We start from the raw sequence: 52,745 nt of genomic DNA on the forward strand, positions 1-52,745 counted from the left end.
GCTGGGCCAGGCCGCGCAACGCCTCCGCGTCGGCGGAGGTGAACTCGCCGGATTCGGCGGTTTCCGCGAGCAGGCCGATCACCGGCACTTTTGGGCTGCTATGGCAGCCCAAAAGACTCACGGCCCCGTTCGGGACGGTAGGGCTGCCGGGTCAGGTGGCCACTTCGCGTCGGGCGGGAAATCCGGCCGCCGTCAGGCGAAGGCGTTGATGCCGGTCAGCTCGGCGGATCGCGCCCACAGTCGGGCCGCCTGGTCCGGGTCGGTCGCGTAGTCGCGCACGCCGGTCCAGCCTTCGGTGCTGTCGGTGGGTTCGGCGATGTCGCAGTCCTCGCAGTAGGCGCCGCCCATCCCGGCCAGCTGCGCGGAAGTCGCCGCCCAGACCTGCGTCGCCGCGCCCTGCTCCGGCGTTTTGAAGTCGCTGTTCACCAGGTTGCCCGCCGCGTCGATCCAGCCCGCTGCAACCATCTCCTCCTTGGGCAGGTGGCGCACCAGCGGGGTGAGGATGGCGCCCGGGTGCAGCGAGAACGCCCGCACCCCGGAGTCCCGCCCGAGTGCGTCGAGGTGGGTGGCGAACAGCGCGTTCGCCGTCTTCGACTGCCCGTAGGCCAGGAACCTGTCGTAGCCGCGCTCGAAGTGCGGGTCGTCCCACCGGATCCCGGAGAACTGGTGGCCCGCCGAGGACACCGAGACGACGCGCGCACCCGGCGCGATCGCCGGCCACAGCAGGTTGATCAGCGCGAAGTGGCCGAGGTGGTTCACCGCGAACTGCATCTCCCAGCCCGGACCGACCCGCGTCTCCGGGCACGCCATGGTCGCGGCGCTGTTGATGACCAGGTCGATGCCGCGTCCCGAGGCGAGGAACCGCTCGGCGAAGCTGCGGACGCTGCCCAGATCGGCGAGGTCCAGCTCGGCCACCTCGACATCGCCGAGGGTTTCCCGCGCCTCGGCCACCCGGCGGGCGGGGACGACGACGTGCGCGCCCGCGTCGGTGAGCGCGCGGGTGGTCGCCAGGCCGAGGCCCGAGTAGCCGCCCGTGACGATCGCGAGCTTCCCGGTGAGGTCGATCCCGTGCAGGACTTCGGCGGCGGTGCTGCGGGCACCGAACCCGGAGCCGATCTTGCCCTGAGGTGTTGTGGTCGGAGTTGCTGTCATGTGGCGAAAGCTATGAGCTAGAGCTCTCTCTAGGTCAAATCAGTAGGCTCCCGGCATGACCCAAAGCGCCTCGGAGCTCAGCATCGGGCAGGTAGTGGAACGCACCGGGCTGAGCGTGCACGCCCTGCGCTTCTACGAACGCGAAGGCCTGCTGATCGGCCCAGTGCGGCGCAACTCCAGCGGCCGCCGCGTCTACCGCCAGCTGGACGTGGAGTGGCTGGTCAACTGCACCAAGTTCCGCGCCTCCGGGATGCCGCTGGCGACAATCCGGCACCTCGCCGAGCTGGTCCGCCGCGGTCCCGGCAACGAGGACGAGCGGCTCGCGCTGCTGCGCGAGCACCAGCGGCAGGTCGTCGACCGCATCAACGAGCTCACCAGCTGCCTCGACCTTATCAACCACAAGGTCGAGGTCTACGAGGAGCACGTGTCCAACGGCACCGCGAGCGGCCTCTGGAACCTGCCGAAGGCCATCGAGGAGGCCGGCTGACGCGGAGTCGGCGGTGATCCCTTGTCGGGGCGGCCGGGCCGTGGCACTCTTTGTTGTCGTTGACAACAAAATGCCGGCACGTCCCGTTCGCCGAGGAGCTGCCCGTGACCTCCGTGCACCGAAAACCACTGGGAAGACTGGTAATCCTGCTGAGCGCCGCGTCGCTGGCGATCCTCGGCGCCGCCCTGCCCGCGCAGGCCGCCGGTGAAACCGTGGACATCTGGCTCACCACCACCTCCGATCCCGGCGGCCGCGTCGTCACCCGCGGCCTGGAGCAGCAGGCGCCGGTCGAATTCGGGCCGGGCGGCGGAACCGGCCAGGCCACCATCGGCGTCGACGAATCCGGCACGTTCCAGGAGTTCGAGGGCGCCGGCGCGTCGTTCACCGACACCGCGGCGTGGCTGATGAATTCCAGCGGCGCGTTGTCCGACGCCACCCGCGAGGACACCATGCGCCGCCTGTTCGACCCGAACGCCGGCATCGGGCTCTCGTTCCTGCGCAACCCGATGGGCTCCTCCGACCTCGCGAGGTTCGACTACTCCTTCGACGAAACCTGCTGCGACGTCGGCGACTTCTCCATCGCGCACGACCTGGCCGACGTGCTCCCGCTGACCAAGCGCGCGAAGGAGCTCAACCCGGCGATGAAGATCATGGCCTCGCCGTGGAGCGCGCCCGCGTGGATGAAGGACAACGGCAACCTGCACCAGGGCTGGCTGCAGGCGCAGTACTACGGCGAGTACGGCCGGTACTTCGCCAAGTACGTGCAGGAGTACCAGGCGCGAGGCGTGCCGATCGACTACGTGTCGCCGCAGAACGAGCCCGGCTGCTGCCCCGGCTACCCGTCGATGCAGTGGAACACCGAAGGCCTGGTCTACTTCACCAAGAACGCGCTGTGGCCGGCGTTCCGGGACGCCGGGATCGGCACCAAGACGCTGGTCATGGACTGGAACTGGGACGGTTACGACACCTGGGCCCGCCCGCAGCTGCAGGACCCGCAGATCGTCGGCGATCCGCTGTTCGGCGGCATCGCCTGGCACGGCTACGGCGGCGACGTGTCCGCGCAGACCCGCGCGCACGACGAGTTCCCCGACGTGAAGTCCTACGACACCGAGCATTCTGGCGGCACCTGGATCGGCGACCAGCAGGCCGAGGACATGCTCAACATCATCGACTACACGCGGAACTGGGGCCGCAGCGTGGTGAAGTGGAGCCTCGCGGTGGACCAGAACAGCGGCCCGCACAACGGCGGTTGCGACGTCTGCACCGGGCTCATCACCGTCCACAATGGAGATGGCCAGCACGGCCAGGTGGACTACGAGATCGAGTACTACTCGACGGGCCACCTGACCAAGTTCGTCGAGCCAGGCGCGGTGCGCATCCAAACCAACGACGATCCGGCGGTGCGCAACGTCGCCTGGCGCAACCCGGACGGCTCCAAGGCGCTGATCGCCTACAACACCACCGACGCCACGCAAAACGTGGTGGTGAACTGGGCGGGCCAGTCCTTCGCCTACGACCTACCGGCCAACACGGCGGCGACGTTCACCTGGGGCGCCGCCACTACCGGTCCCGCAGGCGCAAGTGCCGGCGGCGATGAGGCCGCTGCGCTGCCGGCCGGCTCGACGCGGCGGCCCCGCCGCAGACGCGCCGCCTGAGGAGGAACGCGGGCGGGTGCCGGACGAAGAAAGCCCGGCACCCGACTCGAGAGAAATCTTCGTCCTTCTCCTGCGGGCAAATCAGGTCCACATCGGAGCAGAAACGAGAGCAATGGAAACGGTCTCCGCTCGGAAATTGCGAAATGAGGTCGTCTCGCGCGCAGCGAGAGCACGGTGAATCGTGCCGCAGGAGCCGGTGAAGGCCGTGATCTCGTCATTATCACTTACTTGGACCAAGCGCTGGCCCGAAGGTGTTGTCGATGATCAGCGGCTCTCGGGGGGACCGGGCGTGCTGCCAGAATCGAGGCATGTCGCAGCCTCGAGGAAACAGGACTCCGTTCGACGAGATCTACGACCAACCCGACCCTCGCGCCTATTTCAGCAGCCTCGGCCGGTTCGGTTACCGGACTCCGCATCACGCCCAACCGGTCTTCCGCCGCCTTCTGGCGGAACGGGCGATGTCCGGGCCGGTGACGGTGCTGGACCTGTGCTGCTCCTACGGTGTCAACGCCGCGTTGCTCAACCACCACCTGACCTTCGACGACCTCCACACCCACTACACCTCACCGCACGTGGCCGAGCTGGAGACCGCCGAACTGATCGAGCGCGACAAGCACTTCTACGCGGCCCGTCGCCGCGAGGACACCGTCCCGGTGGTGGGCCTGGACATTGCCGCTCCCGCGATCGACTACGCGGTGGCCGTCGGCCTGCTCGACGCCGGTTTCACCGAGAACCTGGAGACCGAGACCGCGTCTCCGGCGTTCCTGCGGGCCGCCGCCTCGGCAAACCTGATCACCGTGACCGGTGGCATGAGCTTCCTCTCCGCCCGGACCTTCCACCAGCTGCTGCACGCGGCCGCCGAACCGGCATGGGTGGCCGCCTTCGTCCTGCGCACCGGGACCTACCGGCCCATCGCCGACGCCCTCGCCGAACACGGGCTGGTCACCGAGGTCGATGCGGAACGCACCCTCGTGCAACGCCGGTTCACCGACCCGGAGGAGCAGCGCTACGCCATCGCCGCCGTCGCGGCCACCGGCGCCGACCCCACCGGGAAGGAAACCGAGGGCTGCTACCACACCGCACTGCACCTGTCCCGCCCGCCGCAACACCTGACCACGCCCTACGACAGCATCATCGCGCCGGGAATCTGACCCGCCTCAGCCGATGTCGAGGGTGAGCTTTCCGCCGCTGTGGCCGGTGGCGCTGTCGTCGTGCGCCCGCGCCGCCTCGGCCAGCGGGTAGGAGCGGGCGTGGCGGATCCGCAGCCTGCCGGACGCGACTTGGTCGACCAGTTCGCGCAGCACCGCACTGTTCTGGTCGCCGGGTTCGCCGCCGGAGAAGGTGATCCCCATGCCGAACGCAGCCGGATCGGCGAGCGTGACGATCCGGTCGGTCCCGCCGCGCAGTTCCACCGAATCCGGCAGCGCGCCGTGCCCTGCGGCGTCGAGCACCGCGTCCACCCCCGGGCTGATCTCGCGCACCCGCTCGACCAGGCCGTCGCCGTAGCGGACCGGAGTCGCGCCGAGGGACCGGACGAACTCCGTGCCGCTGTCGCCGCAGGTTCCGATGACCGTGGCACCGCGGGCGACGGCGAGCTGCGTGGCGAGAGCGCCCACCGCGCCGCTGGCGCCGTGGATGAGCAGGACGTCGCCCGCGCCGACTTCGAGCAGCCGCAGCCCGCGCAGCGCCGCCTCGCCGGCCACGGGCAGCGCCGCCGCGTCCCGCCAGGTCAAAGATTCGGGCTTGCGGGTGAGCACCGAGGACAGCGCGTACTCGGCGTAGCTGCCGGTCTCGGACCAGCCGAGCACCTCGTCGCCCACTTCGACCGGTGCGCCATCGCCGACGGCATCGACGACGCCGGCGAATTCGAGACCGGGCCGGTGGGGGAACGCCAGCGGGGCGACATCCGACATGGCCCCGCTGCGGAGCTTCCAGTCCAGCGGGTTGACCCCGGCGGCCCGGACGGCGACCCGGGCCTGCCCGGGGCCGGGCTCGGGAACGGGAACCTCCCGCAGTTCCAGCACGTCGGGGCCGCCGTAGGTGGCGAATTCGATGGCACGCATGGGATCCCTCCGGTGATGAAGGACGACCCGGGTCGCGGCGGGTCGTCGTGTCGGGACCCAGTCTTGACCCGTGCCGGCGCGGGCGCACTGCTCGGACGAGTAGCGCCGACCATCCGGATGGGCAGTTCGGCCCGCTGCCCTTCGGGCTAGCGTGGCGTTGTGCAATCCAGCTGGCCAGACCCGTCGCATCTGCTCGACGCGCCGGTTCCGCCCAGCGCCAAGCCGCTGGACCGGTTGAACGTCCGCGAGCTGGAGGTGCTGGCCGGTTTGTCCCGGGGTCGGCACGCCGAGATCGACAACCCGCAACACCACCGACCGCAGCCGCAGCAGGTCTGTGCGGCGGCTGCGGCCGGGTGCTTTCAGGCGATCTTCAACGCTCCGGTGTCGTGGGCGACCCGCCCGCCGACCACGGTCGCGCCCACCGTGAGCTCACCGATGCGTTCCGGTGCCACGCTCAGCAAGTCGTCGCTGAGGACCGTGAAGTCGGCGAGCATGCCCCGGGCGAGAGTTCCCTTGATGCGCTCCTCGTGGACGGCGTGGGCCGAGCCGATCGTGTAGGCGCGCAGCGCCTCGTGCGCCGTCACCGCCTCGTGCGGGCCGATCGGCGCGCCAGAGGCGGTGCGCCGGTTGACCATGTCGTGGATGCTCAGCAGCGGGTCGGGCGCGACCACCGGCGCATCCGTGGAGCCCGGCAGTTCCACGCCCGCGTCCAGGAACGAGCGCATCCGGTAGGCGAGTTGGCCCCTCTCCGGGCCGAGGGCCGCCAGCATGCCGTCGCCGATCTCCGACAGGAACCGGCCCTGCGGCACCGGAATCAGGCCGAGCTCGGCGATCCGGGCGACCTGCTCCGTACTCGTCACCGCAGCGTGCTCGATCCGGTGGCGCACATCGGCGCGCGGGTGCAGCCGCTGCGCCTCCTCATACGAGTCGAGGGCGATGTCCAGGGCGGCGTCGCCGATGGCGTGCGTGGCGACCTGCCAGCCGCAGCGGTGCGCCTCGACGATGTAGCGGCGGATCTGCTCCTGCTCGTACTGCAGCAGCCCGCTGTTGCCGGGGGAGTCGTGGTAGTCGCAGCACATCGCCGCGGACCGGCCGATCAGCGAACCGTCGGAGAGGATCTTCGTCGGCCCGATGCGCAGCCACTCGTCGCCGAAGCCGGTGCGCAGGCCCAAGTCGAGGCCGTACCAGGTGTTGCCCGGCTCCAACGCGCCGCAGTCGCGCAGTGCGGTGATGTAGGGCATGACCGTCATGCGGACGCCGAGCAGGCCGCGTTCCCGGGCCCGCATGAAGGAATCCAGGTCGGCGGGGCCGTTGCCGATGCCGTCGACGACGCCGATGCCCGGCTCCGTCGCGCTGGTCAGGCCGATCGCGAGCGCGGCCTTCGAGGCGGCGGCGATGTTGGCGACCCACTCCTCGGACGGTTCCGGCCGGAGCACGCGCTCGACCAGCTGCATCGCGGTCTCCTGGAGCAGCCCCTCCGCGCGTCCGCCCGCGTCGCGCACGACGTGGCCGCCCGGCATGTCGGGCACGTCGGTGAGATCGGTGAACCCGGCCCGCGCGAACGCCGCCGTGCTGGCCACGGCCATGTGGTGCGAGGTGTGCATCAGCCAGACCGGGCGGCCCTGGGCGGCCCGGTCGAGCGCTTCGGCGGTCGGGTGGTCGCCGATCTTGTTCTGGTCGTAGCCCGAGCCCATCACCCACGCGTCGGCCGGCAGCGTCGCCGCCCGCTCGGCCACGGCCTGGTAGAGCGCGTCGAGGCTTGGCGCGGCTCCGTAGGAGACGTCCAGCTCGCGCAGTCCCTTGCCGACCAGGCTGAGGTGGTGGTGCGCGTCGTTGAAGCCCGGCACGGCGTGCGCGCCACCGAGGTCGACCACGACGTCGGACGCGCAGCCCGCCACCTCCTCGTCGAGCGCGGCGATCCGGCCGCCCAGGACGCCGACGGTGTGGGCCGCGGGGCGATCCGGGTCGAGGGTCGTGAACCGTCCATTGTGGAAAATCGCGTCTAGGTGCACGGTTGGTCAACTCCTTCTCGGGATGGGTCAGGCGATCGCCGGGGCGGGTTGCTCCTGGTCTGCTCGCCGCGCGCCGAAGCGGGCGAGACCGGCGACGCACGCGGTCGTGATCAGCAGCAGAGCCACGTAGAACCCGGCCACCGGCCAGAAGGAACCGCCGCTGGAGGTCAGCAGGGCCTGGGCCGCGAACGGCGTCGTGCCGCCGATGAGCGTCGAGCAGAGCTGGTAGGACAGCGAGATGCCGGTGTAGCGGATCCGGGAGGGGAAGGCGCGGGCGAGGAACCCGGCCAGCACGGCGTAGTACCCGGAGCCGCTGACGATGGCGAGCGCGATGCCGGCGAAGACCAGGAGCGGCCGCGCTGTGTTGATCAGCAAGAACATCGGGACGGCGAAGGCGACGTTGACCAGCAGCGAGCACACCATGAACCGGGCCTCGCCGACCCGCTCGGAGATCAGCGCGGCGATCGGCTGCCACAGGAACTGCACCACCGAGATCGCGAGCAGGACGTACAGCATCGTCTGCCGGTTCATCTGCAGCTCGTTGGTGGTCCAGGAGAGCACGAACGTGTTGGTGAAGTACGCGGCCGAGATGCCCATGATCGAGGCGCCGATGCCGAGCAGCACGGTCCGCCAGGAGGTGCGCAGCACCTCGGCGACCGGGAGCCGCACCACATCGCCGCTGTCCTTGACCCGCTCGAACTCGCCGGACTCCTCGACCTTCATGCGGATCAGCAGGCCGACCACGACGAGCAGCCCCGACAGCAGGAACGGCACGCGCCACCCCCACGAGGCGAAGGCCGCGTCGTCCAGGGTGCCCGCGGCCAGGAAGACCAGCGTGGCCAGGATCGCCCCGGCCGGGGAGCCCTGCTGCACGAGCATCGCGAAGAGCGAACCCCGGCCCTTCGGCGCGCTCTCGGACGCCATCAGGACCGCGCCGCCCCACTCGCCGCCGACGGCGATGCCCTGGACGGCGCGCAGCAGCGCCAGCAGGAACGGGGCGGCGACGCCGATCTGCGCGTGGGTGGGCAGCACGCCGATCAGGAAGGTGGCGACGCCCATCATCAGCAGCGTGGTGACCAGCGTGCCCTTGCGACCCATGCGGTCGCCGAAGTGGCCGAAGATGATGCCGCCGAGCGGCCGGGCGAGGAAGCCGACCCAGAACGTCGCGAAGGAGGCGAGCACGCCCGCGGCGGGCGACACCTCGGGGAAGAACAGCTTCCCGAAGACCAGCGCGGACGCCGTTCCGTAGATGTAGAAGTCGTACCACTCGATGGTGGTGCCGACGAACGAGGCGAGACCAGCGCGGCGGGCTTGGCTCGAAGCGCGGGCGCCCCCGGCGGGGTGTGGGACGTTCATGGGGTCTCCGGCGGTCGCGGAGCCTTCGGTGCGGGTTCTCACCGGAGGAGCCAGGTGGGCTGTGGACAGCCCATAGTTTGAGTTCGGCCCCTGATGTCGTCTAATACTTGATTGCTAGCAATCTCATGCCTCGGAGGCATGATGAGAGGGGAGGCCGCCGTGGAGCTCCGGGTGCTGCGCTACTTCCTCGCCGTCGCCGAGGCCGAGTCGGTCACGGCCGCGGCCCGCAAGGTGCACGTCGCGCAGCCCTCGCTGTCGCGCCAGCTGAGCGCCCTGGAGCGGGACCTGGGGGTTTCGCTGTTCACGCGTCGTCCCGGATCGTTGACGCTCAACGCCGCCGGCCGCCGCTTCCGCCCGATCGCCCAGGACCTGGTGCGCCGCGCCGAACAGGCCGCCGAGACGATGGCCGTCATGGGCGAGGGGGAGGAGGCGGCGCTCACCGTGGTCGCCGCTCCCGCCACGGTCGCGTCCCTGCTGGCCCCGTTCATGGCGGGCGGCGGCGCGGCCGGGCCCACGCTCCGCGACGCCATCCAGGAGGAGCCGAGCAGGGTCTTCGACACGCTGATGCGCAGCGACGCCGACATCGGCATCTCGACGTTCCCGGCTCCGGCGTCGCTGGAGTCGGCGTTCCTCGGGCGCACGCCGGTCATGGCCCAGGTTCCCGCCGATCACCCGCTGGGCGGGCGCACCACGATCGCCCTCGCCGAACTGGTCGCCGAGCCGCTGATCGTGATGACCCGGTCGAACGTGGCCAGGCTGGTCGTCGACGAGGCCATCAGCCGGGAGGACCTGACGCCTGCGGGTGTCGTCGAGACCGGTTCCTCGGCCTTCGCCCAGGCCCTTGCCGCGGCGGGCCGCGGGATCTGCCTGGTCACCGACGAGGCCCGGTTCGGCCTGCGGGACCTGATCGTGCGCACCTCAGAAGGGCCGCTGACCGTGCCCCTCCACGCGGGCTGGGACGCCGCGCACTACGCGCGGCCTTCCATTCACGCCCTGGTCGACGGCTTGCGCGTCTACTGCGAGGAGCGCACGCGGCGGTTTCCGGGGCTGCAGATCCGGCCCTGAGATCGAAGTGTCCCTTGTGGACTTCCGTCATGAGGTGGCGGCCTTGGCGCGGCGGGATCCTCCCACCACGAACAGGGCGAGGATGGCGAGTGCTGCGCCGAACCACAGCACGCTCGTGGTGCCGATGCCGTCGACGGCCAGGCCGCCGACGAGCGAGCCGAGCGCGATCGACAGGTTGAACGTGGAGACGTACAGCGAGGATGCCGCCTCGGTGGTCTCCGGGGCGGCCTTGAGGATCCAGGTCTGGAAGGTGACCGGCAGCGCGCCGTAGCCGATGCCCCACAGCGCCAGGATGGCGGCTGCGGTGACGGCGGTGTTGTCGACGACGGCGAGGACGACCATGGCCAGGGCGAGGATCGCGGCGATGCCTGCGGCGGTCTGCCGCATCCGCTTGGTGATGAGCGCTCCGGCGACGAAGTTGCCGCAGATCCCGGCGACGCCGAATGCCAGCAGCAGCACGCCGATCATCGCGCCGTCGACGCCGTCTTCCTGGAGGATCGGCCGGACGAACGTGTAGGCCAGGAAGTGGCCGGTGACGCCGAGGAACGTGACGGCGATGCCGGCCCGCACGCCCGCGTTGCCCAGGAAGACCCTCGGCAGGTCGGCGAATCCGATGGTCCGCCGGGCCGGCACCTTCGGCATCAGGACGGCTATGCAGACCAGGGAGACCAGCCCGAGAGTGCCCACGGCCGCGAACGCGTTGCGCCACCCGGTGAGGTCGCCGAGGAACGTGCCGATGGGAATGCCGAAGACGGACGCGGTTTCGACACCGCCGAAGATGACCGCGGTAGCCCGGGGCGCGTGCCGCTCCGGCACCAGGCGCAACGCGATTCCGCCGGATACGGACCAGAATCCGCCGACGCTGACGCCGATCAGGAAGCGGGCGATCAGGACGGTCGTGAAGTCGGTCGCGAAGGCGGAGGCGAGGTTGGCCGCGCCGACCAGGCCGATCAGCACCGCCAGCACGACACGGCGGTCGAGGCGGCCGGTCGCGACCGTGACCAGCGGCGCCGAGACGGTGGCGACCAGGCCGGGAACGGTCAGCATCAGGCCCGCGGTGCCCTCCGACACGTCCAGCGCGGAGCCGACCGGCGTGAGCAGGCCCACCGGCAGCAGTTCGGAGGTCATCAGGGAGAAGATGCCCAGGGTCACGGCCAGCACGGCGAGCCAGCCCTTGGTGGTCGACCGGCCATCGGTCGCGGACACCGGATCGTCGCAGGTCGTCACGAATCCAGCAGCCCTTCCCGGGAAAAGCGAGTTGCCACACCACGACCCTAGGGGCGGAAACGACCGCGGATCTGGTGCATTCCCGGAAAGAGAACCCGGGCCAATTCGCCTGCCGTGCGCGACGAGCTGCTCGCCCCGGTCGAGGACCGGCAGGAGTGGGCGTCGTCGGCCCACAATCGGTTCGCGGGGCGTGTCGATTCCGGGTGGGCTCGTTCGCCGTAGTTGGTGGGGCGTCTCTACCAGCGCCCGTTAGCACCGATGGAGGTAAACGACATGCGAAAGCTCATGGTCACCGAATTCCTGTCCCTGGACGGGGTCATGCAGGCGCCGGGCGGCGGCGATGAGGACCGCGATGGCGGGTTCGAGCACGGCGGCTGGTCGGTGCCGCACTTCGACGAGCAGCTCATCCGGTTGATGACCGAGCTGGTCGGCAGGGCGGGTGCGCTGCTGCTCGGGCGCCGGACCTACGACATCTTCGCCGCCAGCTGGCCGCTGGCCGCCGCCGACGACCCCATCGGGGCGAAGATGAACGGCTTGCCCAAGTACGTCGCGTCGAGGACCTTGGATTCCCTGTCGTGGCGGAACTCGACGCTGCTCACCGGTGACGTCGTCGCGGCGGTCGACGAGCTCAAGCGGGGCGAGGGCGGCGAGATCCAGGTCCACGGCAGCGGCGGCCTGATCCAGACGCTGCTCGAGCACGACCTCGTCGACGAGTTCCACCTGCTGGTCTTCCCGGTGCTCATCGGCTCAGGCAAGCGGCTGTTCGCGACGGGCACGGTTCCGGCCGGGCTCCGGCTGGCGGACACCACGACATCGAGCGGCGGCGTCCTGATCAGCACCTATGTGCGGGATGGCAAGCTCGGACGAGGCACGATGGGCCCGGAGACCGGGAACTGGTGACCGGCCGACACGACGAACAGGACCAGCGATGCCGCAGTACGCGATTCTGATCTACGAGAAGGAAACCCCCGGCGGCGTGGCAGACATCCCGCCCGAGGTCATGGAGGCCAACATCCGCGCCGGGGAGAAGATCGCCGCGATGGGCGCGAAGGTCGTGCACGAGCACGGGATGCAGCCCAGCGCGACGGCGCGGACGGTCCACAAGAGCGGCACGGTCACCGACGGCCCGTTCATCGAGAGCAAGGAGGTGATCGCCGGGTTCTTCGTCGTGGAGGCCGAGGACCTCGAAACGGCGATCGCCATCGGAAAGCTGCTCCCGATCATGGATGGCGCGGTCGAGGTGCGGCCGCTGCTCGAAGCGTGACGTCCGTTCGGCAGGCGATCGACGACGCGCACCGTCGCGAGTGGGCCGCGGTGCTCGCCGCGACGGTGCGCGTCACCCGAGACCTCGACCTGGCCGAGGAATGCGTCCAGGACGCGTACGTCGCCGCGCTCGACTCCTGGATGAGCGGCGGCGTGCCGGCCAGGCCGGGGGCGTGGCTGACCACCGCGGCCCGGCACAACGCGTTGGATGCCTTGCGCAGAGCCAGAACGCTGCGGTCGAAGCTGCATCTGCTGGTGGAGCCGGTCGAAGCCGAACCCTCGACCGGCGCGGTGGTGCCGGACGACCGGCTGCGGCTGGTGTTCCTCTGCTGCCACCCGGCGTTGGCGCCCGAGGCCCAGGTCGCGCTCACGCTGCGACTGGTCTGCGGCGTCACGACCGCGGACACTGCGAAGGCGTTCCTGGTTCCGGAGCCGACCATGGCGGCCCGGATCACGCGGGCGAAGAAGAAGATCGCGGCGGCGCGGATCCCCTTCGAAATGCCTGACCCGGCTCGGTTGCCGGAACGGCTGGACACGGCCCTCACGACGATCCACCTGCTGCACACGACCGGCCACACCGCGCCGACAGGACCGACGTTGGTCAACGACGAGTTCGCCGAGCGGGCGCTCGACCTGGCGCGCATGCTCTGCGACCTGATCCCGGACGAGCGCGAAGCCCGGGGCCTGCTCGCGCTGTTGCTGGCGAACCACGCCCGCCGCGCCACCCGCACCGCCGCGGACGGGCGCCTGCTGCTGTTGGCGGACCAAGACCGTTCGGCCTGGGACCAGCAGGCCATCGCCGAGGCGCACGACCTGGTCGACGGAGCACTCCGCGGCGGAAGCCCCGGACGTTTCGCCCTGCAGGCCGCCATCGCGATGCTGCACGCGACGGCACCGACGTACGGCGACACGGACTGGGCGCAGATCCTGGTGCTCTACGACGAACTCCTGAAGGTGTGGCCGTCGCCGGTGGTCGCGCTCAACCGCGCCGTCGCGGTCGGGATGGTCGACGGGCCCGCGTCCGCGCTGGCCGAGGTCGAGGCACTCGAACAGGACGGGCGGCTAGCCGGTTACCGCTACCTGCCCGCGATCAAGGCCGACCTGCTGCGCCGACTGGGCCGCCGGGCCGAGGCTGCCGAGGCGTACGAGCGCGCACTCGCGCTGGCCGACAACGACGCCGAGCGCGCGTTCCTCGCCGGCCGTCTCGCCGAAACCGGCCCGGTGCGACGCCCTGCGCGCCTGGGAATTGATCAGGCGAAAAGTGGCATAGCCTCGTCGAATGGTGCAGAGCAAGGCGAATGATGTGGACGGCTATCTGGCCGAGGTGCCGGCGGGACGCAGGGACGCCCTGACCAGGTTGCGGCAGCTGTGCCGAGCGGAGCTGGAGGGCTTCGACGAGGTCATGGCCTACGGGATGCCCGTGTACGAGCGCGACGGCACCGCTGAGATCGCGTTCGCCAGCCAGAAGCAGTACATCTCCTTCTACCTCATGCGCAGCGACGTCCGCGAGGCGTTCGAGGAACGGCTGGCCGCGCAGGACATGGGCAAGGGCTGCCTGCGATTCCGCAGGCCGGACGGCATCGACTTCGACCTGTTGCAGGAGCTGCTCAGGGCCACCGCGGCGCGGCCGGGCACGATCTGCTGAGGACGCCGGATTCACGTCGCCGGATCGTTGCCGACGCAATGGAATCGGCGTGCGGATCTTGTGGTGCGGACGTTCGGCGGGGCAGACTCCTGCGTCATGGTGAAGTCGACGCGCATAGCGCTGCTTTCCGTTGTCGTAGCAGTCCTTTCCGTCCTGGGGTTCGTCGCGCCTTCGCAGGCCGCGTCGCCCGGACGGGTCGACCCGCGGCCCAGCACGGAGGAGCTCGCCCGGGAGTTGCAGGAGCTCCAGTGGCGGAGCCGTGGCGCGATCCAGGTGAACGCGATCGGCAAGTCCAACCAGGGCAGGCCGGTGTGGAGCGCGCGGGTGGGCGACGGGCCGCTGCGCATCCTCTACGTCACCCAGCAGCACGGCGACGAGCCGCTCGGCACACCCGCCGCGCTGGAGTTCCTGCGTGACGTCGGCGTCGGCCGGAGCGACTACCAGCGCTGGCTGCGGTCGCAGGTGACCGTCGACATCGTGGTGCGGGCCAATCCCGACGGCCACGAGCAGAACTGGCGCTACAACTACGCGCCCGACGCCGATCCGGAGTTCGGCGAGGCGGGCAAGGGCTACGACATCAACCGCTACCACGACCCGGCGGTCGCGCCCGAGGACAACCCGGCCACCGAGGCCGGCCTGATCCAGCGGCACTACGCGCAGTTCCAGCCGCAGATCGTGGTCGACTACCACATGCAGGGCCGCTACGTCGATGACGCGGGCCGCGAGATCACCGCGTCGCTGCTGTGGCCGACGACCCCCGGCGTCGAAGCGGACGACATCGCGCTGGCCAAGCAGATTTCGGTGGTGGCGCAGCACTCGATGACCGAGGGCGGCGCGAACGTGTCGCAGTACCCGGGCGGCGACTACCAGGGCATCGCCCGCAACGCCTACGGCCTGCGCGGCAGCGGCAGCGTGCTCATCGAGCTGAGCGACATGGGCGCGGAGCACGAGCAGGCGCAGATCGACTCGGCGCTGCGGTCCATGCTGGCCATCGCGCACAGCGCGGCCGACGGCTCGCTGGCGAACGTCGATCCGGCCGAGGCCGACGCGATCCCGCCGCGCGGGACGCCGCTGCCGCAGACCGCGGCGAGCGGCACGCATTCCGACTGAGTCGGTCTGGAAGCACACGACCTGCGGTTGTTCGCGCTGTGCGGGGCGCGCAGGTCGTGTGCTTCTTCATTTGCCGGCGCAGCTGCGCTAGCGATTCGCCGGTACGCCGAAGGATTCGAGCACGGTGTCCACATAGGACTTGGTGTCCTCGGGCGCGGCGGAGGCGCTGTTCAACGTGGCCGTGCCGAGGTAGATCGCGTATGCGGCGGCGAGGTGCCGGGCCTGGTCGGCCGGGCGGCCGAGTTCGGCCAGCGCTTCTTCGATGCTGGCGATCCGCTTGCGGGTGACCCGCTCGGCGACGGAGCGGGCCGCCGGGTTGACGGTGTCGACGAGCAACCGCAGTGCGAGCGTGCCGCTGCGGCCGGCCGAAAAGGCGGTCTCGACCAGCAGGCGGAGCCGTTCGGCGGGGTCCGCGACGGCGGCCAGCCTGGGGATGACCTCATCGGTCTCCACGCGTTCCCAGCGTTCCAGCGCCGCGTCGACCAGGGCTTGGCGGTTGTCGAAAAGCCAGTAGAAGCTCGACTTCTGATCCGCCGCGCCATCCTGCACGCCACCGCGAGCAAAGCCGGCCGGATCGCCACCGGCTGACGCCTCGGGGCGAATGCCCGGGATCGGTCAGGGCATCCACCGCACGGCGAGCACCCCGGCGAGCGCGAGCGCCGCCGCCGCGGCCAGCGCCGCCGGATATCCGAATGCACCGGCCGCCGTCAGCGCCACCGCTCCGGCGGCGAAGGCGACCACCGAGCCGACCGCGGCCATGGCGCTGTAGTCGGCACCGGCCATCGACGGGCGGCACAGCCGCATCGACACGGTCCCGATCACCGTGGCCGACGCCGCGTACGCGACCTTGAACAGCAGGATCGCCGCGCTCGTCGCCACGATCGGCCCGGAGCCGAACGCCAGCGGGAACAACGAGAGCAACGCCACCACCTGCGACAGTCCGAAGAGGACGAGGCACACCCGGCTGCCGAGGCGGGCGACGACGGCGCCGGCGATCACGGCGCCGAGCATGGCCACCGCGTCACCGGCGATGCTGGTGACCCAGCCGATCTCGGACAGCGACCAGCCCGCATCCACCAGCATCGGGCCCACCAGCGAGTAGGCCGCGAAAATCCCCGCCCAGCAACAGGGCTGCACCACCAGCATCCACATCGCCAGCCGCCGGTCGCGGAGCAGATCGAGCAGCGCGACGTACCGCGCGCGCAGGCTCGCCCCGGTCGGCTTCGCCCGCGGCTCGCGGAATCGAAGCAGCTGGAACCCGGGCACCGCCGTCATCGCGGTGAGCACCAGCACCGCCGCGACCCAGCCCAGCCAGTCGTACACCAGCAGCGAAAGCCCGCCGCTGACGAGGCTTCCGGCGTAACCGGCCGCAACCTGCACCCCGTTCGCCAAGCCCTGCTGATCGGGGCGCAGCAGCCGAACCGCGAGCGCGTCGACGGCGATGTCCTGGGTGGCCGACAGCGCGGCCGTGACCAGCCCGGCGAAGATGATCAGATCCAGATCGGCCACCGGATCCAGGACGGCCAGCCACAGCAACGTCACCGCCATCGCAGGTTGCAGCACCAGCAACCACGACCGGTAGTGCCCGCGCGAGGCGGAGCCGAACCGGTCCACCAGCGGAGCCCAGAGCATCCGCAGTGCAGACACCATCAGCGCCGCCTGCAGCAGGCCGAGCCGGTCCAGCGGCACGCCGCGATCGCGCAGGATGGAAGCGAGAGCCGTGGCGAAGAAACCCGTGCCGAGGAACTGGGCCGTGTACAAGCCGGCGAGCAGGCCGTACCCGGCCCGTTCCGCCGTCACGGCATGGCGAACCGTCATGCGGCTAGGCTGCCGACGGCCGCGGGCCTGCGGTGCCGTCGATGTCCGCAATCCTGCGCACCAGGTCCGCCGAGGAGGGTTTGAAGCAGATGACAGCGGGATACCGGCGCGTCGTCGTGGTGGCGTATCCGGACGTCGAACTGCTGGACGTGGCGTGCCCTGGCGACGCGTTTGCCTCGGCCGGCCGGTTCGGCGCCGAGCCGGGCTACCGGGTCGAGCTCGTCACCGCGGGCGCCCGGCCGGTTCGCAGCTCCTGCGGCATCACCCTGACACCGGACCGGGCGCTGGAGCACGTCGGGCCCGACGTCGACACCCTGATCGTCGCCGGGGGATACGGTCACTTCGCGGCCTGCGAGGACGCCGCGGTCGTCGAGCAGGTGCGCCGGATCGCCCGGAACAGCAGGCGGGTGGTGTCGATCTGCACCGGTGTGTCGGTGCTGGCGGCCGCCGGCCTGCTCGACGGCAGGCGCGTCGCCACCCACTGGGCGCACGCGGCGCGGATCGCCGCGGCCTACCCGGCGGTGACCATCGACTCGGCGCCGCTGTACATAAAGGACGGCCGGTTCTACACCTCGGCCGGGGTCACCAGCGGTCTCGACCTCAGCCTCAGCCTCATCGCCGAAGATCACGGGCCGTCGCTGGCCAGGGAGGTGGCGCGGACTCTCGTCACCTACCTGCACCGGCCGGGCAACCAGGCCCAGATCAGCATGTACCTCTCCGCCGGCGTGCCGGGCGACGCGGCGGTGCTCGACCTGGCGAACTACGTCACCGGCAACCTGAACGCGGACCTGTCGTTGGCGGCGTTGGCGGAGCGCGTCGGGATGAGCGAGCGGCACGTGCGGCGGTTGTTCGCCCGGCACCTCGACACCACGCCCGCCCAGTTCGTCCGCGCGGCGCGCACCGAGGCGGTGGCGCAGCTGCTGGGCTCGACGGGCCTGCCGCTGGACGCCATCGCACGCCGCTGCGGATTCAAGTCCACCGAGACCCTGCGGCAGGCCTTCCGCGACCGCTACGGCGTCAATCCATCGCAATACCGAAGCGCCTAGCGGGGGAATCCCCAGAACGAGCGATCGCGCCGCTGGCGAGCCGCGGCGCGATCGCCGCCGTCAGTCCTCCACGACGATGGCCAGCGCCGGGCACACCACCGCTGCCTGCCGGACGTCTTCGGCGAGTTCGGCGGGCGGATTCGCGTTGAGCAGCACCACGACACCGTCCTCGTCGCGCTGGTCGAAGACCTCTTCCGCGGCCATCACGCACTGACCGGACGAGACGCACTTGTCCTGGTCGATGGTCACCTTCATCGAAACTCCTCGGGTTCGGGGTGGTTACCAGGTCACCGGCAGGCGGTAGACGCCGTAGACGGAACCGTCGTGCTTGAACGGGATCCGCGCCAGGTCTTCGGCCACCCGCAGGGTGGGGATGCGCCGGTAGAGCGTGCTGTAGACGACCTGCAGCTCCATCCGCGCGAGCGGCTGACCGAGGCACTGGTGCACGCCGAACCCGAAGGCCACGTGGTGGCGGGCGTCGCGGCGGAGGTCCAGCCGGTCGGGATCGGGGAAGGCCTCGGGATCGCGGTTGCCGATGTCGTTGGCCATGATTAGGCCGTCGCCGGCGCGGATGACGTGACCGGCGATCTCGATGTCCTCCAGCGCCACCCGACGCCGCCCGTTGTGCGTGATGTGCAGGTAGCGCAGCAGTTCCTCGACCGCGCCGGCGACCAGCTTCGGGTCGTCGGTTTCGCGCAGCAGCGCCAGTTGCTCGGGATGCTCCAGCAAGGCGAGCGTGCCGAGGGCGATCATGTTCGCGGTGGTCTCGTGACCGGCGATCAGCAGCAGCACGCCCATCCGCGCCGCTTCCGCCCGGGCCAGCTCCCCGGCCGCGACCCGCTCGGCCAGCCGGGACAGCAGGTCGTCGCCGGGGTTCGCGAGCTTCGCGCTCACCAGGTCGTCCAGGTAACCGGCCAGCCGGCCCAGCGCGGCGGCACGCTCGTCGGGACTCGCGTCCCGCTTGATGATGGTCTTGCTGTTCTCCTGGAAGAAGTCGTGGTCGGAGTAGGGGACGCCGAGCAGTTCGCAGATCACCAGCGAGGGCACCGGCAGCGCGAACGCCTCGACCAGGTCCACCGGGTTCGGGCCGGCCAGCATCTCGTCGATCAGGTCGTCCACGATCTTCTGCACGGCCGGCCGCATCGCGGCCACCCGCTTGACGGTGAACGGCGCGGTCACCATCCGCCGCAGCCGGGCGTGTTCGGGATCGTCCATCAGGATGAAGCTGACGCTGGATCCGCCCGGGCCGACCGGCGCCGAACTCGGGTAGCCGGGGCGCGTTATGTCGGCGCTGACCCGCGGATCGGCCAGCAGCGTCCGCTGCTCGGCGTAGCGGGTCACCAGCCACGGAGTGCTGTCGTCCCACAACCGGACCTTCGCCAGCGGGCCCGCCTCCTGCCGGGTCCGCAGGTCGGGTGGCGGGTCGAACGGGCAGCCCGCCGCCCGGGCCATCGGGAACTCCGGGACATCCGTCGATTCCTCGCGAACTGGGATCATCGTTCGCCCTTCCTGAGTCGTCGTCATGGGGCCGGTGCGGAGAGCGCCTCGACGACTTCGTTGCGGCGCAACCGGGTCTGCTTGGGCATGTTCCAACCCAGCACGCCGACGGCTTCGCCGTCGCGGCGGTACATCGCGACGAACCGCCGGTCCGCCGGATCTCCGTCCACAATGGTCGCTTCTGCTGCGGCCGTCGGCAGGCCGTGGACCAGGATCTTGGTGTCGTACTGGTCCGTCCAGAAGTGCGGCACGGGTGCGTAGGGCTGGTCCTCGCCGAGGATGTTGGCGGCGACGGCGTTGGCCTGCAGGGTGGCGTTCGTCCGGTTCTCCAGCCGCAGCGAGACGCCGAGCGCGTCGTGCTGCCAGCGGGCCACGTCCCCGGCGCCGTAGATCCCTTCCGCCGCCCGGCAGCGGGAGTCGCAGACGAGCCCGTTGTCCAGCCGCAGTCCGCTGTCCGCGAGCCATTCCGTCGCAGGCGCGGCGCCGAGCGCCACCACGACGACATCGGCGGGCAATTCGTCCCCGTTGTCCAGGCGCACGCCGGTGACCCGGCCGTCTTGCCCGGTCAGCCCGTCGACCGCCGTGCCCAGCCGCAGCCGGACGCCGCGCTCGGCGTGCAGTTCGCCCAGCAGCCCGCCGACCAGGGAACCGAACTGGCTCGCCATCGGTACCGGCTGCGGGCCGACCAGCGTCACGTCCGCACCCATTCCCCTTGCGGTGGCGGCGATTTCGGTGCCGAGGACGCCGTCTCCGACGACGACGACCTGCGTCGCGCTCAGCAAGGCCGACCGCAAGGCGACGGAGTCGTCGACGGTGCGCAGCACATGGACGCCGGTCAGGCCGTCCTGGCCGGGCAGCGTGCGGGGCCGGAGTCCCGTTGCCACGACGATGGTTTCGGCGTTCAGGGTGCGGCCGGAGGCGGTGCGGACGGTGCGCGTCGCCGGATCCAGGCCGACCGCCGGGTCGCCGAGGATGATCTCGGCGTCCAGTTCGGCCAGCTTCTCCGGCGACCGGAGCCGGACCCGCTCGGCCTCCCAGGTCCCGGAGAGGACCTGCTTGGACAGCGGCGGCCGGTCGTAGGGCAGGTGGGACTCGGCGCCCAGGAGGGTCAGGGAATCCCGGTATCCCTTGCGGCGCAACGCGTCTGCGGTGGCGATCCCGGCGGCGGACGCCCCGACCACCAGCACGCCGGCGGGGGCGTTCACGCGTTCTCGCCGAGCTCGATCGCCGCGGCCGGGCACACGCCGGCGGCCTCGCGGACCGCGGCGCGCAGCTGCTCGGCCGGTGCCGCGTCCAGCAGGATCACGACTCCGTCGTCCTCCCGCTGGTCGAACACCTCGGGAGCGAGCAGCGCGCATTGCCCTGCGCCGCAACACCTGTCCTCGTCAACGGCCACCTTCACGAGCATCCTCCTCGGCGGGATGTGGGCGATTCCAACGGAAATCAACGCGTGACCGGTGCCAGCCACATCCCGACGATAGCGTCGATCAAGCCGCTCGCGGCGTCCTGCCAGTTGTTCCGGGGCGTGGCGGTGCCCTCGGCGAGAGCGCGTTCGCGCTCGGCGCACATGTGCACCATGAGCTGGCGGGCCATGTCGCCGCGTTCCAGCCGCACGTCGACCGGCAGGGCGGGCAGGCACCGGTTGAGGCCGTCGAGTACCTGCAGCAGCGACGGCGCGGTGAGGGCCTCGTCGATCATGATCTCGCGCAGCGCGGGATCGGTCATGACCTGCGCCCCGAACCGGGCGAACCAGGTGGGACTGCCGAGGGCGGCCAGGTGCTCGGTGACCGGGCGCACCAGGCAGGCCACCCAGTCCCGCACGTCGGTGGAGCCGTCGGCCTCGGCGACCATGGCCAGGCGCAGCCGTTCGATCTGCTCGGTGTGCCGGCGCGCGATCGCCCGCACCAGGTCGGTCTTGGTGCCGAAGTGGTAGCCGACGGCGGTGTTGTTGCCCTGCCCCGCGGCCTCGCTGACCTGGCGGTTGGACACGGCGAACACCCCGTGCTCGGCGAACAGCCGTTCCGCCGCCGTCAAGATCTGCTCCCGCGTCGCGTTGACGCGCTCCGCCCGGATGGTCTTCCCGGCCATCGTCACCACCGCACCGGAAGTTCGCGGAGGCCGCCGACGGCGAGGCCTTCGACCCGGTCGAGGTCTTCCGCCGAGACGGCGAGCTCCAGGGTGGGAAGCCGGCGGAGCAGCACGTCGAGCACGGCCTGCAGCTCGGTGCGGGCCAACGCCTGGCCCAGGCAGGAGTGCGCTCCGGCGCCGAAGGCCAGGTGCGGGTTCGGGCTGCGGCCGAGGTCCATCTCGTCGGCGCCGTCGAACGCCGTGGCGTCGCGGTTGGCCGCGGCCATGCTGCACACCACGGTCGTGCCCGCGGACAGCCGGATGTCGGCGACCTCGGCGTCCTCGCCGATGTAGCGCGGCATGCCGAAGCCGGGGTTGGCGTCGAACCGCAGCGCCTCTTCCACCGCCGTGCGCACCAGCGTCCGGTCCGCGAGCAGCCGTTCCCACCGCGTCCGGTCGGCCAGCAGCATCGCCACCATCTTGCCGATCATGTTCGCGGTGGTCTCGTGCCCGGCGACCAGCAGTCCCTGGCCGGTGCCCACCAGTTCCGCGTCGCCGAGCCGGCGGCCTTCGGCGTCGGTGCCCGTGATGAGCTCGCTGAGCAGGTCTTCGCCCGGTTCCGCGCGCTTGGCGGCGATGTGAGCGGCCATGTACTCGACGAACTCGGCCTGCGCCGCGTCGATCTCCGCCTGCTCGTAGCGGGTCAGGTTGAGCAGCGTGTCGGACCAGTGCGCGAACCTGTCCCGGTCGCTGTCCGGCACGCCGAGCATGTTGCAGATGACCCACACCGGCAGCGGGAAACCCAGGTTCGCCTTGAGGTCCGCCGGGCCGCCGCGCGCCACCATGTCGTCGATGAGCCGCTCGGTCATCGCCTCGATCTCGGGCCGCAGCGCGGTCATCCGCCGTGCGGTGAACCACTTGCCGACCATCCGCCGCCACCGCTGGTGCGCGTCGCCGGACTGGGGGAGCGCGGTCGCCAGCGAACTGTTGAACACGCCGCCCGACTCGTTGGCCGAGATCCGGGCCGCGCCTTCGGCGCTGAGCTGCCGGGTGAACCGCGGGTCGGACAGCACCCGCTTGACGTCGTCGTAGCGGGTGAGCAGCGACGCCTCGTCGCCGCTGGGCAGCGACACCCGCGCGACCGGGCATTCCTGCCGCAGCTGCGCCCACTCCGCGGGCGGCTCCAGCGCCGCCGCGCTGGGAATCGGGTAGTCCAGCACCTGTTCGCCCTCGCTCGCCATGCGCGCTCCTCCGGTCGGTCTGCGACCAGTTAACCGATCCCGCTACTTTAAGTCAATCAACTGATTTAAAGTTCGGCCCGGCAACGCCGATCACTCCAACGGAGGCCCCGCCATGCCCAACGCCCCAGCCCGAACCGCCGACGCCGCGGTCACGGGCCCGCCGCGCGCGAACACCGTCGTGGCGGTGCTGGCCTTCGGCGGGATCGTGGTCTCGCTGATGCAGACCCTGGTGATCCCGTTGATCCCGGTGCTCCCCGCGCTGCTGGGCGCGTCCGCATCGGACACGGCGTGGGCGATCACCGCGACGCTGCTCGCCGGAGCCGTCGCGACCCCGGTCGTGGGCCGGCTGGGGGACATGTACGGCAAGCGGCGCATGCTGCTGAGCAGCCTGGCGCTGCTGGTGGCCGGTTCGGCGGTCTGCGGCCTCAGCGACTCGTTGGCGCCCATGGTCGTCGGGCGGGCCCTGCAGGGGCTGGCGGCCGGCGTCATCCCGCTGGGGATCAGCATCATGCGCGACGAGCTCCCGACCGAACGGCTCGGCTCGGCCACCGCGACGATGAGCGCCTCGCTGGGCGTCGGCGGCGCGCTCGGCCTGCCCGCGGCCGCGTTCCTGGCCGAACGCACCGACTGGCACGTGCTTTTCTGGACGTCGGCGGGCCTGGGTGCCGTTGCGACGGCGCTGGTGCTGGCATTCGTGCCGGAGTCAGACGTGCGCAGCGGCGGACGCTTCGACCTCGTGGGTGCGATCGGGTTGTCGGCCGGGTTGATCTGCCTGCTGCTGGCGATCTCCAAGGGCGCGGAGTGGGGCTGGACCGCTACCCGCGCCGGCGGCCTGCTCGGTGGGTCGGCCGTGCTGTTCTTGCTGTGGGGCTGGTGGGAGCTGCGCGTCGCCCGGCCGCTGGTGGATCTGCGCACCACCGCCCGCCGCCAGGTCCTGCTCACCAACATCGCGTCCGCGGTGTTCGGGTTCGCCATGTTCGCGATGTCTCTGGTGCTGCCGCAACTCCTGCAGCTGCCCGCGGCCACCGGCTACGGCCTCGAGCAGACGATGTTCGTCGTGGGGCTGGCGCTGGGCCCGTCGGGTCTGGTGATGATGGCCATGGCGCCGCTGTCCGCGCGGGTTTCGAAGGCCCGGGGCCCGAAGGTGACGCTGATGCTGGGCGCCGTCGTGGTGGCCGCCGGCTACGGCCTGGGCATCGTGCTGATGTCCGCGGTCTGGCAGCTCGTGCTCGTCTCCAGCGTCATCGGGGCGGGCATCGGCCTCGCCTACGGAGCCATGCCCGCGCTCATCATGGCGGCGGTGCCCGTCGCGGAGACCGCGGCCGCCAACAGCCTCAACACCCTGATGCGCGCCATCGGCACCTCGGTCTCCAGCGCGGTGGCGGGCGCCGTGCTGGCGCAGTTGACCGCGACGTTCGGCTCGCTGACCGTGCCGTCCGAGGCAGGCTTCCGGGTGATCATGGCGATGGCCGCCGCAGCGGCTCTCACCGCGCTCGCGATCGCAGCCTTCCTGCCCCGGCACGCCGCTCAGCGCGGCTGGTAGAGGGCGCTGCCCTTGACGTAGTCGGAATAGGGGATCGTCCAGTCGGGGATGTCGCCGTCGGCCGGGGTCAGCGGCCGGTCGGAGCCGACGATCTCCACCGGGTCGCCGATCTGCACGAAGTCGAAGAACCACTTGCCGTTGGCCGGCGACAGGTTGATGCACCCGTGCGACACGTTGGCCGCGCCCTGCTGCCCGACCGTCGCGGCGTTGACGTGCACGAACTCGCCGTTGTTGGAGATGCGCACGGCGTGCGGGAGGACCTCGTCGTAGTAGCCGGGCTGGCCCTTCTGCGGCCCGCCCCAGGTGTCCGAGCGCATCCGCGTCGACGTGTGCTTCTCGAAGGCCACGTGGACGCCCGACTGGGTCGGGTAGACGCTCCTGCCGTAGGAGGCCGGGAGCTCCCGGATCGGCTGGCCGTCCTGGAAGACGGTGAACGTGTGGGTGTTCACGTCGCCGATCGCGCGCTGGTCGCGCCCGATGAGGAAGCTGCTCTCGCTGTCGGCGGTGCCCATCACGCCGCCACCGGTGTCCACGCCGTACAGCTGCGCGCGCACCCGCACGGTGGTGCCGGGCTGCCAGTAGTCCTTGGGGCGCCAGTTGACCTGCTCGTCGCTCATCCAGTGGAACGAGCCCTCGGTCGGCACCGACGGCTCGACCGACAGGCGGCGCTCGATGGCGGCCCGGTCGGTCACCGGCCGGCTGAAGTAGACCGACACCGGCATGGCGATGCCGACCGTGTCGCCGTCGGTGGGCCGGGTCCGGTCGACGGTGACGGTGTCCACGGGCTTGACCGTGCTGAAGGTCGAGTTCAGCGGGGCCGACAGCTTCCGCTCGACGTCCTCGGCTTGGGCGTGCACTCGGTAGTTCGTGCCGAACGCCAGCGGCGTCGTCGTGCTCCACCAGCGGCCGCCGTCGCGCAGCGAACCGGGGATCGTCGTTCCCCCGTCCGTGGTAACGGTGACCGAGGTGAGCGTGCCCGCGTGCGCGGTGACGACCAGCGGTTCGCTGGGCGCGACCTGCGCGGCGCGGTCCGGCACCGAGGTCGTCACGGACGCCACCGAAGGCTTCGGCGGCGACGTGCACGAGGCCATTGCGCAGGCGAGCACGCCCCCGACGACGACCTGCCACGCTGTTTTGACCCGCATCCCCGGCCCCCGTCCCCTAGCCGTTCGGCCCGACATCAAAACCACTGTCCGGGGCGGGGGCGAACATCTCAACACGATCATGAGGCCGCACCGCCCCGCATTCGGTGGGCGGGGCCGGGTCCGCTACTTGCCGGGAAGCCGCCAGACGATGGGGTTCTCGTCGTAGTCGCCGCGCCGGAATTGACAGCACGAAACCCGTGTGTACTTTGTGTCGCTATAGCAGCACAAAGTGCACACGGGCCACGAGGCGAGCTGAACTCGGCCCTGCACAACGGGATTCCCGGTGTGATCTGCGTTGATGGCACCGGGCCCCGGCGGTGGATTCACCGCCGGGGCCCGTTCGCGATCAGGAGATCATGCGATGACGCTGTCGATCCAGCCGCGGAAGTGGCCGACGCTGGTGTAGACGTCGGGCGACTCGCCGCAGACGTGTCCGACGCCCCGGCTGTCCACGCCGACGACCTGCCAGCGGTCGCCGTCCTTGACCAGCAGCGGCGAACCGGAGTCGCCGCCGCACGGGCCGCGAACACCGTCGGGGTTGTCCGCGCAGACGTCGCCGTCGTGGATGCCCCAGGAGTCGTCGCCGTCCGGGCCCGCCACGCACTTCGGCGTGGTGGGCGGGATGAGCGAGGTGTCGAGCTGCTGGAGCTGCGTCGGCAGCTTGGTCGGGTCACCGGCGTCGGCGTTGGAGACGTAGCCCCAGCCGATCTCGCGGACCGCGGTGCCCGGCTCGGTGAGCTCGTCGGCCATCGGCGCCGGCGCGTCGTCGATCGGCCCGTCGAGGTGCAGGAGCGCGATGTCCTTGCCCAGCTCGCGGTCCTCGTACGAGTGGTACTCGGGGTGCACGACGATGCCCTGGAGCTTGGCGATGGTTCCGCCGGAGGTCCGGTCGTTGGAGCCGACGCGCACGTGCAGCAGCGCCGGGTCATCCACGACGTAGGCACCGCCGTTCGGGTCGGGGGTGGTGACGCAGTGCGCCGCCGTCACGACCCACTCCGGGCTGATGAGCGCGCCGCCGCAGCGGTGCGAGTTCGGGTCCCCGTCGCGTTCGTACTCTAATGACGTCATGAACGAGTAGGCCTGGTCCGCGGGCGTGCCACCGATGATCGACGGCGTCACGCCGCCGGTCGGCTCATCGGCCTGCGCCGTCCCGAAGCTCGTGAACGCGCCGACGGTGGCGACCGCGGCGGCCAGCGCCGCGGTGTGCTTCAGCGACCCCTTCACCCGCAGGTTCTTGGTCATTTCCTGTTGTCCTCCGATTTCCCCGCACGAAGATCACGTACGGTGTTGATCAAGGTAGTTCAGTCCGGAGGCGCGGGGGAGCGGATTCTGCAAGATCGAATCGGGGCCCGTTCTCAGGGCCGGCGCCCCATCAGGCGCAGCATCCGCTGCTGGCGGGTCTCGCCGGCGGAGGCCGCCGTGGCCGCAGCGAAGTATTGGTGCGTGCTGCCCGGGTCGAGCGGCCCCTCGGCGACGCCGGTGTAGAGCCACTCGAAGTTGTCGTCGACCCACTCGACGAGCCGCGGGTCCAGCTCCTCGGGGCCGCCGGTGGCGCGGGCTAGGTCCCAGCTGTGCACGACGGTGTCGGCGATCAGCAGGCCGAGCAGTTTGCGGCCGTTGACCGGGCCGAACGGGTAGTCCACGACCCGCTCCAGCGCCCCGGGCTCGCCGAAGGCGGCGAGGCAGCGGGTCGCGGCGGCGTCGAACGATCCGGCGGGGTCGTCGCCGAGCGCGTCCTGCTCGCGGATCACCAGGAACTGGGCGCTGTCGCCGCCGTGCAGCAGCAGCCGGTAGATCGCGTTCGCCTGCACCAGGTGGCTCACCAGCGCGCGCACGTCCCATTCGGCGCAGGGGGTCGGATCAGTCCACTGGCCCGGTTCGATCGACCGCACCAGGCGGGCGAAGTCCGCGTTCGTGCGGCGGAGGTGGGCGAACAGCACGTCGCCGGAAACACGCATGAGTCGATCATGGTGCGCGCCGCTCGCGCATGTCCGGCGGGAATCGGTCGCGGTACTTCCGGCGCAGTCCGCGTTGCCGAGTGGTCAATTGTGGACGGTTCGAGTGCTTCCGGCGCAGCAGAAGCTCCCGCCTGCGTGCAGACGGGAGCTACCGGAAATGCTGGACTGGACTATCGGGTTAGGTGTGGTTGCTGGTTGGGAAGAGGTTCCCGGGACTTCAAAGCCGGCTCAGCGCCAGCCGCCCCAGCCGCCCCAACGGCCCCAGCCGCCCCAGCCACCCCAGCGGCCCCAGCCGCCGCCCCAACCCCAGCCCCAGCCCCAACCCCAGCCGTGGCCCCAGCCCCAGCCGTGACGGTTGCTGAAGATCGTGCTGATCTGCATCGTGACCCCTCGTTAATCCCTGACGGGTGCAGCGCCGCACCGGGTCTTCCGGGGAGCACGAAGAGCTCACCGGGGCGCCCCGATGCTTTGCGACTGATCCTCCAGGCGGCGCGAGTGCGTCGTCGGATTCGCCGACTTTTGCCGGTACTTGTCACGGTATTGCCGGGAAACGGTCAGTAAAGGAGTCTTTTGCCCCGAGTTCGATCCGTAGTCGAACAGTCACGCTGGGTAGGTAGTGGATTTCAGGAGCGGTTGCCGGTCAGCGGAACCACGGAGTGCACTGTGGACAGATCACGCAGCGCGCCGCCGGGGTCAGGAGCTGATCGGCGATCCGGCGACGGGATCGGTGGCGGCCGCTGGCACGGCAGGGCGGGCGGTGACCACGACCGGGCCACCGCAGTTCCAGCATTCCGGCTCGTTCTCGGGCGCGGATCGCCCGGCGACGTCGCAGCCGGGGCACATCCAGGCGGTCAGGATGACGTGACCGCGGGGATCCTGTCGGGGACGCATGGGCAGCCACCCACTCTGTTCATGTCGGGTGTCGCCTGCACGGCGTGACCGCTCCGACGCGTGCTCACTCTGTTGGGCGGAAATTATTGGGTAGGTGGGCACGCGCAGTCAACAGTGTCGCGAGCCACGCCGAAGACGATCGTCCGGGCCGCGTCGCCGCAGATCATGCCGCCCTTGACAGCGCTCGGCACTGGGCGTCTCCTCGGTTTGGGCCGCCGGTTCGCGTCAGTGTTGCCGCTGGCGGCCGCAGGCGAGATCGCGTTGGTCTCAGGTCTTCGGGGGAAGGGCTGGCCCATGGCGACTTACGAATACGACTGCCCTCGGTGCGGTCGCTTCGAGACGCATCAGCCGATGGGAACGGCATCGGATTCGCATGCGTGTCCCGACTGCGGGCGATCGGCCCGCAGGATCTTCTCCGCACCGCACTTCACCGCCGTGCCCGCGCGGCTCGCCGCCGCGCTCGACCGAGCGGATCGCAGCAGCGCGGAGCCGGAGGTGGTCACCGAGGTGCCCGGCAGGCAGCCGACCAGGCCGCATCCGTCGCTGTCCCGGCTCCCACGCCCCTGACCGGGCCCAGGCGCCAGCGGAGGTGTCATCGGTGGCATATGTGGGATTGCTGTACGTCGGCGCCGTGTTGTTCCTCAACGGCGTCATGCTGTTGGGCAAGGCCGATCCGAAGGCGATCGGCGTGTTCAACCTCTTCGTCGGCGCGCTCCAGGTGATCACCCCGACGATCCTGATCGCGGTGAACCTCTCGGACCCGGTCACGGTCCTCAGCGCGTCGGGCATCTACCTGTTCGGCTTCACCTACCTGTACGTGGGGATCGGGCTGCTCGGCGACTTCGACTCCAGCGGCGTCGGCTGGTTCTCGCTGTTCGTCGCCATCATGGCGCTCGGCTACTCGTTCGCGAACTTCCGGCTGCTCGGCGACAGCCCGTTCGGCGTGATCTGGCTGTACTGGTCGTTCCTGTGGCTGCTGTTCTTCCTGTTGCTGGGCCTCAAGATGGAGCGGCTCACCCGCTACACCGGCTGGGTCGCCGCTATCGAGGGCTGGGTGACCGCCGCGATCCCGTCGTTCCTGATCCTGACCGGCTACTGGCAGAACCCGAACGCCATCGCGCTGGTGCTGGTCATCTTCGGCGTCGTCGTCTTCGTCTCGCTGTGGTTGTTCACCACCGGCGTGTGGTCGGTCCGGGGCTTCCGGGTGCTGCCCGCGCCCCACCGGCCGGCACATCAGTGAGGAGGATTTCCCATGCCAGAAGTGGCTTTCAGCGTCGACCAGTCGAAGTCGATGCGGGAACAGGCGGTGCCCGGGCACAACCGGTGGCACCCGGACATCCCGCTGGCCGCGATGGTCCGGCCCGGCCAGGAGTTCCGCATCGAATGCCGGGAGTGGACCGACGCGCAGCTCGGCAACAACGACTCCGCCAACGACGTCCGGGACGTCAACCTGGACCTCACGCACATGCTCAGCGGCCCCATCGGCGTCGAAGGCGCCGAGCCAGGCGACCTCCTGATCGTCGACATCCTCGACCTCGGTCCGGTGCCGCAGGAGACCGGCGAGGCCCCGGGGCAGGGCTGGGGCTACACGGGCGTGTTCGCCAAGGCCAACGGCGGAGGTTTCCTGACCGACTACTTCCCGGACGCCTACAAGGCGATCTGGGACTTCCACGGGCAGCAGTGCACCTCGCGGCACCTGCCGGGCATCCGCTACACCGGCATCACCCACCCCGGCCTGATCGGTACCGCTCCTTCGGCCGACCTGCTGGCCAGGTGGAACCGGCGGGAGCAGGCGCTCATCGACACCGACCCGAACCGGGTGCCGCCGCTGGGCCTGCCGCCGACCCCGCCCGGGGCGCTGGCCGGCCAGGCGGACGGCAGCGAGGCGCAGCGGATCGCCCAGGAAGGCGCCCGGACCGTGCCGGCCCGGGAGAACGGAGGCAACCAGGACATCAAGAACTTCACCCGGGGATCGCGGGTGTTCTTCCCGGTCTTCGTGAAGGACGCGAAGCTGTCCATGGGCGATCTGCACTTCAGCCAGGGTGACGGCGAGATCACCTTCTGCGGCGCGATCGAGATGGGCGGCTTCATCGACCTGCACGTCGACCTGATCAAGGACGGCATGGACAAGTACGGCATCACCACGAACCCGCTGTTCATGCCGGGCAACGTCGAGCCGCGGTACTCGGAGTTCCTGTCGTTCTCCGGGATCTCGGTGGACCACGACACGGACACGAACCACTACATGGACGCGACCGTGGCGTACCGCCGCGCCTGCCTCAACGGCATCGAATACCTCAAGAAGTGGGGCTACACCGGCGAGCAGGCGTACCTGCTGCTCGGCTCGGCGCCCATCGAGGGGCGGATCAGCGGCATCGTCGACATCCCCAACGCCTGCTGCACGCTCTACGTCCCGGCGGCGATCTTCGACTTCGACGTGCGGCCCACCGCGGCCGGACCCGCGCGCGAGGATCGTGGCCAGTGCGCCGTCACATCCTGATCACCGGCAGCGGCCCCGCGGGGCCGCTGCTCCGCGTCCGGGAGGGCTCCCGGCAGGCCGTGGAATGCTGCAGGTGCGTTCGAGGAAGCGGAGGTGGGCATGCGCGAGAACCTGCAGGCGGCCGGGGGGCGTCCGCTCGCCGCCGGGCACGGCAGCCTGGCGTTCGGGGTGCCCGAGTCGGCACCGGGCACGATCTTCGCGCTGTCGGTCACGGGCGGCATCACGGTCCGGCCGCGGGAGGGGCGGACGATCGTGTTCGGGCGCAACCGGCCGGAGGTGCACGTCTGCATCGGGGAGAACGACCGGCGGATCAGCCGCCACCACGGGCTGCTGACCCACCACCTGGACCACTGGTGGGTCCACAACACCGGGCGCCTCCCGGTCCGGTTCCCCGGCTCGCGGCTGCTGTTCGCCGACGACGAGCCGGTCCCGCTCACCACCGGGTACACGCCGTTGTTCCTGCGCGGTTCGAGCGGTCGTGAGCACCTGCTGGAGCTGTACGTGGCGGGGCTGGACGGGCAGCCGCCCGCGTCGCAGCACAGCGACCCGACCCAGCCGCCGAGGACGTGGAAGCTCTCGCCCACCGAGAAGCTCCTCCTGGTCGTCCTGGGCCAGCGGTACCTGATGCACGAGGCCTATCCGCAGCCGCTGTCCTGGCGGCAGGCCGCCGAACACCTCGCCGAGCTGCAGCCGGATGCCGGGTGGACGGCGAAGCGGGTGGAGCACGACGTCGTCGACGTCCGCGCCAGGCTGTCGAAGGGCGGCGTGCCCGGGCTGACCCGCGACGAGGTCGGCGAGCCGGTCGGGAACACCTTGAACAACAACCTGATCCGCGAACTCGTGGAGAGCACCACGCTCGTCCCGCCGGACCTGCGGCTCCTCGACAGCTGAGCCGGGCCGAAGCCTGGTTCCGGGCTCGTTTGGGGGTGACGCGTACGGAACCCTCGCCCCTTGCAAATCCAGGCGCCCCAAAGCGCTCACGGGCGCCTCTCGGGTCAGGCGGGGAGGCCGGTGGCGGCGGGTTCGGCGAGGGCGGTGGCCAGCCGGCAGAGCTCGCCGGCGGGTTGCGGGCCCATCACCACGACGAGCAGCCGCTCGACCATCGGCCCGTCCTCGCCGCGGTACTCGCGGTGGACGATGGCGACCTGGCACGACTCGTCGCCGTAGCCCTCGGGCTCGACGAAGGCCTGGCGGTCGCCGAACCGGGTGGGGCGCCCGTCGTCGGCGGTGGGCGGCTGGTGCCGGTCGAAGATGAGCCGGAGCGTGGCGGGGCCGGTGGTGCTGTTCCACCGGCAGCTCCAGTCGCCGAAGCCCGGTTCCGGGCGGATGGCGTCGACACCCGGGAAGCGCGCGAGCGCGTCGCCGTCCAGGAGGCCGCAGGCGTCCGCGTTGATCAGCGAAGCGGGATTCGGCGCCGGACGGCGCAGAACCTCACCCAGGCTGAGCACTTCGGCCGCGTTCGCTGCCGCCGTCTCGGCGATGCCGCAGAGATCGGACTTGCCCTCGCCGAGCTGGTCCGCGGTGATCACGATCCGCGTTCGCTGGTCGGGCATCGGCAGGATTCGGGCGCATTCATCGCTTTCCTGCGGCTCCCGCACGATGTCGAGCGCGCCGACTTTCTCGATCCGGCCCTCCGGCGGCCCGTCGGCCGCGGCGAACTGCACCTCGACGTCCACCTCGCCGTCGGCGGACTCCACGATGACGTCGCACCGGTTGAAGTTGCCGTACTCGGCGTTCAGGTCGGTTTCGCCGAACCGGGCGAGCGCCACCGGGTCGAGCAGGGCGCAGGGATCGGCCGTGCGAGGCTCGCCGATCGGCGACGCCGGTTCGGGGCGAGCCGCCGGAGGCCGATCCGCCGAAGTGGGCGGAAACCCGGTCGCCACCAGGGTGCCGAGCGCGAGCACTCCGACGACCGCCGCGGACACCGCGACGACGCGACCGCGCCGGCGCTTCCCAACCGGCACGTCGGCGACGACGTTCTCCAGCATCGACCTGGCTTCCGCCGCGCTCGGCCGCTTCGCCGGATTGACCCGCAACAGCTCGGACAGCACCGGAGTGAGCGGCCAGGCCTGGCTGGGCGCGGCGACCTTGCCCGCCGCGGCTTCCCGCAGCAGTACGAAGGGATTGCCGGACTCGCCGAACGGCGTGACGCCCTCGATCGCGGCGAACAGGGTGGCGCCGAGCGAGAAGACGTCCGAGGCCGTGGTGGGGTCCGCGCCGTTGGCCACCTCGGGGGCGACGAAACCGGGTGTGCCGGAGAGCAGGCCGGTGTCGGTGAGGGTCACGTCGGCGTGCACGGCGCGCGAGATCCCGAAGTCGCCCAGCTTGGCGATGTTGTCGCCGGTGACGAGCACGTTCCCGGGCTTGATGTCGCGGTGCAGAACGCCGGTGGCGTGCACTGCGGCCAGGCCTGCGGCCAGCTGCGCGCCGAGCCTGGCCACCCGCGCCGGCGGCAACATGCGGTGGTGGGCCAGGTCCGGCGCGGGGAGGTACTCCATGACCAGCAGCCACTCGCCGCCTTCGGCCACCACGTCGTAGAGCGTGACGACGTTCGGGTGGTTCACCTTCGCCAGGATCTTGCCCTCGGTCCGCAGTCGCCGGATCCGCTCGGCGCCGTGTTCGCTGTCCCGCGAAACGGCGTGCTTGATCGCGACGTCCCGGCCCAGTTCCTCGTCGACGGCGCGCCAGACCGTCCCGTTGCCACCGGAACCGATCTGCTCCGCCAGCCGATACCGGCCGCTGATCAACTGACCGATGCGCACCGCCACTCCGATCCACGAGCCGGGGTCAGCCTCGGACGAGGTGGCGCAACTTTATTGCAGGGCGCGCACCGGGCGGGACCGGTCCGGAAAACGGATCACCAGCCGCGGAGATCGACGGGCCAGGTCTCGACGACTTCGTCGCCCTCGACGACGTGGATGCGCTCGTGCAGCGCGATGGTCGGGTCGACGTGCGCGGGCAGCACGCGGATCCGGTCGCCGACCCCGACCGGGGTTTCCGGGGTGAAGGTCAGGTGCTCGTCGGAGCAGAAGTGCACGCGCGCGCCCGGAGTCGCCGGATTGCCGTGGTCCATGCCGAGCGCCTTCAGCCCGACGTCGGCGACGGCCCACTTCGGCGAGGTCGAGATGACGGTGCCGAGGACGGTCAGGGCCTGCCGGAACGGCAGGCCGAGTTCGGCGTAGGCGGTGTCCATCAGGGCGTAGGAGCCGGCCTGGATTTCGGTGGCCCAGGTGTTCACCGCGTACGTCCCGGTGCCGCCCGCGCTGACGAGATCGCCGCCGACGTCCTCGTGCGCGGCCAGCAGGAGCGCCATGCTCTCTGCCGTGCGCTCAGCGCGCTCCGCCGGGTCCTTGCGCAGCATGAGATGGCCTTCGTAGCCCATCACGCCGCGAACGGAAAGTCCTTTGCCGCGAGCGAGTTCGGCGAGCTCGCCGGCGGCCGTGGGCTCGCAGCCGCAGCGCGGCAGGCCGACGTTGACGTCGATGATCACCTCGCGGACCCCGCCGGATGCCGCGGCTTCGACGGTTTCCGGTGAGTCCACCGCCAGCGTCACCCGGGCACCGCCGCGCACGACCGCGCCGAGGCGGTGGGTGTCGAGAACTTCGTTCGCCAGCAACAGATCTTCGCCGAGCCCGGCGGCGGCCATGCCCTCGACCTCGCGGACGGTGGCGCAGGTGAAGCCGCGATGCCCGGATTCGGCCTGGCGCTTGGCGAGCGCAGTCGTCTTGTGCGCCTTGACGTGCGGGCGCAGCCGGGCACCGGGCAGCGCATCGGCCATTGTCCGCAGGTTGGTGTCGAGCAGCGCGGCATCGACGACGAGCGCAGGGGTCCGCAGGTCGAAGAGGTGCAACGTCGTCTCCCTCGCCGGTACCGGTCTTCCCGCCCGGATCATACGGTTCCGCCGCCCCGGGCCAACCCCTGAAGAGCATCTCCGGCGATCAGGACGAAGCGCGCAGCCGTTCGCCTTCGAGGTCGACTGCGGCCGACAGCTCGAAGAACTTGGCCACCAGCGGGAGTTTCGCGCGGTCGGGCCGGCAGACGATCGCGATCCGGGACACCGCGTCGGGGTGGTCCAGGCGCGCGTAGGACAGCCCGGGCAGCCGCAGGTGGCGCAGCGAGCTGGGCACCACGGCGATCCCCTCACCGGCCGCGACCAGGCCGAGGATGGTCGGGAACTGAACGGCCTCCTGCGCCGGCCGCATGCGGAACCCGGCCTGGTGACAGAGGGCCGCGATGTGGTCGTAGAGCCGGGAAACCTGGCTGCGGGGGAATCCGACGAACTTCTCCGCCGCGAGCTCGGCGAGCCGGACGGAGCGCCGGCGGGCGAGCGGGTGGCTCTTCGGGAGCGCCACCAGCAGCGGCTCCTGCACGAGCTTGCACACGTTCAACCCGGCCTGGGGCTCCAGCTCGCGCACGATCCCGACGTCGAGCGCGGTTTCGTTGATCGCTTCGAGCTGGCGATCGGTGGTCATCTCCTTGAGGTCCAGGTGCAGGTTCGGCCGGTTCGCCCGCAGCGCGTGCACGATCTTGGGCACCAGGGTGAGCGCGGCGGAGCTGACGAAACCGATCCGCAGCGTGCCGATCTCACCGTGCGCGGATTGCTGGACCGCGTTCAGGGCCTGATCCGCCTCGGCCAGCACGCGCCGCCCGTTCTCCAGCAGCACCGACCCGGCCGCGGTGAGCTCCACGCGGCGCGTCGTGCGGATGAACAGGGGCGTCCGGAGCTGCTGCTCCAACCGGCGGATCTGCTGGCTCAACGCGGGTTGCGCCACGTGGAGGCGCTCCGCCGCACGGCGGAAGTTTCCCTCCTCGGCGATCGCCACGAAGTACCGAATCTGACGAATCTCCACCGATTGATAGTGATGCCTTATCAAGCGATCAGCAATAGGTACTTCACGTGCGGTTTTGCCGCGCTTAGCGTTGCGTCCAGCCGCGGCCCGGTCGTCCGGACGCCGCGCTCGGTCAACCCAAATGGAGCAGCACGTGACATCGAATCAGGCTTCGTCCTCGATCCGGCTTCGCCACCTCGTAGGCGGGAGGTGGATCGACGGCAGTGGCACGCAGGCCCGGAGCACCGACCCGGCCAGCCCCGAGGAGTCCGTCGCGACCTACCGGACCGCCGGTGCGGAACAGCTCGACAGCGCGGTGCGCGCCGCCGGAGCGGCGCAGCGGGCGTGGCGGGACCTCGGCCTGATCGAGCGGGGCCGGATTCTGCGGCGCGCCGCGGAAGTGCTGGCCGAACGCGTCGAGGACATCGCGGTGCTGATGACCCGCGAACACGGCAAGACCCTCCCGGAGTCGCGCGCGGAGGTCGCCGGCAGCGTGGAAACGCTGCACTACCACGCTTCCCGGGCCCGCGCGGCCGACGGCGCGACCTATCCCTCCGGCCATCCCGACGAGGCGATCCGGACGCTGCGCCGCCCGCTCGGCGTGGTCGCGGCCATCACTCCCTGGAACTTCCCGCTGCAGATCCCGGTCTGGAAGCTGGCACCGGCGCTGCTGTGGGGCAACGCGGTGGTCTGGAAGCCCGCCAGCGACACGCCTGCGGTCGCGGTCGCGCTGGCGGAGGTGCTCTGCGAGGCGGGTGTGCCGGAAGGGGTCGTGAACCTCGTGCTCGGGCCGGGTTCGCTCGGCGCCGACCTCGTCGCCAGGACGGAGATCGCCGGGGTCACCTTCACCGGATCCGACGCGGTCGGCAGGCTCATCCGGGACGCCGTCGTCCCACGCGGCGCGAAGTTGCAGATGGAACTCGGCGGCCACAACGCCGCCATCGTGCTCCCGGACGTCGACCCAGCGGCGGCCGCCGACGTGCTGGTCGGCGCGGTCGTCGGCAGCACCGGGCAGAAGTGCACCGCGACCCGGCGGATCATCGCGGTCGGCGACGCCTACGACGACCTGCTGCCCGAGCTGGCGAAGCGCTTCGAAGCGCTCCGGGTCGGCGCAGGCCAGGACGAGGACACCCAGGTCGGGCCCGTGATCAACGAGCGCGCCCGGGCCGAGATCGCGGACGCCGTGCAGCAGGCCGTGGCCGAAGGCGCCGAGGTCGTGGCGCAGGCCGGCGGCCCGCTCCCGGACGGCGGCCACTTCGTCAACCCGACGCTGCTCGCCGGGACGCCGGAGCTCACCATCTGCCGGGAAGAGGTGTTCGGGCCCGTCGTCACCGTGCTTCGCGCGGCGGACCTCGACGAGGCGATCTCGATCGCGAACGACACCCGCTACGGGCTCACGGCGGCCCTCTTCACCACCGACGAGCGCGCGGTCCGCCGGGGGCTGGCCGACCTCGACGCCGGGCTGATCAAGGTGAACTCCCCGAACACCGGTTCCGAGCTGCACGCGCCGTTCGGCGGTCTCAAGGACTCCACGTTCCCCGCGCCGCGCGAGCAGAACGGCGACAGCAGCGCAGAGTTCTTCACGTGGACCAAGACCGCGTACCTGCGGACCACGACACCTCGCGGAGCGCGGTCATGACCACCGCGCAGGACCGACGGGTGGGAGCGGACTTCCCGCGTCCGACCGAGCGCCTGAGCCGGGCGCAGTCCCGGGCCAGGAGCGCCGACGTCGTCCTGTCGCCGGAGAGCATGGGAGCCGCCCGGCTCACCCGCCACAGCTTCGCGCGGTCGATGCTGCGGCGTGCTTCCCAGCAGCGCTGGCAGGTCACCCGGGAACGCTGGGAGATCGACTCCGGCGGCCGGGGCGAGGCCGTCTACCGGGTCGACGCCGCCGGCGTTGAACTGCGCTTCGTGGTCTTCTCGACCGAGCTCGACGAACGGCAGCGCACCGACCGGGTCATCGCGGAATCCTGGGACGTCACAGCGGCTTTGATCGAGGGGCCACTTTCCGAGGAGCGGATGTCGTCACTGCGCGGCCACGTTCCGGGGCAGGAAACCGGTCGTGCCGACGGGGGAAGTCTGGTGTGGACCCGGGCCAACCGCAGCCAACGGTTTTTCGACTACACCGTCGAGCGGCTCGCGGAAGGGCACCAGCCCGATCCGGCGGCGTTCGGGGATGCGGCGTAGGTCCTGCGCAGCACCGCGTTCTACAGCAACGGGAAGTTCGGGCTGCTGGATTTCGACGCCTATCCGGCGGAACACCCGCTGGCGGCGCCGTACCGCGCGCAGATGCTGGCCGCCTGGTTGTTGCGCGAGCTCAGCTACGACCTGGTGGAACACTGCGCCGCCCAGCGATCTGCCGATGCCGTGCGGCTTTCGGCGGGATGGCGCCGATTCCTGGGGCTGGGCAACGCAACCGGGCTGGGCATGGTGCCCTACATCATCAACCATCCCCGGGTCCTGGACGCGTGGTGCGCGACGCGCGAACTGCCGCTGGCGCACGCACTCGGGCAGGCCACGGATCCGCAGGACGCGCGGGTCGCGCGGCTGGCGGAGCTGCTGGCCGGTGCGCGGCGCTACTTCGCGGAACGCGCCACCCTGGTCACCGCGCCGTACGCGCCGGGTCCCGAGCTCGCCCAACATCTCGGCCGCGTGGCGGAGCTGCTGGCCGAGTACCAAGCACGAGGCACGGTTGGGGCGACGCCGACTTCGTTCGCGTGGCAGGCGCTGCACGATGCGGCCGAGCAGATCGACGTCGAGGCGTGCGGGGTGTTCGACTCGCTCATCGTCGAGCTCTACGACGAGCTCGACGAGGACGTGGAGCAGCTGTTGCGCTGCGACGAGTTGTTGGCCCTGCAACCGGAACAGGACTGCGGGGCGCTGCTGGACGTCATCGATTCCGCGTACGCCTGGGTCGATGCGTTCGACTTCGACGAGCCGGAGCAGAGCCACTACTTCTGGTTCGTCTCGGCCAACAGCGAGGAGCCGCGCCGCGGCCGCCGCGGTCACGACCCGGGCGAACAGGTCGAGCAGCCCGTTGACATCGCACGCGCGGTGGCGCGCCTGCGCGACGACCTCCGGAACACCGATCCGGCGGCGAGCGTGGCGGAGTTCCTGCTCACCCGCCCATGGCACCGCGGCACCGCGTGCCGCGTGCAGGCGCTTGCCGCAACGCCGTGGGCGGAGGTGCGCACCAACCTCCTGGCGCGAGATTTCCTGCCGTTGCACCTGCAGCGCTTCCAGCTGGCGGTGTACGGCATGGACAACTACAGCCCGCAGTCGACCGACTGGCTCCGCGTCACGTTGTTCTCGGGTGCGCCGAGGGCCGGCGACGTGGCGGCCGGTGTCGCCGCCGACGACTGGATGTTCACCACGAAACCGGAAGGGGAGCGCGCGTGACTGCGTTGCGGTACGAGGACTGGCTCGTCGTGGACGGCCTCCAGATCAACAACTGGGACCGGGGCGTGCTGGAGCAGCTGCGGGCCGGCGGTGTCGGCGCGGTCAACGCGACCTGCGCGGTGTGGGAAGGGCCGGAGGAGACGCTGCGCGCGGTCGGGGCCTGGTGCCGGCTGGCCGCGGCGAATCCGGACATCGTCACCCTCGCCGACGGGGTGGACGCGATCCGCCGGGCGCACGAGAACGGGCGCATCGCCGTCCTGCTGGGTTTCCAGAACACCTCGCCGTTCGGCGACGATTTCCGGCTCGTGGAGGTCTTCCGCAGGCTGGGGGTGCAGGTCGCGCAGCTGACCTACAACATCCAGAACCTGGTCGGCGGCGCCTGCTACGACCCGCACGACTCGGGATTGACGAGGTTCGGCCGGCACGTCGTGGCCGAGATGAACCGGGTCGGCATGATGATCGACCTGTCCCACGTCGGCGACCAGACCTGTCTGGACGCCATCGACGCGTCCGCGGTGCCGGTGTCGATCACGCACTCGAACCCGAGGTGGTTCTTCGACAACCCGAGGAACAAGCCGACCGAGGTGATCCGGGCGCTCGCCGATCGAGGCGGCGTGATCGGCTGTTGCCTGTACCCGAACGTGATCGGGGGCGAGCGCACCACCCGCGACCAGTTCTGCGCCATGGTCGCGCGGTTGGTGGACGAGATCGGGCCGGAGCACGTCGCGGTCGGCAGCGACTGCACGCAGAACTGGTCCGAGAAGTTCGTGGCGTGGCTGCGCAACGGGCGCTGGCAGCCGCCGGAGGCCAATCCCGTCGTGCCGAAATGGCCCGAGTGGCCGGAGTGGTTCTCAGGGCCTGCCGACTTCCCGGTGCTCGCGGAGGGCCTCTTCGACGCCGGGCTGGACGAGAAGACGGTTCAGGGCGTGCTCGGCGAGAACTGGATGCGGCTGTTCGCCGACGTCCTCGTTGCGGAGGCGGACCGATGATCCGGGTGAGCACGCGCGAAGTGCGGGAGGTGGCCCTCCGCGCCATGCGCGCCGCCGGCGCTTCCGCCGGGGAAGCCGCTGCGGTGGCGAACCTCGTGCTGATGGCCGAGGTCCAGGGGTGGGGCGGTCTCGCGGTGCTGCGGCAGGAGCTCGACGCCGGGCCGAACTCGGCCGCCGCGACCTCGCAGGTCCACGACGGCGTGCTGGTCGTCGACGCCGATCCGTGTCGAGGGCCGTTGCGGCTCGGCGTCTCGGTCTTCGACCTGGTGGCCGCGCGTGCGTCACGTGGGTCGCGAGCCGATCTGTTCGTCCGCGGGCTCGGATTCAGGCAGGCATTCCGCTGCCTCGCGCTGGAACTCGTCGAGCGGGTAGGCGGAACGACGGTGCTCGCCGAATTCGACGACAGCGGCGCGGCGACCGCCGGTCTTGTTTGCACCGCCGACGGTTGCGTCCGCGCAGCCGACCTCGCGGAGTTCGATCGCCACCTCCCGGCCGGAGCGCGTGCCGTGTCAGGCGGCCTCTACGTGTCGAACGCGCGCGGCGACGAACTGTCCGCGTTCCAGTGGCCGGTCATCTCCACGACAGGCCAGCGGGAGCGCAATCGCATCGATGCGATCAACAACGGACGCCACGTCGAGGAGGCCTCTTGGAACGCGGCGCACCGCGCTTCCCGGGGCTTCCTCATCGCGGAACCGGCGAAGTGAGGACGAGATTGACAACGCTGCACCCCCATCCCGACGGAGTCGAGCGCCCCTACGCCGCCGCGGCGGTCCACCAGGGCGTGATCTACGCGTGCGGTCAGCTTCCCCGGGCACAGGACGGAAGCACGCCCGCGGGCATGGCCGAACAGGTCGAGCTCGCCCTCGACAACCTCCAACGCGTCCTCGAACCGGCCGGCGGCGGACTCGATTCCCTGCTGAAGGTGACGGTCTTCCTGGCCGATCTCGACGAGTTCGACACCTACAACGACGCCTACCTGAAGCGCTTCGCGGGACTCCGGCTCCCGCCTCGCACCACCGTTGAAGTGGCGCGCTTCCGCGGCGGCACGAGGATCGAGATCGATGCGGTCGCCGCGGTCGCCGACCGCTGAGCCGCAGATCCCCCCCCATTTCCGAGAACGACCCGCATTCGGCGGCCGGCGCGGCGTGCCCCGATGCGGGCGTTCGGGCAACTCACCACCACTTCAACGAACGGAGTGCCGATGTCTGCTCATGCCACCACCAGAGGAGTGTCGCTGGACGACGCGAAGCTGAGCGGCTTCCACAAACGGCTGGCCCTGTTCTCCTCCGGCGGGCCCTTCCTCGACGGGTACATCCTCAGCATCATCGGCATCGCGATGGTCCAGATCGAGCCCCAGTGGCAGATGAGTCCACTGTGGTCGGGACTGATCGGCTCGTCCGCGCTGATCGGGATCTTCCTCGGCGGCATGATCTTCGGGCCGATCACCGACCGGATCGGCCGCAAGCTGATGTACACGCTGGACCTGGCCGTGATCATCGCCTGCTCGGTGCTGCAGTTCTTCGTCACCAACGACGTCGAGCTGTTCGTGCTCCGCCTGCTCATCGGCATCGCCGTCGGCGCCGACTACCCGATCGCGACGACGCTCGTCGCCGAGTTCGTGCCGCGGGACTGGCGCGGCAAGCTGCTCGGCGGCCTCAACGCCATGTGGTTCGTCGGGGCGACGGTCGCGGCCTTCGTGGGCTACGCTCTGCTCGCGCTGGACGACGGGTGGCGGTGGATGCTGCTGTCGTCGGCGATCCCGGCGGCCGTGATCCTGCTGGCGCGGGCCAGCATCCCGGAGTCGCCGCGATGGCTGGTGAGCAAGCAGCGCTACGCGGAGGCGCGGGCGGTGCTGCACAAGGCGCTCGGGCCGGGCGCCACCCTCGCGGACGTCGACGACAAGCCGCAACCGGTCTCGATGCGCGCGTTGCTGCGAAAGGGATATCTCGGGCGCATCGTGTTCATCTCGGTGTTCTGGACGGCCACGACGGTCACCCTCTTCGCGATCTACGCCTTCGGCCCGCAGATCCTCCAGCTGTTCCACCTCGACGGCGGGAACGCGGCGAACCTCGGATCCGGCGTCATCAACTTCTTCTTCCTGGTGGGCAACGTGGTGGCCCTCCTGCTAGTCGACCGGATGGGGCGCAGGCCGGTGCTGATCGGTGGTTTCGCGGTGTCCGCACTGGGGCTGGCCTACTTGGCCATGTTCCCGGAATCCGGGCTCTGGGCGGTCGCCATCGCCTTCGCCGTCTACGCCGTGTTCAACGGCGGGCCCTCGATCCTCGAATGGATCTACCCGAACGAGCTGTTCCCGACCGAGGTCCGCGCGACGGCGGTCGGGCTGTGCACCGGGATCAGCCGGATCGGCGCGGCCGTGGGCACCTTCGCGACGCCGTGGGCGCTGGCCAACCTCGGCATCGGCACGACGATGTGGATCGCCACCGGCATCGCGCTGGTCGGCGCCGCGATCGGCGTGTTCATGGCGCCGGAGACCAAGGGCGTTGACCTCGACGTCGCCGGGGCGTTGCAGCGCTGACCCGGCCGATGTCCCGATCAGGCAAGGGCATGTCCGCGAGCGGAAAGACCGGCTGCGGCCGACGGCGGTTAACTGCCTGGGTAACCGCCGCCGGCCGCGAAGGAGCGGACATGCCCGACCAGCCCACCACCGAGTTCTGGAAAGACCTCAAGCCGATCGAGAACTCGTTCAAGCCCGACGCGCAGCAGGAGGTGTACCTGTCGCAGGTCGGGCACCGCCGCCGCTGGTGGTCGCGAAGGACTTCGTGGAGCGGAACCTGGCGGATCCGGGCCTGACACCGGGACGGATCGCCGCGGCGGTCGGGATGTCGGTGCGCCACCTGGGAAGGCTGTTCTCCGCCGAAGGCGATTCCCCGGCGCGCTACCTGCAACGCCGGCGACTCGAACGAGCGCGCCGGGAACTGGCGGATCCGGCGGCCCGCCACCGAACGATCGCGGACATCGCGCACCGCTGGGGATTCGCCAGCCACGCGCACTTCACCCGAGTGTTCCAAAGCGAATTCGGCCACCCACCAAGCGAAACCCGCCCAACCTGACCTCCCCGCGCGGGCTCAGGTGTGGAGGTGGGCCGGGTGGCCCGTCATCCTCTCGACGTCGTCTTCGGCCGCTTTGAGCAGGCGGCGGGCCAGGTCGAACAGCGCTCGCGCCGCCGCTAGTTCGTCGCCGATCTCCGGCACGCTGCGGTCTTCCGGGTTTCGCCGCGCCGCGCCCTTGCCGTGGAGTTCTCCGGCCGCCGGTGCTTGTAGGCGCGCTTCGGCGTGCGTGTGGTCGACGTCCTCGTCGAAGTAGACGTCGAAGGTCCAGTGCTTCGTCGCGACCATGACCGATTCTCCGCTGTTCGCCTCCATCGCCGCGCCAAGCATCGCGGGCCGGCCGCGTGGGCAGCCAGAGCCCATTGGCACCGCTTCGCAGTCGGTGCATCTTCGCCGCAACCGCGGTGCGGTGCGCCGGTTTTTCCCGGCCCGGCGGCCGATGCGCGTCGTGTTGGGTTCACGCCGTTGGCGGGGTAACCGGGTGGCTTGCGGAATCCGAGCGGAGGAGGCTGCGATGAACGAGCGGGCATGGGAGCGCGCGGGAGCGGCGAGCGGTTTGCTGGCAGCGGTGTTACTGCTGGTCAGCTTGTTCCTCAACCCGTCCGCCCCGACTGGTGAGGAGCCTGTCCTGACCTTCTTCTACGTCGCCGGGCACCAGGGCACGGTGCTGCTGGCCGCGCTGCTGGCGACGCTGGCGGCGGTGGTGTTCTTGTGGTTCGTGGGGCACCTGCGCCACCTGTTGCAGCGGGCCGAAGGCGGCGCGGAGGCGTTCTCCCCGGTGGTGTTCGCCGCCGGCGTCGTGCTGTCGATGACGACGGTGGTGAGCATGCTCCCGGTGACCGCGCTGGCGTCGATGAGCCGGGACATCTCGACCGCGAGCGGGTCGGCGGTGTTCGCGCTCTCCGAGCTGCACCGGCTGGCGCTCGGGCCGCTCGGGCTGCTGGTCGCGCTGTTCGCTGGGACGACCGGCGCCGCGATGGTGCGCCGCGAGGTGCTCGGGCCGTGGGTCGGCTGGTTCGGGTTCGCGGTGGCCGCGATCGGGCTGATCGCCGGCGTCACCGCCTTCTACGTGACCGGCCCGTTCGTCACGGTCGCGGCCATGGTCACCGGCATCGTGTTCGCCGTGTGGATCGGTGACGCCGCGATCCTGATGCTGTACCGGCCGGAGGTCGACCGCGCTGAGGTGCCGGGAACGGCGTTCGCGCACTGACCGGGCGCGCCGGATGCGTCAACCACCTGCCGGGGATTGCGGGACGTCGCCGGGCACCGGTCGCGTGCCCAGCCGGGCGTGCGGCTCATTCCGGGCTTGGCAGAGCGGGCAGTTCGCGGTCGCCTCCGCGCCCGCGCGCATGTCGTGCTTGCGCCGGTACATGTCCCGGTCGGCGTCGTGCAGGAGCGCGTTCGGCCGGGTGGCCGGATCGGTCGTGGTGGCCAGCCCGACGCTGGCCCGGATCCGCAGGCGACCGTGGGGCGTTTCGCGTTCGGCCCGGAGGCGCCGGGCGACGTGGTCCCGGAACTTCGCGGCGGCCTGGACATCGGGAACCCGGCTGACGACGGCGAATTCGTCGCCGCCGATCCGGCACACGGTGTCGGCAGGGCCGGCCGCGTTGAGCAGCTCGTCCGCGGCGGTCATGAGGAGCCGATCGCCCACGGCGTGCCCGTAGGTGTCGTTGACCGGCTTCAGTTCGTCGAGGTCGGCGACGAGCACCGCGACCACGCCGCCGTCCCGTTCGAGGTCCGCGAGGACGTGCGCGAGGCGATCGTCGAGCAGGGCGCGGTTCGCCAGCCCGGTCAGCGGGTCGTGCAGCGCCAGGTGGGCGAGGTGGACGTCGGAGGCGCCGCGCTCGCCGAGCTCCTCGCACTGGCTGACCAGGTACGTCGGGCGACCGCCGGCGCCGGGAACCACTCTGGTCCGGATCAGCACCCAGATCGGATGGCCGTTCTTGTGCCGGTAGCGCTTCTTCAAGCTGAGCGTGGCGGACCTGCCCGCGGCCAGGTCCGCCAGCGCCGCGGCGGATTGCGCGTGGTCCTGGGCGTAGGTGACGTCGCAGCAGTGCATCTCCAGCATTTCCCGCCTGCTGTACCCGAGGAGCTCGCACCACGCGTCGTTGACGTCGGTCCAGCGGCCATCGTGGTCCAGCAGCGCCATGCCGGTGGGAGCGTTGGCGAACACGCGGCTCCAGAGGACGTTGGCCCCCGGGCGGTCTTCGATCTCGTGGAACTGCGCGAGGAAGAGCCCCGGTTCGCCTCCGTTGCCGTGGATCGGCGACGTGCATTGGAGCATTCGCACGACGCTGGCGTCGGAACGCATGAAGCGCCGCTCCGCCGTTCCCGATCCGGTGGCGCTTTTCGGAGCGATCTCACCGGCGGTGAAGCCGTCGAGCGGGCGTCCGATGACACTGGCCCGCTCGTATCCGAGCGCGCGGCAGAGCGCATCGTTGGCGTGCACGCAGTGGCCGCTCGCATCCAGCAGCGCCATCGGGGTCGCGGCGCTGTCGAGCAGCGGTCGCCACTTTGCGGTCGAGTCGGTCGACTCGGATTCTGAAGTAGTTCGCATCAGGCTTCCGGGGAAAAGTTCTGCCGATGTGCGGCTTCCAGACGGGGAACCTCCACCGGCAGGCGGAGTTGTTCGCCTGCCGGGCCGGTGGCCGTGTGGCGCGCATTTCCGGCGAACTCGGGTGCACCTCCGCTCCCCAGGCCGCCGCGGGGGCGTCCGATGCGTGACGGCCTGGGAAACGGGGTGATTCGGTTGGCTTGTCGGGGTTGATCGAAGCGAGGCATACCCACCTCGAACGTCGGGGGATCGGGGGCGTTGCCATTCACCTTGCGCGAGATCGCGGTTCCCTGCGCCGTTGGAATTACCGACTTCCATACCTAAATTCACGGCCGAGCGGATGCGCCCGCGCTGTCGCAGGCTTTTCGGCTGCAAGAACCGCAACACCGGTTCCTCCAGGAACACCCGACACCAACCGGACGGCGCGCGGACTTACCCTGGACGGGCTTGCAGCGTCAAACATCCGGGCTGGTAATGGTTTTCTGGATGCTAGCGCATTTCCCGGCCCGGTGCCGAATTTCTCGTGGGGGTCGGCAATGCTGATCAAAGTGAGCGGAAAAAGGGTCATCGGCAGGAAATCCGGAAGGACGAGGCGGGTGTTGCTGAGCGTGCTGCTCGGCGTGCTCGCACTGGTGGCGACCGTCTGCACCGGTGCGTCGGCCGCCTCGGCGCCGGCGGCGCCCACCGGACCGGTGGGCGCCGGTGGTTCGCACCTGGTGATCGTCAAGATGGTCGACTACCGGCTGTTGCAGCCGGCCTTCCTGCCACCGGGGCGCTACACGTTCCGGGCCATCAACGAGGGGCGCATGCCGCACGCCCTGCAGATCAGCGGACCCGGCGTCGCGAACGCGCGCACGCCGGTGGCGCAGGCGGGCCAGGCCGCCGACCTCACCGTGGATCTGCGCCGCGGGCTCTACGACTTCTGGTGCCCGGTCGGCAACCACCGGCAGATGGGAATGCAGCTGAACGTTTACGTCGGATGAACCGGCACGGCCCGGGTTCCGCCGCAGGCGGGCCCGGGCCGGTGTCCGCTAGGTGCGCGAATTCGCCAGCGCGGCGCCGGGCAGGACCCGGCGGAGTTCTCGGCGCGAACCGATGGCGAGCTTGGTGAACACCTTGCGCAGATGCCATTCCACGGTGCGCGGGCTGAGGAACAGTTGGGCGCCGATCTCCGGGTTGGTGTGACCATCGCGCGCCAGCCGGGCGATCTGCGCCTCCTGTGAGGTGAGCACGACGAGCATCTGCGGCGTGGCCCGGTGCACGGTCTCGCCGGTGGCGAGGAGTTCCCGGCGGGTGCGTTCGGCGAACGCCTCGGTTCCGATGCGGCCGAACATCTCGTGCGCGGTGCGGAGCTGTTCACGCGCTTCAAGACGCCGGTTCTCCCGGCGCAGCCATTCGCCGTGCAGGAGGTGAGCTCTCGCGAGGTGCACGGCGGCACGGCTGCGGGACAGCCGCTCAACGGCCTCCCGGTAGAGCGTCTCGGCCTTCTCACCCGTGCTCAACAGCGCCCGCGAGCGGGCCTCGATCCCGGAAGCCCAATCCGTGCCGCAAGCGCTCGTTCGCTCGTAGAGCCGCCGGAGGGCGTCCTCGGCGACCTCGCGCTGGCCGCTTCGCACGCCAGCCTCGACCAGTTCACCCAGCGCCCACCAGTACACGCTCAGCTGGTCGCTCCGGCAGGCACGCTCGGCGGCGGCGACCGCCGTCTCGTAGTCGCCGAGGCCGTTGCACAACACCGCGGTCGCGTAGTCGGCCATCGTGATCGCCCGCCCCTCGCCTCTGGCGTCCGCATCCCGCGCGCTGGTCTCGATCAGATCCAGCGCCTGGCCCTCGCGGCCGCGGGTCGCGGCGAGCGTCATCGCGGCGTACCGGTGGGGCGCGTTGCCGGAGGCCTGGGCGATCGCATCGGCCTCGTCGAGCATTTCAGACGCCACGTCGAGCTCGCCGGCGTGCACGTGCTCCCCGGCGCGATAGCTGAGCGCGGTGGCGAGCGTGGTGAGCGCGCCAGTGTCGCGAGCTCGCCGGAGGCCGCGGGCAGCGAGCTCGCGCCACGCCTCGTCGTCGCCCAAGTCGGTTGCGACGCGGCAGGCCAGCCCGATCCAGCGCGCGTCGTCGGTTCCGGCCGCCTCGCTGCGGAGAAACGCCTGCACCGCGCGCTGCAGCGTCGGAACGCCGGAGGCGAAGCCCTCGGTGAACCGCGCCGCCAGCCCGTCCAACAGGAGGTCCACCGGGCGTTGTGGTGCGTGCTGGGCGGCTTCGGTCGCCCGCGGCGCTTCGTCGCCGTTGCCGACCCGGCCCGTGAAGACCGCCGCTTCGAGTGCTTCGAGATATGTTTCGCGCGCCAGCGCGACGTCGAGCGGTTCGAGGCGTTCGGCCGCTCGCAGCAGCAGCGGCGGAGCGTCGCGGCCCCGGTTCACGGCGAGCGCGATCTCGGCGCGCAACAGGTCGGCGCGGGCGTGCTGGAGCTCGTCGAGCGGTGCTGCTTCCGCGATGGCCAGCAGCCCCAGCGAAGCGTCGGGAGCGCCGGCATCCAGCTTCTGCTGCGCGGCCGCAAGTGCGCGCGCACCCCGGCGTGCCGGATCGGGCGTCAGTTCGGTCGCTTTCGCCAGGAACGCGGCCGCCGCCGCGATGCCGCCGCGGCAGTGCGCCCGGTCGGCCGAGCGTTCCAGCTCGTCGGCCACCACCTCGTCCGGTCCGTGGGCCGCGCGGGCGCGATGCCACGCGCGCCGATCGGGATCCGCCTCCGGATCGGTCGCCTCGCCCAGCGCGCGGTGCACCTGCCGGCGCTCGTCCGGCGACGCCGTCCGGTAGACCACGGAGCGCACCAGCGGATGCCGGAACCGCACCTGGCCACCGATCTCGATCAACCCGGCGGCCTCGGCGGGGCCGGCCGCATCGGCCGCGATCCGGAGCCGCGCGACCGCCCGCCACAGCAGGCCGGCGTCGCCCGACGGATCCGCCGCGGCGGTCTGCAGCAACCGCTGGGTATCGCTGGGCACCGCCTGGATCCGGCGGGTGAAGCACCGTTCGAGGCAGCCGGAAACGGGCCCGGGATTGGGCAGCCCGAACCCGCCGGCGAGCTCGGCCGGGGTGAACACGCGCGGCAACTCCAGCAGCGCCAGCGGGTTTCCGCGGGTTTCCGCGATGATCCGGTCTCGCACCTGCTCGTCGAGCCGCCCGTGGATCACCGAAGCCAGCAGCTGGGCGGCGTCGGCGGAACCGAGGCCGTTGACGGAGAGCTCCGGAAGGTCGGCGAGGTCGTGGTCGTCGTTGGGCTCGCGCACGGCGAACACCACCGCGACCGGCTCGGCCAGCAGGCGACGCGCCGCGAACGACATCGCCTGCACCGAGGCCCGGTCGAGCCACTGCGCATCGTCGATGAGGCAGACGAGCGGGCGCTCCGCGGCGGCTTCCGAAAGCAGCGTCAAGACGGCCAGGCCCACCAGGAAGCGGTCGGGAGCGCCGCCTTCGTGCAGGCCGAAGGCGACGCGCAGCGCGTCCCGCTGCGGCTCCGGAAGCCGCTCCAGACGGTCGAGCATCGGCGCGCACAACTGGTGCAGACCGGCGAAGGCGAGCTCCATTTCGGACTCCACGCCCACGACGTGGGCGAGGCGACAGCCCGACGCGCGCTCGCGCACGTAGTCCAGCAACGCCGTCTTGCCGGTGCCGGGCTCGCCGCGAAGCACCAACGCGGAACTCTGCCCCGCCCGGACTCTCGCCAACAGGCGATCCAATAACTCGCACTCGCGGTTGCGACCACGCAGCCCGGCCCCGGCACGGCCGGAAATAGCCATGCCCGATGGTAGTGGCGGCGACCCCTCGATTCGCAACTCCGCCGCGCCCCCGCGGAAAAACGAAGGCGCGGCCAGGGAGCGGCCCCGGGTGTTCCACTGGCGCAATCGGTGCGCGGACGGAGAAAACTCGGTGGTGGCAGGGGAATTCGAAGCCGGCAACCACGGCGGAGAAGAACCGGCAAGGGACTAAAGTAACGGAACCGGGGGAAATCTCCATGCGCACAGCGGTAAGGGCGTTGGCAAGTTTCGCGTTGGCAGCACCTCTCGCACTGGGAGTTGCCGACGCCGGAACGGCTGCCGCGAGCGGCGCGTCGAGCGTCGTGGCGGCGCAGCAGTCGGCCTCGGCAGCGGGGCACTTCCACGCGGACAACAAGGACAAGAACAACAAGAACAAGAAGAGCAAGGGGAACAACGCCGACGGCGAGACCGAGAGCAGCACCAGCAGCACCAGCAGCTCGGGCAATAGCGGAAGCACCAGCAACCCTGCCATTTCCGGGACGACGGGGGTACCGGGGTGATCTCGTCAGTCGTTAACGCCTCGCCTACCGAGATCAGGTCGCGCGGGGCTTGAGCAGTTGCTCCGTGATGGTGGCCAGACGGGCTGCCGCTGTGGGGGAGAACAGGTCGTTCTGGACGCCGATCCTGGTGTGCCCACCGAACGCGCTGAGCGGTTCAGCGGGCGGGGCGTCGAGGATCCCGACGATCGGTGGCACCACTTCGGTGGCCGGTTTCGCCGAGGCCTTCTGCTGTTCGACGAACCGGCCCGTCGGTGCGTCGAATTCGCCGGCGAAGCTCGTCGACGTCGGTCCCGGGTTGAACAGCACGTACCGCACTGGCCCGGTGCCGTGACGCCCGGCGAAGTCGACGCCGAGCAGGTCGTGGTAGCGGCCCGTCGTGAACATCGCCCGCACGCCGTCGTAGTTCTCGCTCTGCAGGTCGGCCCAGTTGATCGGGATGTCCTGACCGGGCCCGGCGACGTTGATGATGACCGGGGTGTCGCCCTTTTCCAGCGCGTCGACCATTCCGTGGCTCAACAGGAACCGGCTCAGGTAGAAGAGCGCGAAGTTGTGCTCGAACCCTTCGGGCGTCACCTTCCGGTGCGTCTGGAAGAAGCGCGCGCACAGGACGAGCCCGTCGATCCTCGGGTGCGCTTCGGTCAACTCGCGGATCATCCGCCGGTTCTCGGATGCCAGGCTGAGATCCGCCGGCGCGAAGGATGCGGTTCCTGGCGAATCGGCGGCCTCGCGGAGCAGGCGGGTGCCCTTGCGCGGATCGGTGCCTATCACCACGGCGTGGTCGCCGCGGGAGAACAGCGCGCGGGCCACGGCGGCACCGATCCCGTCCGTGCCACCCGTGATCACGAATGTCTTGGTCAAGATCGTCTCCATTGGATGTGCGTCACGCGTGTTCGGCGACGGGCGTGGTTTCGGTGGTCGGGGCGGCCGGTGCCGGACGGCCGGGCAGGATCCTGGCGGCGACGGAGATGGCGAGGCCGGCGCCCGCCAGCCACCAGAAGGTCGTGCGGAACGCCGCATCCGGCGGTGCGGAGGTCATCGCGCCCTGCAGGACCAGAGTGAGCAGCGTGATCCCGAGGGCACCGCCGATCTGGTGCACGATGAACAGCGCCCCGGTCGCGCGTGAGGCCGAGGCGGGCGGCACGGTCCGGTAAACCGAACCCATGGTGGCGGACGCGACGCCACCGAGCCCGAACCCGACGACGACCAGCCCGAGCGTGGCGACGACGCCGTGGATTCCCAGTGCGTAGGGCAAGAATCCGGGGACGAGGAGCAGGCCGCCGACGGTGGCAGGCACGCGGGCGCCGGTCCGGTCGGAAAGCCTCCCGGCCATCGGTTGCGCGACGATGGCGCCGAGCCCGAACGGGGCGAGCAGCAGGCCCGCCGCCATCACGCCGTGCCCGCCGACCTGCTGGAAGTGCAACGGGAGCAGGAACGTCGTCCCGAACATGATCGCGCCGATCAGGAACAGCACGGACACGCTCGCGGCGAAGCCGCTGCTGCGGAACAGCCGCAGGTCGATCAGCGGCTCGTGCCGGGTGGTCAGCGCGTGGACGGCGTAGCCGGCGAAGAGCAAGGCCCCGAGGGCGCCGGCGATCAGCACCGGGCCGGTGAAGCCTTCGACGGCGTTCGCCAGCGAGTACATCAGCGCGGCGAAGCCGGGCGGCAGCAGGACCACGCCGAGGACGTCCAGGCGTTTGGCCGCTCCGCCGGTGATCGGGTCGTCGGTCGGCATCAGGCGCACGGCGAGGACGATCGCGAGTACCCCGACCGGCACCTTGACCAGGAATATCCACTGCCAGGGCAGCGCCTGCAGCAGCAGGCCGCCAAGAACCGGGCCGACCACCGGGCCCATCGTCATCGGGGCCGCGGCGAGGCCGAGCACCCGGCCGACGCGCTCCTGACCGGCCGCGCGGGCGAGCGTGGCGAGCATGACCGGTTCGAGCAGGCCGCCGCCGAGGCCGGTCAGCAGCCGCGTCGCGATCAGGCTCGGCGCGTCCCAGGCCAGGCAGGAGGCCACCGATCCGAGCACGAAGACCGACAGGCCGGTGAGCCACGTGCGCCGGGCGCCGAACCGGTCGATCGCCCAACCGGACAGCGGCGCGGTGACCGAGACGGCGAGCAGGTAGGCGGTGGTCACCCACTGGATCGCGGCCAGCGTCGAACCGAACTGGCGGACCAGCGTCTCGATTCCGACGCCGGTCATGGTCGTGTCCAGCAGGGCGAGGAACGCGCCGAGGGTCATGGTGACCAGCAACTTGCGGAGCGCGGAATCCAGTGGTTCTGAGCGAGCAGCCATGTCCGTTTCCCAGGTTGTATCTAACATTGAACTAATGAGTTCAATTTAGCGATCACATGAGTACATGTGCAGCACGGGGTGGCCGGCCGCGATGGCGGGGCGCCCAGCACCGCGGGTGCCCGCGCGGCGGAAAGGTGGCGCGCGGCTCATCCGGCTTCCAGTTGACTTTGCCGCCCGGCCGACGAGACTGGTCAAGTGGTCAAGACGCTGCACCCGCAGACCTACAGCGACGCATACGACGTCGGTGATTACTTCCGCCAAGGAGTGCCGGTGGTGATGGACCTGACGAGCCTGCCGAAGGCGGAAGCGGTGCGGCTCGTCGACTTCGCCGCGGGCATGGTCATCGGGCGCGGCGGCGCCATGGACCGGGTCGCGCCAAGGGTCTTCCTGCTGACGCCCCCGGGAGTGTCGCCAGAGGAAGGTCAACAGGAACCGGCGAAAGCCCCGTCCTGACGTGGCCGGAGCCGGAAGACCCGTGAGTGCTTTGGGGCGTTATGACACCCCAAAGCACTCACGGGCCCAGGGCTCAGGCTGGGGGGACCCGGGCAGCGGCCGGTGGG

At 70.6% G+C, this 52,745-nt stretch carries 54 protein-coding genes; 28 read left to right on the forward strand and 26 right to left on the reverse strand.

Annotated elements, in window-relative coordinates:
* Positions 1-192: 192 nt before the first annotated feature.
* Positions 193-1,152, reverse strand: a complete 960-nt coding sequence (locus AB0I53_RS13390) for an SDR family NAD(P)-dependent oxidoreductase (protein ID WP_358601184.1) — start codon at positions 1,150-1,152, stop codon at positions 193-195.
* Between the two features lie 55 nt (positions 1,153-1,207).
* Between AB0I53_RS13390 and AB0I53_RS13395 the strand changes: the two genes are divergently transcribed.
* The 3 genes from AB0I53_RS13395 (at position 1,208) to AB0I53_RS13405 (ending at position 4,445) form a co-directional block, all read left to right on the forward strand.
* Positions 1,208-1,639 carry a MerR family transcriptional regulator gene (locus AB0I53_RS13395; protein WP_358601187.1) on the forward strand — a complete coding sequence of 144 codons (432 nt, stop codon included), beginning with the start codon at positions 1,208-1,210 and terminating at the stop codon, positions 1,637-1,639.
* Between the two features lie 104 nt (positions 1,640-1,743).
* The gene (locus AB0I53_RS13400; RefSeq protein WP_358601190.1) at positions 1,744-3,294 is read left to right on the forward strand and encodes a glycoside hydrolase family 30 beta sandwich domain-containing protein; all 1,551 of its coding nucleotides are present in this window, start codon (positions 1,744-1,746) and stop codon (positions 3,292-3,294) included.
* A gap of 308 nt (positions 3,295-3,602) precedes the next feature.
* Positions 3,603-4,445, forward strand: a complete 843-nt coding sequence (locus tag AB0I53_RS13405; protein WP_358601193.1) for a hypothetical protein — start codon at positions 3,603-3,605, stop codon at positions 4,443-4,445.
* Between the two features lie 6 nt (positions 4,446-4,451).
* Here the strand turns inward: AB0I53_RS13405 and AB0I53_RS13410 are convergent, their stop codons facing one another.
* From AB0I53_RS13410 to AB0I53_RS13420, 3 genes are all read right to left on the reverse strand, one after another.
* On the reverse strand, positions 4,452-5,357 hold the full coding sequence (locus tag AB0I53_RS13410) for an NADP-dependent oxidoreductase (protein WP_358601196.1): 906 nt from the start codon (positions 5,355-5,357) through the stop codon (positions 4,452-4,454).
* Positions 5,358-5,716: 359 nt separating this feature from the next.
* Positions 5,717-7,369, reverse strand: a complete 1,653-nt coding sequence (locus tag AB0I53_RS13415; protein WP_358601199.1) for an amidohydrolase — start codon at positions 7,367-7,369, stop codon at positions 5,717-5,719.
* A gap of 27 nt (positions 7,370-7,396) precedes the next feature.
* Positions 7,397-8,725: an MFS transporter gene (locus AB0I53_RS13420; RefSeq protein WP_358601202.1), complete on the reverse strand. Its 1,329-nt coding sequence runs from the start codon at positions 8,723-8,725 to the stop codon at positions 7,397-7,399.
* A gap of 138 nt (positions 8,726-8,863) precedes the next feature.
* Between AB0I53_RS13420 and AB0I53_RS13425 the strand changes: the two genes are divergently transcribed.
* Positions 8,864-9,790 (forward strand): LysR family transcriptional regulator, encoded by a 927-nt coding sequence (locus tag AB0I53_RS13425; protein WP_358601204.1) that lies wholly within the window; start codon positions 8,864-8,866, stop codon positions 9,788-9,790.
* A 27-nt stretch (positions 9,791-9,817) separates the two neighbouring features.
* Here AB0I53_RS13425 and AB0I53_RS13430 read toward each other — a convergent pair whose 3' ends face one another.
* Positions 9,818-11,017, reverse strand: a complete 1,200-nt coding sequence (locus tag AB0I53_RS13430) for an MFS transporter (protein WP_358601207.1) — start codon at positions 11,015-11,017, stop codon at positions 9,818-9,820.
* A 273-nt stretch (positions 11,018-11,290) separates the two neighbouring features.
* Here AB0I53_RS13430 and AB0I53_RS13435 point away from each other — a divergent pair, with 273 nt between their 5' ends.
* The 5 genes from AB0I53_RS13435 (at position 11,291) to AB0I53_RS13455 (ending at position 15,035) form a co-directional block, all read left to right on the forward strand.
* Positions 11,291-11,917, forward strand: a complete 627-nt coding sequence (locus AB0I53_RS13435; RefSeq protein WP_358601210.1) for a dihydrofolate reductase family protein — start codon at positions 11,291-11,293, stop codon at positions 11,915-11,917.
* Between the two features lie 28 nt (positions 11,918-11,945).
* Positions 11,946-12,281 carry a YciI family protein gene (locus AB0I53_RS13440; RefSeq protein ID WP_358601213.1) on the forward strand — a complete coding sequence of 112 codons (336 nt, stop codon included), beginning with the start codon at positions 11,946-11,948 and terminating at the stop codon, positions 12,279-12,281.
* On the forward strand, positions 12,278-13,582 hold the full coding sequence (locus AB0I53_RS13445) for a DUF6596 domain-containing protein (protein WP_358601216.1): 1,305 nt from the start codon (positions 12,278-12,280) through the stop codon (positions 13,580-13,582). Before AB0I53_RS13440 ends, AB0I53_RS13445 begins: the two co-directional genes overlap by 4 nt.
* The gene (locus tag AB0I53_RS13450) at positions 13,560-13,925 is read left to right on the forward strand and encodes a DUF1801 domain-containing protein (protein WP_358601219.1); all 366 of its coding nucleotides are present in this window, start codon (positions 13,560-13,562) and stop codon (positions 13,923-13,925) included. The genes AB0I53_RS13445 and AB0I53_RS13450 overlap by 23 nt, the downstream gene beginning before the upstream one ends.
* Before the next feature lie 96 nt (positions 13,926-14,021).
* Positions 14,022-15,035 (forward strand): M14 family zinc carboxypeptidase, encoded by a 1,014-nt coding sequence (locus tag AB0I53_RS13455; RefSeq protein WP_358601222.1) that lies wholly within the window; start codon positions 14,022-14,024, stop codon positions 15,033-15,035.
* 87 nt (positions 15,036-15,122) lie between these two features.
* Here AB0I53_RS13455 and AB0I53_RS13460 read toward each other — a convergent pair whose 3' ends face one another.
* Positions 15,123-15,584, reverse strand: a complete 462-nt coding sequence (locus AB0I53_RS13460) for a hypothetical protein (protein WP_358601225.1) — start codon at positions 15,582-15,584, stop codon at positions 15,123-15,125.
* 66 nt (positions 15,585-15,650) lie between these two features.
* Entirely contained in the window at positions 15,651-16,853 is a 1,203-nt protein-coding gene (locus AB0I53_RS13465) for an MFS transporter (protein WP_358601228.1), read from the reverse strand.
* An 89-nt stretch (positions 16,854-16,942) separates the two neighbouring features.
* On the opposite strand from AB0I53_RS13465, the gene AB0I53_RS13470 reads away from it, so the two are divergent.
* A complete protein-coding gene (locus AB0I53_RS13470) occupies positions 16,943-17,899 on the forward strand; it encodes a GlxA family transcriptional regulator (protein WP_358601571.1) in 957 nt (318 codons plus the stop codon).
* A gap of 60 nt (positions 17,900-17,959) precedes the next feature.
* Here the strand turns inward: AB0I53_RS13470 and AB0I53_RS13475 are convergent, their stop codons facing one another.
* From AB0I53_RS13475 to AB0I53_RS13500, 6 genes are read right to left on the reverse strand one after another with little or no spacing between them, the layout of a single operon-like run.
* Positions 17,960-18,154 (reverse strand): ferredoxin, encoded by a 195-nt coding sequence (locus tag AB0I53_RS13475; RefSeq protein ID WP_358601232.1) that lies wholly within the window; start codon positions 18,152-18,154, stop codon positions 17,960-17,962.
* A gap of 24 nt (positions 18,155-18,178) precedes the next feature.
* Complete coding sequence (locus AB0I53_RS13480; RefSeq protein WP_358601234.1) at positions 18,179-19,396, reverse strand: cytochrome P450; 1,218 nt, start codon at positions 19,394-19,396, stop codon at positions 18,179-18,181.
* A 23-nt stretch (positions 19,397-19,419) separates the two neighbouring features.
* On the reverse strand, positions 19,420-20,601 hold the full coding sequence (locus AB0I53_RS13485; RefSeq protein WP_358601237.1) for an FAD-dependent oxidoreductase: 1,182 nt from the start codon (positions 20,599-20,601) through the stop codon (positions 19,420-19,422).
* The gene (locus tag AB0I53_RS13490; RefSeq protein ID WP_358601240.1) at positions 20,598-20,798 is read right to left on the reverse strand and encodes a ferredoxin; all 201 of its coding nucleotides are present in this window, start codon (positions 20,796-20,798) and stop codon (positions 20,598-20,600) included. Before AB0I53_RS13490 ends, AB0I53_RS13485 begins: the two co-directional genes overlap by 4 nt.
* 41 nt (positions 20,799-20,839) lie before the next feature.
* A complete protein-coding gene (locus tag AB0I53_RS13495) occupies positions 20,840-21,484 on the reverse strand; it encodes a TetR family transcriptional regulator (RefSeq protein ID WP_358601243.1) in 645 nt (214 codons plus the stop codon).
* Between the two features lie 2 nt (positions 21,485-21,486).
* Positions 21,487-22,704 (reverse strand): cytochrome P450, encoded by a 1,218-nt coding sequence (locus tag AB0I53_RS13500; protein WP_358601246.1) that lies wholly within the window; start codon positions 22,702-22,704, stop codon positions 21,487-21,489.
* Positions 22,705-22,816: 112 nt separating this feature from the next.
* On the opposite strand from AB0I53_RS13500, the gene AB0I53_RS13505 reads away from it, so the two are divergent.
* Positions 22,817-24,247: an MFS transporter gene (locus AB0I53_RS13505; protein ID WP_358601249.1), complete on the forward strand. Its 1,431-nt coding sequence runs from the start codon at positions 22,817-22,819 to the stop codon at positions 24,245-24,247.
* On the opposite strand, the gene AB0I53_RS13510 is transcribed toward AB0I53_RS13505, so the two are convergent.
* The 5 genes from AB0I53_RS13510 to AB0I53_RS13530 form a co-directional block, all read right to left on the reverse strand.
* Positions 24,232-25,392 carry an Ig-like domain-containing protein gene (locus AB0I53_RS13510; protein WP_358601252.1) on the reverse strand — a complete coding sequence of 387 codons (1,161 nt, stop codon included), beginning with the start codon at positions 25,390-25,392 and terminating at the stop codon, positions 24,232-24,234. The two genes, AB0I53_RS13505 and AB0I53_RS13510, sit on opposite strands and share 16 nt — an antisense overlap.
* Before the next feature lie 354 nt (positions 25,393-25,746).
* Positions 25,747-26,634, reverse strand: coding sequence for a serine protease (locus AB0I53_RS13515; RefSeq protein ID WP_358601255.1), 888 nt, complete (start codon positions 26,632-26,634; stop codon positions 25,747-25,749).
* A 113-nt stretch (positions 26,635-26,747) separates the two neighbouring features.
* Positions 26,748-27,350: a TIGR03086 family metal-binding protein gene (locus tag AB0I53_RS13520; protein WP_358601258.1), complete on the reverse strand. Its 603-nt coding sequence runs from the start codon at positions 27,348-27,350 to the stop codon at positions 26,748-26,750.
* A gap of 228 nt (positions 27,351-27,578) precedes the next feature.
* A complete protein-coding gene (locus AB0I53_RS13525) occupies positions 27,579-27,731 on the reverse strand; it encodes a hypothetical protein (RefSeq protein WP_358601261.1) in 153 nt (50 codons plus the stop codon).
* A 312-nt stretch (positions 27,732-28,043) separates the two neighbouring features.
* Positions 28,044-28,241, reverse strand: a complete 198-nt coding sequence (locus tag AB0I53_RS13530; protein WP_358601264.1) for a hypothetical protein — start codon at positions 28,239-28,241, stop codon at positions 28,044-28,046.
* Between the two features lie 294 nt (positions 28,242-28,535).
* Here AB0I53_RS13530 and AB0I53_RS13535 point away from each other — a divergent pair, with 294 nt between their 5' ends.
* From AB0I53_RS13535 to AB0I53_RS13550, 4 genes are all read left to right on the forward strand, one after another.
* A complete protein-coding gene (locus tag AB0I53_RS13535) occupies positions 28,536-28,808 on the forward strand; it encodes an FmdB family zinc ribbon protein (RefSeq protein WP_358601267.1) in 273 nt (90 codons plus the stop codon).
* Positions 28,809-28,839: 31 nt separating this feature from the next.
* The gene (locus AB0I53_RS13540; protein WP_358601270.1) at positions 28,840-29,481 is read left to right on the forward strand and encodes an AmiS/UreI family transporter; all 642 of its coding nucleotides are present in this window, start codon (positions 28,840-28,842) and stop codon (positions 29,479-29,481) included.
* 12 nt (positions 29,482-29,493) lie between these two features.
* Positions 29,494-30,741, forward strand: a complete 1,248-nt coding sequence (fmdA, locus tag AB0I53_RS13545; protein ID WP_358601273.1) for a formamidase — start codon at positions 29,494-29,496, stop codon at positions 30,739-30,741.
* A 99-nt stretch (positions 30,742-30,840) separates the two neighbouring features.
* Positions 30,841-31,632 (forward strand): FHA domain-containing protein, encoded by a 792-nt coding sequence (locus AB0I53_RS13550; protein WP_358601276.1) that lies wholly within the window; start codon positions 30,841-30,843, stop codon positions 31,630-31,632.
* Between the two features lie 104 nt (positions 31,633-31,736).
* On the opposite strand, the gene AB0I53_RS13555 is transcribed toward AB0I53_RS13550, so the two are convergent.
* From AB0I53_RS13555 to AB0I53_RS13565, 3 genes are all read right to left on the reverse strand, one after another.
* A complete protein-coding gene (locus tag AB0I53_RS13555) occupies positions 31,737-33,503 on the reverse strand; it encodes a protein kinase (protein WP_358601279.1) in 1,767 nt (588 codons plus the stop codon).
* Positions 33,504-33,598: 95 nt separating this feature from the next.
* Entirely contained in the window at positions 33,599-34,591 is a 993-nt protein-coding gene (locus AB0I53_RS13560; RefSeq protein WP_358601282.1) for an alanine racemase, read from the reverse strand.
* A gap of 88 nt (positions 34,592-34,679) precedes the next feature.
* Entirely contained in the window at positions 34,680-35,591 is a 912-nt protein-coding gene (locus tag AB0I53_RS13565; RefSeq protein WP_358601285.1) for a LysR family transcriptional regulator, read from the reverse strand.
* A gap of 133 nt (positions 35,592-35,724) precedes the next feature.
* Here AB0I53_RS13565 and AB0I53_RS13570 point away from each other — a divergent pair, with 133 nt between their 5' ends.
* The 9 genes from AB0I53_RS13570 (at position 35,725) to AB0I53_RS13610 (ending at position 43,029) form a co-directional block, all read left to right on the forward strand.
* The gene (locus AB0I53_RS13570; protein WP_358601288.1) at positions 35,725-37,209 is read left to right on the forward strand and encodes an aldehyde dehydrogenase family protein; all 1,485 of its coding nucleotides are present in this window, start codon (positions 35,725-35,727) and stop codon (positions 37,207-37,209) included.
* Positions 37,206-37,757 (forward strand): hypothetical protein, encoded by a 552-nt coding sequence (locus AB0I53_RS13575; RefSeq protein ID WP_358601291.1) that lies wholly within the window; start codon positions 37,206-37,208, stop codon positions 37,755-37,757. Before AB0I53_RS13570 ends, AB0I53_RS13575 begins: the two co-directional genes overlap by 4 nt.
* 102 nt (positions 37,758-37,859) lie before the next feature.
* Positions 37,860-38,969, forward strand: a complete 1,110-nt coding sequence (locus AB0I53_RS13580) for a hypothetical protein (RefSeq protein ID WP_358601294.1) — start codon at positions 37,860-37,862, stop codon at positions 38,967-38,969.
* Positions 38,966-39,958: a membrane dipeptidase gene (locus tag AB0I53_RS13585; protein ID WP_358601297.1), complete on the forward strand. Its 993-nt coding sequence runs from the start codon at positions 38,966-38,968 to the stop codon at positions 39,956-39,958. Before AB0I53_RS13580 ends, AB0I53_RS13585 begins: the two co-directional genes overlap by 4 nt.
* A gap of 5 nt (positions 39,959-39,963) precedes the next feature.
* Positions 39,964-40,662: a DUF3726 domain-containing protein gene (locus tag AB0I53_RS13590; protein ID WP_358601300.1), complete on the forward strand. Its 699-nt coding sequence runs from the start codon at positions 39,964-39,966 to the stop codon at positions 40,660-40,662.
* Positions 40,663-40,670: 8 nt separating this feature from the next.
* Positions 40,671-41,048, forward strand: coding sequence for a RidA family protein (locus tag AB0I53_RS13595; protein WP_358601302.1), 378 nt, complete (start codon positions 40,671-40,673; stop codon positions 41,046-41,048).
* 111 nt (positions 41,049-41,159) lie between these two features.
* Positions 41,160-42,494, forward strand: a complete 1,335-nt coding sequence (locus tag AB0I53_RS13600; protein WP_358601305.1) for an MFS transporter — start codon at positions 41,160-41,162, stop codon at positions 42,492-42,494.
* Positions 42,495-42,604: 110 nt separating this feature from the next.
* Entirely contained in the window at positions 42,605-42,769 is a 165-nt protein-coding gene (locus tag AB0I53_RS13605) for a hypothetical protein (protein ID WP_358601307.1), read from the forward strand.
* Positions 42,739-43,029 carry a helix-turn-helix domain-containing protein gene (locus AB0I53_RS13610; protein ID WP_358601309.1) on the forward strand — a complete coding sequence of 97 codons (291 nt, stop codon included), beginning with the start codon at positions 42,739-42,741 and terminating at the stop codon, positions 43,027-43,029. The genes AB0I53_RS13605 and AB0I53_RS13610 overlap by 31 nt, the downstream gene beginning before the upstream one ends.
* A 15-nt stretch (positions 43,030-43,044) precedes the next feature.
* Here the strand turns inward: AB0I53_RS13610 and AB0I53_RS13615 are convergent, their stop codons facing one another.
* Positions 43,045-43,314 (reverse strand): DUF1876 domain-containing protein, encoded by a 270-nt coding sequence (locus AB0I53_RS13615; protein WP_358601311.1) that lies wholly within the window; start codon positions 43,312-43,314, stop codon positions 43,045-43,047.
* 226 nt (positions 43,315-43,540) lie between these two features.
* Here AB0I53_RS13615 and AB0I53_RS13620 point away from each other — a divergent pair, with 226 nt between their 5' ends.
* A complete protein-coding gene (locus AB0I53_RS13620; protein WP_358601314.1) occupies positions 43,541-44,236 on the forward strand; it encodes a hypothetical protein in 696 nt (231 codons plus the stop codon).
* An 18-nt stretch (positions 44,237-44,254) separates the two neighbouring features.
* On the opposite strand, the gene AB0I53_RS13625 is transcribed toward AB0I53_RS13620, so the two are convergent.
* Positions 44,255-45,583, reverse strand: a complete 1,329-nt coding sequence (locus tag AB0I53_RS13625; protein WP_358601317.1) for a diguanylate cyclase — start codon at positions 45,581-45,583, stop codon at positions 44,255-44,257.
* Between the two features lie 593 nt (positions 45,584-46,176).
* On the opposite strand from AB0I53_RS13625, the gene AB0I53_RS13630 reads away from it, so the two are divergent.
* Complete coding sequence (locus tag AB0I53_RS13630) at positions 46,177-46,563, forward strand: hypothetical protein (RefSeq protein ID WP_358601320.1); 387 nt, start codon at positions 46,177-46,179, stop codon at positions 46,561-46,563.
* 48 nt (positions 46,564-46,611) lie between these two features.
* Here AB0I53_RS13630 and AB0I53_RS13635 read toward each other — a convergent pair whose 3' ends face one another.
* On the reverse strand, positions 46,612-49,371 hold the full coding sequence (locus AB0I53_RS13635) for an AAA family ATPase (RefSeq protein ID WP_358601323.1): 2,760 nt from the start codon (positions 49,369-49,371) through the stop codon (positions 46,612-46,614).
* Between the two features lie 215 nt (positions 49,372-49,586).
* Between AB0I53_RS13635 and AB0I53_RS13640 the strand changes: the two genes are divergently transcribed.
* Positions 49,587-49,889: a hypothetical protein gene (locus tag AB0I53_RS13640; RefSeq protein ID WP_358601326.1), complete on the forward strand. Its 303-nt coding sequence runs from the start codon at positions 49,587-49,589 to the stop codon at positions 49,887-49,889.
* A gap of 33 nt (positions 49,890-49,922) precedes the next feature.
* Here the strand turns inward: AB0I53_RS13640 and AB0I53_RS13645 are convergent, their stop codons facing one another.
* Together AB0I53_RS13645 and AB0I53_RS13650 are read right to left on the reverse strand one after the other, a co-directional pair.
* The gene (locus AB0I53_RS13645; protein WP_358601329.1) at positions 49,923-50,747 is read right to left on the reverse strand and encodes an SDR family NAD(P)-dependent oxidoreductase; all 825 of its coding nucleotides are present in this window, start codon (positions 50,745-50,747) and stop codon (positions 49,923-49,925) included.
* A 22-nt stretch (positions 50,748-50,769) separates the two neighbouring features.
* Positions 50,770-52,185 carry a DHA2 family efflux MFS transporter permease subunit gene (locus tag AB0I53_RS13650; RefSeq protein ID WP_358601332.1) on the reverse strand — a complete coding sequence of 472 codons (1,416 nt, stop codon included), beginning with the start codon at positions 52,183-52,185 and terminating at the stop codon, positions 50,770-50,772.
* A 195-nt stretch (positions 52,186-52,380) separates the two neighbouring features.
* On the opposite strand from AB0I53_RS13650, the gene AB0I53_RS13655 reads away from it, so the two are divergent.
* Positions 52,381-52,638, forward strand: coding sequence for a cell division protein SepF (locus tag AB0I53_RS13655; protein WP_358601335.1), 258 nt, complete (start codon positions 52,381-52,383; stop codon positions 52,636-52,638).
* Positions 52,639-52,745: the final 107 nt, after the last annotated feature.

It is taken from the genome of Saccharopolyspora sp. NPDC050389 (genome assembly GCF_040655595.1).
Lineage (GTDB): Bacteria > Actinomycetota > Actinomycetes > Mycobacteriales > Pseudonocardiaceae > Saccharopolyspora.

Coding starts and splice junctions, on each gene's coding strand:
- AB0I53_RS13450 (WP_358601219.1), top strand. CDS start 13,560: ATGGTGCAGAGCAAGGCGAATGATGTGGACGGCTATCTGGCCGAGGTG.
- AB0I53_RS13455 (WP_358601222.1), top strand. CDS start 14,022: ATGGTGAAGTCGACGCGCATAGCGCTGCTTTCCGTTGTCGTAGCAGTC.
- AB0I53_RS13515 (WP_358601255.1), bottom strand. CDS start 26,634: ATGACCAAGAACCTGCGGGTGAAGGGGTCGCTGAAGCACACCGCGGCG.
- AB0I53_RS13525 (WP_358601261.1), bottom strand. CDS start 27,731: ATGCAGATCAGCACGATCTTCAGCAACCGTCACGGCTGGGGCTGGGGC.
- AB0I53_RS13420 (WP_358601202.1), bottom strand. CDS start 8,725: ATGAACGTCCCACACCCCGCCGGGGGCGCCCGCGCTTCGAGCCAAGCC.
- AB0I53_RS13575 (WP_358601291.1), top strand. CDS start 37,206: ATGACCACCGCGCAGGACCGACGGGTGGGAGCGGACTTCCCGCGTCCG.
- AB0I53_RS13500 (WP_358601246.1), bottom strand. CDS start 22,704: ATGGCGAGCGAGGGCGAACAGGTGCTGGACTACCCGATTCCCAGCGCG.
- AB0I53_RS13535 (WP_358601267.1), top strand. CDS start 28,536: ATGGCGACTTACGAATACGACTGCCCTCGGTGCGGTCGCTTCGAGACG.
- AB0I53_RS13550 (WP_358601276.1), top strand. CDS start 30,841: ATGCGCGAGAACCTGCAGGCGGCCGGGGGGCGTCCGCTCGCCGCCGGG.
- AB0I53_RS13640 (WP_358601326.1), top strand. CDS start 49,587: ATGCGCACAGCGGTAAGGGCGTTGGCAAGTTTCGCGTTGGCAGCACCT.
- AB0I53_RS13620 (WP_358601314.1), top strand. CDS start 43,541: ATGAACGAGCGGGCATGGGAGCGCGCGGGAGCGGCGAGCGGTTTGCTG.
- AB0I53_RS13395 (WP_358601187.1), top strand. CDS start 1,208: ATGACCCAAAGCGCCTCGGAGCTCAGCATCGGGCAGGTAGTGGAACGC.
- AB0I53_RS13650 (WP_358601332.1), bottom strand. CDS start 52,185: ATGGCTGCTCGCTCAGAACCACTGGATTCCGCGCTCCGCAAGTTGCTG.
- AB0I53_RS13600 (WP_358601305.1), top strand. CDS start 41,160: ATGTCTGCTCATGCCACCACCAGAGGAGTGTCGCTGGACGACGCGAAG.
- AB0I53_RS13470 (WP_358601571.1), top strand. CDS start 16,943: ATGACAGCGGGATACCGGCGCGTCGTCGTGGTGGCGTATCCGGACGTC.
- AB0I53_RS13465 (WP_358601228.1), bottom strand. CDS start 16,853: ATGACGGTTCGCCATGCCGTGACGGCGGAACGGGCCGGGTACGGCCTG.
- AB0I53_RS13390 (WP_358601184.1), bottom strand. CDS start 1,152: ATGACAGCAACTCCGACCACAACACCTCAGGGCAAGATCGGCTCCGGG.
- AB0I53_RS13405 (WP_358601193.1), top strand. CDS start 3,603: ATGTCGCAGCCTCGAGGAAACAGGACTCCGTTCGACGAGATCTACGAC.
- AB0I53_RS13480 (WP_358601234.1), bottom strand. CDS start 19,396: ATGATCCCAGTTCGCGAGGAATCGACGGATGTCCCGGAGTTCCCGATG.
- AB0I53_RS13580 (WP_358601294.1), top strand. CDS start 37,860: ATGCTGGCCGCCTGGTTGTTGCGCGAGCTCAGCTACGACCTGGTGGAA.
- AB0I53_RS13435 (WP_358601210.1), top strand. CDS start 11,291: ATGCGAAAGCTCATGGTCACCGAATTCCTGTCCCTGGACGGGGTCATG.
- AB0I53_RS13440 (WP_358601213.1), top strand. CDS start 11,946: ATGCCGCAGTACGCGATTCTGATCTACGAGAAGGAAACCCCCGGCGGC.
- AB0I53_RS13410 (WP_358601196.1), bottom strand. CDS start 5,357: ATGCGTGCCATCGAATTCGCCACCTACGGCGGCCCCGACGTGCTGGAA.
- AB0I53_RS13425 (WP_358601204.1), top strand. CDS start 8,864: ATGATGAGAGGGGAGGCCGCCGTGGAGCTCCGGGTGCTGCGCTACTTC.
- AB0I53_RS13625 (WP_358601317.1), bottom strand. CDS start 45,583: ATGCGAACTACTTCAGAATCCGAGTCGACCGACTCGACCGCAAAGTGG.
- AB0I53_RS13530 (WP_358601264.1), bottom strand. CDS start 28,241: ATGCGTCCCCGACAGGATCCCCGCGGTCACGTCATCCTGACCGCCTGG.
- AB0I53_RS13520 (WP_358601258.1), bottom strand. CDS start 27,350: ATGCGTGTTTCCGGCGACGTGCTGTTCGCCCACCTCCGCCGCACGAAC.
- AB0I53_RS13510 (WP_358601252.1), bottom strand. CDS start 25,392: ATGCGGGTCAAAACAGCGTGGCAGGTCGTCGTCGGGGGCGTGCTCGCC.
- AB0I53_RS13505 (WP_358601249.1), top strand. CDS start 22,817: ATGCCCAACGCCCCAGCCCGAACCGCCGACGCCGCGGTCACGGGCCCG.
- fmdA (WP_358601273.1), top strand. CDS start 29,494: ATGCCAGAAGTGGCTTTCAGCGTCGACCAGTCGAAGTCGATGCGGGAA.
- AB0I53_RS13495 (WP_358601243.1), bottom strand. CDS start 21,484: ATGGCCGGGAAGACCATCCGGGCGGAGCGCGTCAACGCGACGCGGGAG.
- AB0I53_RS13605 (WP_358601307.1), top strand. CDS start 42,605: ATGCCCGACCAGCCCACCACCGAGTTCTGGAAAGACCTCAAGCCGATC.
- AB0I53_RS13475 (WP_358601232.1), bottom strand. CDS start 18,154: ATGAAGGTGACCATCGACCAGGACAAGTGCGTCTCGTCCGGTCAGTGC.
- AB0I53_RS13615 (WP_358601311.1), bottom strand. CDS start 43,314: ATGGTCGCGACGAAGCACTGGACCTTCGACGTCTACTTCGACGAGGAC.
- AB0I53_RS13635 (WP_358601323.1), bottom strand. CDS start 49,371: ATGGCTATTTCCGGCCGTGCCGGGGCCGGGCTGCGTGGTCGCAACCGC.